The organism is Actinoplanes sp. GCM10030250 (genome assembly GCF_042666575.1).
Classification (GTDB): domain Bacteria; phylum Actinomycetota; class Actinomycetes; order Mycobacteriales; family Micromonosporaceae; genus Actinoplanes.
The window spans coordinates 1-44,843 of the sequence record NZ_JBHTDO010000057.1 but is presented as its reverse complement, the minus strand read 5'-3'; the positions used below and the strand labels follow the sequence as shown (position 1 = coordinate 44,843).

Below are 44,843 nucleotides of genomic sequence, written 5' to 3'. Positions count from 1 at the left end.
CGAGGGCGGGGGCGGGGACGGGGACGGGGGCGGGGACGAAACCTGGGGCGTGCGGATCGGGCCGAGGCCGTCGAGCAGGGCGCGCATGGCGGTCAGGGCGTCACGGCCGGCTTCCACGACGCCGGGCAGGTCGCCGGCGTCGGCGGCGCGGGGGACCCGGGCGGCATGTTCCAGGACAGCCGCGTGCAGGCCGGCGGCCACCCGGGCGCGTTCGTCGCGGGTGTGTAGCTCGGCCTCGGCGGTCACCGCGAGGACCGCGCCCTCCTCACGGTCGAGGAGTCGGCGGCGGCGGCGCCGGGTGGCGTGGCCGGCCAGCCAGGCGGCGATCACCGGCACGCAGAGGATCACCGCGGAGAAGACGGTGAGGGCGCCCACCAGGATCAGCGACATCAGCGGGCCGGGTTCCGGTTCGCCGTCGACCGGCGGGCTCATGACGACCAGCAGGGCGATGGTGAGGGCGGTGCAGGCCAGCGTGGCGAGCGGCGCCAGCCAGGTCAGCCCGGGGCGAGCGCCGCGGGAGGCCACGGCGTAGACGGCAGCCAGGTCGGCGCCGATGCTGAACAGAAACAGCCAGCTGTCCTCGGGGCGCACCGTGTTCGTGAGCAGGAGCAGCGGGCCCAGCCAGGTGGTGAGGGTGACGGCCGCGAACACGGACCAGGGATACCGGCGCCGCCACAGCAGCGGCGCGGCGTGGGCAAGAACGGCCAGCAACAGCAGCGCGGTCGCGCCCGGAGCAGCACCGGTCTCCTCGGCGAAAGTCGCCACGCCGGTCAGCGGCAGGGCCAGCGTGAGCAGGGCAAGGGCGCCGTCGAGGACGGCCTGACTGCGCAACAGCGAGACCTTGCGGGGCGGAGCCGAGGTCAAAGGCAACTTCGCGTGTACGCGCCAGCCGCCCCCCTCCCGCGGACCTGTCTCGATGGTCCCGCCCACCGCCGCGGCCCGCTCCCTCATCCCCGCCAGCCCACGGCCGCCACCCAGCCCCTGAACCTCGGCAGCCGCCGGGCCGTCGTCCTCGATCAACAGCTCGGTGCCGGCCGGACCGGACGAGAGCCGGATCAGAACGGTCGAGCCCGGCGCATAGCGCAGCGTGTTGGTGAGCGCCTCCCGGGTGATGCCATGAACCGCCCCCGGATCGGCCTGGCCGGAGTCGGATTCGAGGACGACCACCTGCCCGAGCTGCCGGAAGTCATCGGCAAGATCGGCCAGCGACGGAACCGCCTCGGGCACGCCGTCGCTGTGCGGCAGAACCGAGACCAGCCGCCGCAGATCGGCGAGAGCCTCACGGCCGGTGCGGGCGGCGAACGCCAGCGCCTCCACGCGCAGGTCCGGACGCTGATCGCCCAGGAACTGCGCCGCCGAAGCCTGAACGACAACCGACGTCAAATGGTGGGCGGTCACGTCGTGTAGCTCCCGGGCGAGTCTCCGCCGTTCCGTATCCGCAGCCTCCAACCGGGCCTGTTCAGCCTCGGCGAGGCGGCGGGCCGCGGCGGCCCGGTCGGCGAGCCATCGCTGGCGGATACGACCGGAGGCGGCCACGATGCCGTACGCCGCGGCACCCGCGAGGATGTCGAGCGGATCGGAACCGGTGACGACGATGTGGACGACCTGCCAGAGGACCAGTCCGGCGACGGCCAGGGCGGTCGTGCGCCGCGAGCACAGCACCGCGACCGAGAACAGCGCCACCAGGTCGGCGAGCGAGACGACCAGCAGCGTGTCGCCGGGCACGAGAAACAGCTGTTCCGGTGCCAGCCACCCGCCGAGCGTGATCAGGGCGGTGACCACTGCCAGCACGACGACCGGGCGGTGCCGTCGCAGGCACAGAGCGGCCGTGATCGCTATGACGATGGCGAGAAGTGCGATCACCCGTACCGGAGAAAAGGGGTCGAGAGTGACCCGCGCGCCTGGCCAGACCACCATCTGGGCCGCCGCGAGCAGCGCGGGAACCAGCCAGATCCTCCAGCGAGCCATGATCGGCACAGCTTACGGTGCGTCCCGGGCCGGGTCGATCTATGCCTCAGGGCAGGGGCCGGTATCCGGCTGTGGCCGGATCCGCCGAGCGGTTCCAGCGGTCAGACTTCACCGCATGCTGATTTCGCCGCCGCCGTCCACCCCCTATCACCGGCTCGCCCGCACCGCCGCGCATCGCTGGTGGCGACCGGTCGTGGGCACGCTGGTCCTGACCGTGACCGTCGTGGTCGTGACCCTCGGCTTCTACCTGGTCGTGGGGCTCGCGGGGCTTGTCACGGGGCAACCCGAGGTGGATGGCATCCCCTCCTTCGGGCCACTCGCCGACCTGGCGGTGGGGTTCGTCAGCCTCGGCATCCTGCTGCCGGTGGTGCTGCTGACGGCGCGCTGGATTCAGCGGCGGCCGGCCGGGACGCTGTCGTCGGTGACGGGCCGCTTGAGGTGGCGCTGGTTGATGGCTTGCCTCCCGGTGGCGTTCGTGGCGATCGTGCTGTTCCTCGGTGGCGGGCTCGGCCTCGCGGCGGCGACCGGTGAGGACACCGGTCTCGGTGACCCGCTGGCCGGATGGGGCCCCTTCCTGGTGTCGATGCTGGTGCTGATGCTGGTGGTGCCGTTCCAGGCGGCCGCGGAGGAATACCTGACGCGGGGCTGGCTGCTCCAGGCGCTCGGTGTGTGGTTCGCGAGGCCGTGGCTGCCGATTCTCTTTCAGGCATTGGTCTTCGCGGCGCTGCACGGCTGGGGCACACCGTGGGGCTTCGTTGACCTGCTGCTGTTCGGGGTGGTCACCGGCTGGCTGACCGTGCGGACCGGCGGGCTCGAGGCGGCGATCGCGCTGCACGTGATGAACAACCTGGTCAGCAGCGTGGTAGCGGCGGCGTTCAACGATCTCGGCATGGACGAGACGGCGGCCGACATGTCCTGGCAGATGGCGGTGGTGGATCTGCCGGTGCTGCTCGGCTACGCCGCGATGATCGTGTGGCTGGCCCGCCGCCGCCGCATCGCAACGGTGTCAGACAGTGCTGCGGCGCAGGATGTCGACTATGGCGTCGGCGGCGGCGACCAGGTCGAAGCTGCGATCGGTCAGGGATTCGCCGACCACCCCGTCGATGGCGCCGCCGAGCACGATCGCCAGCGTGCGTGAGTCCAGGCCGGCACGATAGGTGCCGGTTTGGATCGCTCCGTCGATCAGAGTGGCGAGCGGCTGCCAGCGGGCCGGGGAGGCCGGCCGGTCCGCGATGCCGGTGTCGTGCTCGTCGTCGAGCGCCTCGACGATCACCCGGACGTGGTCCGGGTGGGCGGACAGATAACCGATCAGACCACGGACGTACGCCTCCACCGCCTCCGCCGGCCCCGGCGCAGCCTCCACCAGCCCACCGACGTGCTCGGCCAACCCCCCGATGACCTGCCCATAGGCGGCCCGGACCAGGGCGGCCTTCGACGCGAAGTGATAGAGCACAGCGGCCTTGGTGACACCGGCCGCATCGGCGATGCGCTGCAGCGAGCATCCCGCGTACCCGTGCTCCGCGATCAGCCGGATCGTCACGTCGACGAGCTGGGCACGCCGCGCCTGCTCGGTGAACGTCAACGGCCGCCCGGCGGCACGCGGTGAGCTCGGCATACGGCTCCTAGGACGTGGCGGTCAGGAACGCGGCCACGTCGGCCGCGATCCGATCCGGCTGTTCACCGTTGACAGCGTGTGAGGCGCCGTCATAGGTCAGTACCGTACGGTGCCGCAGCTCCGCCGACGCCGTGCGGGCCGCCTCCGCGGAGTCGTGCATGACCGATTCACCGGCAAGGATGACCAGCACCGGAACGGTGATCCCGCCCAGTTGCTCCGCGCTGAACCGCGCCGGAGCCGGGCGCTGAATGGCGTAGTTCCGCATCCCCGACTCCACCAGGTCGGCCAGCGGGCTGTCCTCGACCGGTGCGCCGCCCGCCGTCCAACTGTTGAAGCCGTCCCGCCACGACTTCGGCAGCCACCGCACCGAGGCCGGAAGTGATCGGACGATGACCTCCAGCGGCAGGTCCGCGAAGGTCACCGCCGGGTCGATCAGAATCAGTCCGGCAACCTTCTCCGGCCGGTGCACGACCAGGTTCGTCGCGGTCCAGCCACCGAACGACATACCCACCAGGTGGATCTGCGGCTCCGGCAGCGCCGCGATGATCTGATGCAGCCAGTCAGCCTGATCCGCGTGGCTCTCGATCGGCCGATCCTGGATGCTCCCGCCCGGCTCGCCGAGCAGATCAACGGTGTAGACGGTGCGCAGCCGCAGCAGCGACGGCAGATTGTCGGCCCACATCGGCGAGGACGCCGCCCACCCGGGCAGCAGCATCAGCGGCGCCGCGCCGGGATTCGCGCCCGGCTTCACGCCTGGCTTCGCGCCGGCGAACCGGTAGACCCGGACCAGACCGTAGGTGGTGCGCAGGTCGAGGGTCGCCGCCGGCTGGGGGAGGGCGACAAAGGCTTTCTGGTACGCGGAGGCGAAGTGATCACGACCGGCCGCCGAGGTGAAGTGACCGACCGGTGAGCTGCCACGGGCGATGTATCCGCCGGTGAACAGCAGGAGCGCGACGACGACGATCCCGATGAACCTCAGTTTCTTGTGCACGGTAGCTCCTGGCTGTGAGGGTGCCTGACTTACCGTTCGGTTAGTAGTCTAACCGCTCGGTAGAAGAAGCGCCTTAGCCTGGTCTTAGCGTTGGCACAGCGTGCCGATATCCGTCCCCGGGCGATCGTGTGGTGGTCAGATCAACTGGGAGGTCGGAGAACAATGAACACGAAGACGCGTACCGGGGTTGTCGTAGCGGTCGGCGCTCTGTCCGTGCTGGGAATCGCCGGGACGGCCCTCGCGGTGGACACGCCCAGCCCGTCGGTTTCGGTCTCGACCTCGGGCTCGGTGGTGGCGCCGGCGCCGTCCGGTTCGGCGACCACCCCGTCAGGAGCGGCTTCGGGGGCAGCGACCGCGCCGGCCGGCACCGCGGTTGACGAGGCTCAGGCCAAGGAGATCGCGCTGAAGGCCGCCGGCAGCGGGCAGGTCGAGGACGTGGAGCGGGAGACCGAGCACGGCCGTGAGGTCTGGGACGTCGAGATCCAGGCCGGCGCCGTGGAGCACGAGATCGACGTGGCCGCCGCGACCGGCGAGGTGCTGCGCCACGAGCAGGAGAACGACAACGACGACGACAAGAACGACGACAGCGACGACCGGGATGACGACGGCGACGACGACTGATCGCTGAGAAAGGGCGCACCCCTCGGGGTGCGCCCTTTGTCGTCAGGCGACCGGGACCAGGCCGATGTCGACGATGGCCTCGCCGGCGTCGGTCACCTCCACCACGGCGCTCCAGCCCCGGTTGTAGTAGTCACCGGTGCTGCCGATGACGTCCGAATCGCCTGCGTCGTCGCCCGCGTCCGGCACCGTGAACGTGTACGGCGACCCACCCATCAGGTAGACGTTCGCCACGTAGCGGCCCGGCTTCAGCCGGGTGGAGTAGGCGCCTTGCTCGTCGAGGTGCCCGCGGGGGACGTCCCAGTCCGGTTCCGTGCCCTCCAGCACGAACTCGATCTTGCCCACCTTCCCGTAGGCGCTCGGCTCGTCCGCGTCCCGCAAACCGTCGCGGTCGTTGTCCAGCCAGGCGTGGCCGCTCATCGTGCCCTCGGCGTAGTAGACCGTGCCGCCGCTGGCGGTGTTGTTCTCGGTGCTCTCCTCCGGGCTGGTCGTGGCGGCGGTGGCGGTGAAGACCAGCGGCCCGTCCGGGGTACCCGGTCCGGCGACCAGCCGGAGCCGCAACAGGTTGTACAGCTGGGTCACGTCGTACGCGCCGTCGCGGGAGCACTCGACGGCCCGCTCGGCATCCGCACCGGCCAGGGCGCAGCTCCACCCGGGGTACTCGGGGTCGAGCGACGCCGCCCGCACGGCCGGGGGCAGCGGAACCCGCACCGTCACGTCGTGAGCCGGGCTCCCCCCGGCGTTGTCCACCTCGACGTGGACGTCGAACTGCTCGTTCGCCTTGACCTGGTGAGCGGGAACGACGGAGACGCTGTTGACCGTGATGTCGGCGGGGCGCGGTACGACGTACCGGAATGTCGTCTCTCCGCTGTTGTTGCTCAGCGAGCGCTCGGGCGTGGTGGTGGACACCGACCCCCTCATCGTGACCGTGTCACCCACCGTCCCGGCGGGGAGCAGGACCGTCAGGTTCAGGCCCTCGAACTCGCCGGCTCCGACGGTCCGCCCGTTGGTGCAGGCCCACGTCGCGGTCGAGGTGTCGCAGGTCCAGCCGAACTGTTCGTTCTCGGCGGGATCCATCGTGCTGCCAGGCGGCGGGGTGAAGTGGAACGTCACCCGGGCTGCGGCTCGCGTGCCGACATTGGTGGCGACCGCCTGCACGAACGCCCGTGCACCCATGCCGCCCAGATACGAGACGTCGGTGGACTCCGGGCGCCATGCGAACTCGAGGTCCGCCCGAGCCGGGGCTGGTCCGGCCACCACGCCGGCCGGCCCGGAGGCGGCCGCCGCGGGAGTGGCGAGGACCGCCGCCGGTGAGAGCGCCACCGCCAGGGCCGGCAGCGACGCCAGTAACGTTCGCACGGATACCGATAGTTTGATCATGATCTCCCCGTTGAAGCCGGTGCGTCAGTGCATGCCACGCCTGCCGCCCACCCTCTACTTAGGTCGGTCAGGCGATCACGGCATCGTAGGCCCTCGATCAGTCACGGTGGGGACAGCTGCCGTCGGCCACCATGCCTCCTGGCCACCGGCGGTGACGTGGCGGCGCAGGCTCGGCAGCATGACCGTCGGGTGGCCGATGCTCCAGGCCGCGCCGGCGCAGATGAACTCCTTGATCCGGGCGGCTGCCCGGCCGGTGACCACGGACGAGGTGGGACGGTCGCCCGCTGTCACGATCTGCAGGATGCCGTCGTGGCGGCCGAGGCTGATGCACTGGGAGACGTATCGCAGCGGGATCATCGGGGTCTTGCGGCCGGTCAGGCGGGCCGCGATGGCGTCGGCTGCCTGCCAGGCCATCGGGATGCCGGAGGCGCAGGACATCCGCAGGGGTTTGCCGCCCTCGCCATCGGTGATTCCGGCGTCGCCCACCGCGTACACGCCGGGGTGGGAAACCGAGCGGGTGGTCCGGTCGACCAGGATCTGCCCGGTGCCGGTGACCTCGAAGCCCGCGGCAGCGGCGATCGGGTGCGCGGCGAAGCCCGCCGCCCACACGGTGACATCCGCCGAGATCTCCCGGCCGTCGGCGGTGACCACGCCGGTTTCCCTGACGCGTACGACGTCGGACTGCTCGTGGACCGTGATGCCGAGCCGGTCGAAGACTCGGCGCAGGTGCTGCTGGGCTTTGTCGCTGAGCCAGTCGCCGGCACCGCCGCGGGCCGCGAGCGCGACGTTCAGATCCGGGCGGGACCCAGCGATCTCGGTGGTCGCCTCGATGCTGGTCAGACCGCCACCGACGACGAGAACGGTGCCACCCGCGGCGAGGTCGCGCAGACGCTCACGCAATCGCAGCGCGCCCTGCTCACCCGAGACGTGGTGAGCGTGCTCGGCGACTCCGGGCACACCGTGGTCGGCGGCGGTGCTGCCGAGCGCGTACACGAGGGTGTCGTAGTTGATCTGACCGTCGGCCAGCTCGACAATGCGGTGTCCGGGGTCGACCGAGGTCACCCTGCCAGGTCGTACCGTGATGCCGGTGCCCGCGAAGACGTCGGTCAACGGTCGGCGCCGCAGGTGCTGGCCGGTCGCGAGCTGGTGCATCCGGAGCCTCTGAACGAAGTCCGGCTCCGCGTTGACCACGGTGATCCGGGTGTCGCCGGGGTGCAACCGCCGGGCGAGGCGACCCGCGGCGTGGGCGCCGGCATATCCGGCGCCGAGGACGACGATGCGGTGCTGCATGGTGTCGCTCCTGTCTTCGAAGGCTTGATGCCTTCTGAACCGGATGGCGACCCGGTCCCTGACAGGTACCGGCTATGACCTGGATCACCGCTCACCGGCGGTTGTCCGCTGGCGGGACAGGCGGTTCAGCTTGCCGGGGTTGGCCTGGATGTGCAGGGCGCTGATGCCGTCGGCGGTGAGCTCGAGGGAGATCACTCCGATGACCCGGTCACCGAGAACGCCCACCACCGCGGGCCCGCCGTTGACCACTGCCGCGTGCAGCGTGTAGTCGCCGCCGGCGATGGCCCGCTTCGCCGGGGTCGGTTTCAGGCCGCCGCGCAGGAACCGGGCGATCTCGACCGCCCCGACCATCGGCACGCTACGGGCCGGAACCTCGCCACCGCCATCGGTCAGGCCCGCCGCGTCGCCGGTCAGCATCCGGATCAGCGGCTCGGTGCGGCCGCTCAGCGCCGCCGCGAGGAACTCCGCGGCGATCTTCTCCGCATCGGCGGCGTCCACCTCGCGACGAGCACGGCCGGTGGCCACGTGCTGCCGGGCGCGGTGATAGACCTGCTGGCAGTTCGACTCGCTGAGTTCGACCATGCCCGCGATCTCGGCGTGCGAGTAACCGAAGGCCTCCCGCAGCACGTACACCACCCGCTCCTTGGGCGACAGCCGCTCCATCAGCGTGAGCACCGCGATCGAGACCGATTCACGCTGCTCAGCGGTCTCCGCCGGGCCGAGCATCCGATCCCCGGCGAGCAGCGGCTCCGGAAGCCACGGCCCCACATAGGTCTCGCGCCGGGACCGCGCGGAGGTGAGCTGGTTGAGGCACACGTTGGTCAGCGCCTTGGTCAGCCATGCCTCGGGTGTCTCGACATACCCGCGATCGGCGGCCTGCCAGCGCAGGAACGTGTCCTGCACAGCGTCCTCGGCGTCGCTCGCCGAGCCCAGCATGCGGTAGGCGATCGCCTCCAGGCGGCCCCGGAAGCGCTCGAACAGATCGACTTCACGCGCGCTGAGCGACACGGGCGCCAGCGTAGCGCGGCCGTGCCGGTGCGGGTCTGCCCTGAGGCACCCGCGCCTGCTCACCCGGCCACAACCCTGACGGCGGTGGTGTTCCTCCCCGAGTGCTGCCCGCTCTCGACCCTGGGATCGGCTCCGGGCCGGGTCGTCCTCGGGCATGGTTCGATCGGCGTCGATGCGGAGCAGGATCTGCAGACAGCCGCGCGCCCGATGCGCGGACATCGAGAAGGGAATCGTGTGCGTATCCTTCGGATCTGCTCCGTGCTCACCCTCACCGCGCTGTCGCTCGCCGTGGCGGCACCGGCCACGGCAGCGTCACCATCGAGCGTCGCTTCAACGGGACACAGCGAATTGCGCAAAGACCTCAACGCGATCGTCGCCGCCGGCGCGAACGCCGCGCTGGCCGAGGTGGCCGACCGATCCGGCGTCCGGCGCGCGGCCGCCGGGGTCGCCCGGCTCGACCGGCCGGGCCCCGCTGTGGCCGCCGGACGATTCCGGATCGGCAGCGTCAGCAAGACATTCCTCTCCACGGTGATCCTGCAGCTCGCCGCGGAGCGGCGGCTGGGCTTGGACGATCCGGTGGAGCGGTGGCTGCCGGGTACGGTGCCGAGCGGGGACGGGATCACCCTGCGGCAGCTGCTCAACCACACCAGCGGCCTGTACAACTACACCGACGCCCTGGACCTGTCGCCGGAGGGCTGGCTGCCGCAGCGGTTCCGCTCCTGGCACCCGGCGGAACTGGTCGCCGAGGCGACCGCACACCCTCCGCTGTTCGCCCCCGGCACCGACTGGTCCTACTCGAATACCAACTACGTGCTGCTCGGCATGGTCGTCGAAGCGGTGGCCGGGCACACCTACGCCGATGAGATCCGGCGGCGGATCATCCGCCCGCTGGGCCTGCGCCAGACCGAGTCACCCGGAGATCGGGCCCGCATCACCGGCCCGCACGCGCACGGTTACCTGCCGACCGGGCCGGAGAACAACCCGAAGCCGGTCGACGTGACGCTGATGAACCCCAGCATCGCGAGTGCGGCCGGAGACGTGATCTCCAGCACGGCGGACCTCAACACGTTCTTCGGCGCCCTGCTGACCGGCCGGCTCCTGCCGCCCGCCCAGCTCACCGCGATGACCACCATGGTCGAGGGCCACGACTACGGGCTGGGCCTGGAACGCACCACGCTGTCCTGCGGAGTGATCCTTTACGGGCACGGCGGCGGCATCTTCGGCTACAACACCGGCAGTTACCACACCCGGGACGGCAGCCGGCGGCTCAGCATGTCGATCAACCCGTACCAGGGCGACACCAACGAGGCCATCGAGACGCTGTTCAACCACGTGTTCTGCCCGCGCAGCTGACAGAGACGATCGGGCGGCGAGCCTCCGAAGCCGGTGATCTCCAGGATCGCGCCGCCGCCCCGCCGCTATGAGGAGATTGGCCGAGGGTCAGTGCCGGTTGTCGTGGACAGCGCGGCGGTGCCGCCGGTGGTGGCTTGCCGTGCCGGTCGACGGCGGAGCACGGCTGTGGCGGCCACGAGGCAGATCAGGGCGGCGGCGGCCATGGCGGGGCGGCCGCCGAGGTGTACGGCGGCGGCACCGAGGGGGACGGCCACGGCGATGGGGCTGAACATGACGGTGTTGGCGGTGGCGGCTACGCGGCCCAACGCCGCTGCCGGCGCATGCGTCTGGACGGCGGTGACCGCTGCGACGACGGTCCAGGGCAGGCCGATGCCGGCGATGACGGAGGCGGCGATGGTGGCCGACGGCCATGGCAGGCAGCGGATCAGGCAACCGGCGGCGAACAGGGCTGTGCCGGCGATGCCGACGGTGAGCGGGCCGCGCCGCGCGATCAGGTGGCCGACGACCAGGCCACCGACGATGGAGCCGGCGCCCTGGGCGCTCATCACCACGCCGAGGAACGTCGCCGGTAGACGCAGGTCGGTGGTGACGATCGTGTACAGAGCCGCGGTGGTGAAGCCGGACATGGCGATCGCGGTGGCGGCGAGGCCCACGGTGAGACGGATGGTGGGATCCGCGCGCAAAATGGCCAGTCCGGAGCGCCGGGTGGGCTGGTCGTGCGCCGGTCCGGGGGCGACGCGGCTCAGGCGCAGGGCCGCGTACAGGCCGGCGACGAGGATCGGCATCAGGGCGCTGACCGCGGCGACGATGTGGCCACCGTGCCAGGCGTACAGGGCGGCACCGGCCAGCGGGGCCACCAGCTTGGTGCCTTCCTGGGCGCTGGACCGCCAGCCGTTGACGTCGGCGAGCTGTGCCGGCTGGAGGGCCTGGGGCAGCAGGGCCGTTTCCCCCGCGTCGATGAGCACGTAGCTGACCCCGTAGGCGAGGGTGACCAGGAAGATCAACCACAGGTGATCGGCGGTGCGCACCGCGAACAGGCTGACGAGCGCGGCGGCGAGCATCAGGTTGACCGCGATCACGGTCGGCCGCCTCGGCAGCCGGTCGAGCACGGCGCCCAGCCACGGTCCGGCCAGCTGCGGAGCGTAGACGCAGAGGCCGGCGAGGGCGGCCCAGCTGCTGGACCCGGTGAGGTCCAGGATCCAGATACCGGCGACCAGGGACATGGTGGTGCTTCCGAAGCCGGACAGCAGCGAGATCAGCACGAACAGCACGGCATTACGCCGAAGTTGAGCCGTCATGGCTCACATCTTTTGAGTTGAGTCGTTGCGAATCAATGCCTGGAGCATCTGTCAACGCTTGGTTGACAGGGACTCTCGCAGGGCGGCCGCTTCCATCTGGACCGGTGCGGGAAGGCGTTGCAGGCCGGATTCGGCCAGGTCGGTGAGCGCGTGCTGGGCCAGGGCGTAGAGAGCTCCGGGTGCTGCCTGCAGAGCGGTGGCCACGGTGACGTGCGTCAGCGCCGCTCGCGGGAACCGGGAATCCCAGTGCCGGTCCAGCAGGATCCAGCGGTGCAGATTACTCATCGCGGCGCGGATGGCAGCGATGTCGGGTCCCCACGCACGATCGGCCTCCCTGCACCGGGCTTCCACGGCGGCTGCCAGGCGCCGGCGGCGCTGTTCGGCGGCTTGCCGGCTGGCCAGCCCCAAGGCGGCGCCGACCTGGGACCATGTCGCTCCGGCGTAGCGCGCCCGTTCGATCAGGGCCAACTCCTGCTCGTCCAACCGGGAGCGAGCCGCGCGGATCTCTGCCAGCTGGTCCAGTTCCTCTGCCACGTCAACACTGTATTGACGATGCGCGTCAGGTCAGGCCCCGATGATTTCCAGCCGGACCTGTGCCCCTCCCGCCTGGGTCGCGCCGATCTCGAAGGTGGTTGCCACCTGCCGGGCGATGTCCAGGCCGAGGCCGGTCGAGCCGCCGCCTGAAGCGCCGCGGCGAGCCTCCGAAGCAGCGAACCCCGGGCCCTCGTCGGTGATCTCCAGGATCGCGCCGCCGCCCGGCCGCCCGGTGAGGGTGACCGAGAGTGGTGTGCCGTCCGGGGTGTGGGCGAACACGTTACCGAGCAGCGCGTCCAGCGCCGCTGCAAGATCATCTGCGGAGACCGCTACCGGAAGGGGCGCCTCCGGGAGGTTCCGGCGCAGGTCACGGCCGGTGTCCTCGGCCAGCACCGCCCAGAACGCGACCCGGTCCCGCACGACCGCCGCGGCGTCGCAGGTCGCCACGGCGGGCGGGGCATCACGGCGGCGGGTCTGCTGGATCACCGCGGTGACCGCCCTGGTCAGCTGATCAGTAGCGGACGCGATCCGGGCCGACTCCTCCGGGTCGCGCAGCGATTCCGCCTCCAGGCGCAGCGCGGTCAGCGGTGTTCGCAAGCGATGCGACAGATCGGCGAGCTGCTCCCGCTCGGCCGCGAGCAACTCCTGGATGCGGCCGGCGAGATGGTTCAGCGCACCGGCCACCTCACGCAGCTCGCGCGGGCCGGCCGGGGAGGCGCGGGCGGTCAGCTCGGCGTTGGCCAGGCGATGCGACACCTCGGAGAGTTCGGTGATGGGTCTGGTGATGGCGCGGGCCAGGCGGTCGGCGACCAGCAGGCCGAGCAGCACCAGGGTCAGGCCGAGGGCGCCCAGGATGGACCAGGCCCGGGTCACGCCGCGGGTCAGCTCGGCGTCAGTGACCAGCGTGCGCACCACCGTCGTGCCGCCGGCACCGATCACCGGGACCGCCAGTTCCTGACCATCATCGGTCACAACGGTCAGGGCGCGGTTGGTGGCGGCGGCCAGGCGGACGCCGGGGGTGCGCTCGCTGGGCGCGCCGATCACGCTCCGGTCGGGAAGAAAGACCGTCACCGGTACGGGCTGTGCCGTCACCGTCAGCCGCAGAGCGGTCAGATCCCCCGACCCGGCCACCGGCACGATCGTCTGCACCACGTCGTCGGCACGGCTCAGCGCCCGGTCCTCGGCCACCTGGCGTAGCAGCACCGCGAGGGGAACCAGGAAAGCGAGCAGTACGAGCAGCGTCGTCCCCGCCACCAGCAAAGTCAGGCGGCTCCTCACGCCGGCTCGCTCAGCTTCACGCCGACACCGCGCACGGTGTGCAGATAGCGGGGCTCCAGGGCGGTCTCACCGAGCTTGCGCCGCAGCCACGACAGGTGCACGTCGACCGTCTTGTCCGCCCCGCCGTACGGAACCTGCCACACCTCGCTGAGCAGCTCCCGCTTGGTGACCACCTGTCCGGGCCGCTGCGCGAGGTGGTGCAGCAGGTCGAACTCGCGCGGGCTGAGCTCCACCTCGGTTCCGTCCAGGGTGACCGTACGAGCACCCGGGTCTATGCGCAGACCGCCCACCGTGAGTTCCGGGGTGGCTTCGGCGGCCTCGCCGCCGCGGCGCAACACCGCCCGGATGCGCGCGTCCAGCTGCGCCGCGGTGAAGGGCTTGACCACGTAGTCGTCGGCGCCGGCGTCCAGCAGCCGGACCATCTCGGTCTCCTCGTCCCGGGCGGTCGCCACGATCACCGGGACCCGGCTCACCGCCCGCAGCATCCGCAGCAGCTCCCGGCCGTCCAGATCGGGCAGGCCCAGGTCCAGCACGATCAGGTCGGGGCGCTCCGCCAGGGCGGTCTGCAGCCCCTCCATCGCAGCACCGGCAGCCGCCACCGCGTGCCCGCGCTCACGCAGGGCGCGCAGCAGGGTGTTCCGGATCGCCGGGTCGTCCTCGATCAACAGCAGTCGGGCCACGGCTGCACGTTATCCGGGGTCAGGGCCTGATCGGCAAGGTCTTAACCCTCCCTTATCCGTGGCGCGTGCTCGCCTTATCGCCGCCGGGCGGATAGTGGCCAGGTGCGAATCTTCGACCGCCGTCCCCTGCTGATCGTCGCCGGCTGGCTCCTGGCGGTGGTGCTCGCCGTCGTGGTCGGTGTCGTCGGCATCGGACTGGTCGGTGCGGGCCTGACCTCCCGGCAGGGCGCGCCGGTCAGTGAGGATCAGGTGGAGCGGGAGCTGCGGACGCTGCGCTCGTCCTTCCCGGCGCCCGCACCGTCGGGATCGGCCGCGACCCCGTTGCCCGCCGTCTCCGGCCTCTCGTTCCCGACCAGGGGCGGAACCGTGGTGGCCGACTGCGACCGGATCGTGTCGATGGCACCGGCCCAGGGGTGGGCGGTGCACGAACAGGACTACGACGAGGGCGAGTTCCGTTCGGTCGGCGACCCGGCCGACCGGGTCGAGGTCGATCTGGAGTGTGTTGCCGGAGTCCCGGACATTCAGATCAGCGCGGGCGACTGAGGCGGGACCTCGCATAGCCTGGCGTCATGAGAATCGTGGTCGTCGGCGGCAGCGGGCACATCGGCACGTTCCTGATCCCGAGGCTGGTCCGCGCCGGCCATGACGTGGTCAACATCAGCCGCGGGCAGCGATCCAGCTATGCCGGCGACCCGGCCTGGCAGCAGGTGCGCCAGGTGAGCGCCGACCGGGAAGCCGAGGACCGTGAGGGCACCTTCGGCGACCGCGTCGCCGGCCTTCAACCCGACGCCGTCATCGACCTCATCTGCTTCACCGCCGATTCCGCGACCGCGCTCGTCGAGCGGCTGCGCGGCGCGACCGGGCACCTGCTGCACTGCGGCTCGATCTGGCGTGCCGGTCCGAGCGACAGATCCCCGCTCACCGAGGACAACGCGCCCCCGCCCGTCGGTGAGTACGGCATCGCCAAGGCCGCCATCGCCGAGATGCTGCGGGAGGAGACCCGCTCAGGCGGGCTGGTCACCACGTCGCTGCACCCCGGCCACATCGTCGGCCCCGGCTGGCACCCGATCGGCCCGCTCGGCAACCTCGACCCCGCGGTCTGGCGCAAGCTCTCCGCCGGCGAGCCGATCGAGGTGCCGGGGATCGGCGCCGAATTCATGCACCACGTCCACGCCGATGACGTGGCCCAGGCGTTTGAGGCGGCCGTCGACCATCGCGACGCGGCCGCCGGTGAGGACTTCAGCGTCGTCGCTCCGTCCGCATTGAACGTTCGCGGCTATGCCCGGATCGGCGCGTCCTGGTTCGGCCGGACCGCGGAGCTGCGCACGGTGACCTGGGACCAGTTCCGCGCCGGCACCGACGACGAGGCCGGGCAGAGCAGCTGGGAACACCTGGTCCGCAACCACAGCTTCAGCATCGACAAGGCCCGCACGCTGATCGAATACCGCCCGCGCTACCAGCCCGAGGAAGCCGTCCTGGAATCGCTGCGCTGGCTGATCGGCCACGGCCGGATCGACGTCGCCGGTCCGCTGACGGTGTGATCACGCACCCCGTACTGGTCAAAGGGGAGACCTATGGTTAGCCTGTCCTAACTAAGGCTACCTATGATGATCGGACCCCATAGAAATGCGCGCTTTGCGTACGGCAATGGCCGTTTCGGCGCTCAGTATCCTGCTCGCCGGATGTGGTTCCAGCGACTCCTCCGAGGACACCGCCGCCGCAGCATCCGAAGGCTGGTCGTTCCCCGACGGGTCCGGCACGGTGGTCAAGGCGGACAAGGTCCCGACCCGGATCATCGCGCACGCCGGTGAGGCCGCCGCGCTGATGTCCTTCGGCATCAAGCCGGTCGGCATCTACGCCGACGAGGCCGTCAAGACCGACCCCAACCTCAAGAGCCTCGACCTCACCGGCATCGAGATCCTCGGTGAGGAGTGGGGCAAGATCGACGTCGAGAAGGCGGCCGCGCTGCGCCCCGACCTGATCGTCGGTGACTGGTGGCCCGCGGAGAAGGCGCACAGCGGCCTCGAGGAGGGCGTCGACGAGAAGAGCAAGAAGCTCGCCGACCTCGCCCCGGTCGTCGGCGTCACCCAGGGCAAGTCGATCGTCGCGCTCGCCGAAGGCTACGAGGACCTCGCCGAGAGCCTGGGCGCCAAGGTGGACGATCCGAAGATCGCCGAGACCAAGAAGCGGTTCGAGACGTCCGTCGCCACGTTCAAGGAAGCGGTCGCGGCCAAGCCCGGCCTGACCGTCGGGGCGATGTCGCCGGCCGACGACAAGGTCTACTTCGCCAACCCGGAGTACGCCCCGGAGCTGCTGGACTTCCAGAACTTCGGCATGAAGGTGATCAACCCGGACAGCCCCGACAAGGCGTTCCCGTACTGGGAGAACCTCAGCTGGGAGAACGCCGACAAGTACCAGCCCGACCTGATCATGTGGGACGGCCGCGCGTACACGCCCACCTCCAACGCCGAGTGGGGCAAGAAGCAGCCGACCTGGTTCAAGATCAAGGCTGCCAAGGCGGGCGCGGTGGTTGCCTGGCCGGCGTACTGGCTGCACACCTACGGCGACTTCGCCACCGAGCTCGACAAGCTGACCGAAGCCGTGAAGGCAGCCGACGAGAACATCGGCTCCTAGCCCGTACCGATGAATGTCTCTCTTCAAACGACACGACGAGCCACGGCCCTGGCGCCGGGGCTCGTCGTTCTCGGAGCGGCACTGGCCCTGGCCGCCTTCCTCAGCGTCACCCAGGGCTCCCGGTCGATCGGCCTGTCCGAAGTCCTGCACGCCCTGGGCAGCTGGAACGACGACGGGTCGATCGGCAGCACCGTGACGCTGGAGATGCGGGTGCCCCGGACCCTGCTGGGCATCCTCGTCGGCGCCGCCCTCGGCGTCGCCGGCGCCATCCTGCAGGGCGTCACCCGCAACCCGCTCGCCGACGCCGGCATCATGGGCATCAACTCGGGCGCCGCCGTCTTCGTCGTCTCCGCCGTCACCGTGCTCGGTGTGAGCGGCGTCGAGGTCTACATCTGGTTCGCCTTCGCCGGGGCGATCGGCGCGCTGGTGCTCGTGTACGCCGTCGCGTCCCTCGGCCGCGAAGGCGCCACCCCGGTGAAACTCGCACTGGCCGGCGCGGCCGTCACCGCCGGCCTCGGCTCGCTGACCACCGGCATCGTCATGACCAACGTGGACGCCCTCAACGAACTCCGGTTCTGGCAGGTCGGCTCGCTCGCCGGACGGTACGCCCCGATCCTCACCGCCGTCGCACCGTTCCTTCTCCTCGGGCTGCTCGCCTCGCTCGCCTTCGGCCGCACCCTCAACGGGCTCGCTCTCGGCGAAGACGTCGCCCGGGGCCTCGGACAGCGCGTCGGCCTCACCCGGGCAGCCGCGTTCGGCGTCGTCGCGCTGCTCGCCGGAGCCTCCACCGCGGCATGCGGGCCCATCATCTTCGTCGGGCTGGTCGTGCCGCACGTCGCGCGGTTCCTCTGCGGGCCCGACTACCGGTGGATCATTCCCTACTCGATGCTGCTGTCACCGATCGTCCTGCTGCTCGCCGACGTGGTCGGCCGGGTAATCGTCGCCCCCGACGAACTCCAGGTCGGCGTCGTCCTCGGGCTGATCGGGGCACCGGTCTTCGTCGGCATCGTCCGATACGGCCGGCTGTCGGAAAAGTGAGGACACCATGACAGCGATCACCGCCGACGCGCTCAGCCTCACCCGGCGCCGCCGCGTCGCCCGTTCCGTGCTGGTCACCTCGGCGCTGGCCGGCGCCGTGGCCGTGCTCTTCGTACTCACCATGATGGTCGGCAGCTTCCGCCTGACCGCCACCGAGGTCATCAGCTCCGTGCTGCATCTGCGCGACGACCCCAGCGTGGACTTCGTCGTACGTGGCCTGCGGTTGCCCACCGCCTCCTCGGCCCTCGCGGTCGGCCTCGCCCTCGGCGCCTCCGGAACGATCTTCCAGCAGCTGCTGCGCAACCCGCTCGCCTCACCCGACTTCGTCGGCATCACCTCCGGAGCGAGCCTCGCCGCCGTCTTCGGCATCGTCCTGCTCCAGGTCGGCGGGCTGGCCGTCAGCGGCCTCGCCCTCGGCGGCGCCCTGCTCGCCGCCACCCTCATGTACGTGCTCGCCTGGCGCGACGGCGTCAGCGGCTACCGGTTCATCCTCATCGGCATCGGCGTCGCCGTGTTCTTCGAGGGCTGCACCGGTTACCTGCTCACCCACGCCGAGCTCTTCGAGGCCCGCCAGGCGATGCACTGGCTGACCGGCTCGGTCGGCCAGGCCAGCACCGGCGAACTGCGGCTGCTGCTGATCTCACTGGTCGTCCTGCTGCCCACAGCCGTCCTGCTGCAACGGCAACTCCGGGCACTGGAACTCGGCGACGACACGGCCCGGGCGCTCGGAGCGCGTACCGAACTCAGCCGCGCCGGCCTGCTAGCCGTCGCCGTCATCCTGGTCGCCCTCGCCGTCGCCGTGGCCGGCCCGATCATCTTCGTCGCACTGGTCGCCGGCCCGATCGCCAACCGCCTCCTCGGCCCGGCCGGCGGCGGCATCCTGGCAGCCGGCCTCGCCGGAGCCGCGCTGCTGCTCACCGCCGACCTGGTCGCCGTCCACCTGATGCCCACCCCACTGCCCACCGGCGTGGTCACCGGCGCGGTCGGCGCGCCGTACCTGCTGTGGCTGCTGGCCACCACGAACAGGCAAGGAGCGGGCGGATGACCCGACTGCGGGCCGACGGCCTCACCCTCGGCTACGACGACAAGACCGTCGTGGCCAACCTCGACGTCACCGTCCTCGACGGCAGGGTGACCGCCATCGTCGGCGCCAACGCCTGCGGCAAGTCCACCCTCCTGCGAGGCCTGGCCCGGCTGCTGCCCCCGCGTGCCGGGACGGTCTACCTGGACGACACGTCCATCACCGATCTGAGCACCCTCGACGTCGCCAAGGTGCTCGGCCTGCTCCCGCAGAGCCCGGTCGCCCCGGACGGCATCACCGTAGCCGACCTGGTCTCCCGTGGCCGTTACCCGCACCAGGGCTGGTTCCGCCGCTGGACCGGGCGCGATCACGACGCCGTGACCCGGGCGCTCGACGCGACCGGCACCGCTGACCTGGTCAACCGGCCTATCCGGGAGCTGTCCGGTGGGCAGCGGCAACGCGTGTGGGTGGCGATGGCGCTGGCCCAGGAGACCGATTTGCTGCTGCTGGACGAGCCGACCACGTTCCTCGACATCGCGCATCAGGTCGACCTGCTGCGGCTCCTGCGGAAACTGAACGCTGAGTCCGGCAAGACGGTCGTGGTGGTCCTGCACGATTTGAACCTGGCCTGCCGCTTCTGCGACCACATCATCGCGATGGCCGACGGGGCGATCGTTGCTGAGGGGCCGCCCACCGAGGTGGTCACGGCGGAGCTGGTGGAGAAAGTCTTCGGCCTGACCTGCGTCGTCGTCCCGGACCCGGTCGCCGGCACCCCGATGGTGGTCCCGGCCGACGACTGATCGGCTCGGCTGTCGGATCACGTGCAGTGCGGGCTCGTGGTTCGCGGGCGGTTTTATGCTCCGGGGAACGCATAGATTTCGGGTGGCCCGCGATGAGCATGAACAACTTCGGGCGCGACGCGGCGAGGGAAGTAGTCCAAGAGAACGAACCTGGCGCTGGGAAAAGCAGCAGGTGGGCCGGGTTCGCGGGGATCGCTGTCGCCCTGGCCACCGTGATCACCGGGATAGCGGCCGTGCCGGTTCTCTGGCCGGATCCGGACATCGAGGACAGCGCCAAGTTCATATCGGTGCGGTTCGTCAAGAACATCGCGCTGAGTGAGTACCGGCAGCGGGTCTCGCCGCCGCGTGCTGCCGCTATGACTCGGCCGCGGGTGGCCGCATACCTGGTTGAGCCCAGCGACGAGCCGGAGCCGACCGATCCGCCGGACGACGATGGCGGCGCCAGCGAGCCCGCCGAGCCTTCCCTCGAGCCGCCCGTCGAGCCTTCTTCGGAGGGGCCTGTCAGGGAACCTGCCAGGTCGCCCTCCGCCGGCGGCGTGACGAGCCAGATCGAGAACGAGTGCTTCGAACAGCTGGCGGCGGCCGACTGCACGGGATACGTCACCACTGTCGCCGCGCTGATGATGCTGGAGAACACCGCCCCGAACGGTGTGCCGCTGCCGCCGGACCAGGCGGCGGCCGAGGTGGCGACGGTGGTGAAGAGCGCGCGGAAGGCGGCCCGGAAACCGGGCAAGGGCAAGCGCCGGGAGACCCTCGGCGTGGTGGTCACGGCGGAGGTGGAACTCGGCGGGCTGCGGAAGCGGCAGGCGCTGGTCTCGTGGTCGATGTGGCAGCAGGACGGGGGTACGCCACTCAACGACCGCTGGCGGCGAAGTAACGCCGTGGTCCAGTTGACGGCCGGCTCCAACCGGGACACCGCATCCTTCGACTTCTGGGTGCCGCTGCCGAAGGCCCGAGGCGAGTACTTCATCCGGTCCGCCATCAGCGTCGGCGGGTCCGTTCTGGCCAGCGCGGACACCACCACGTTCGCCTGAAGCGCAGCTCGGACAGGGTTCGTGCCAACTCATAGGCGCGCCGGACGGGATTCGGGAAGACTTCGACCTCGCTGTGGACGCCGAGTGACGAGGTGCTGACGATGACCGATGAACCTGTCCGCCCGAACGAGACGATCGTGCCGCTGCTGCCCTGCGTGTCGCCGGAGGAGACGCTGGCGTTCTGGCGGGCCCTGGGGTTCAAGGTGACGTGGGAGCAGCACAGGCCGTACGTGTATCTGGCATTTCGGTGGAGTGGGTTCGATCTGCATTACGGGCGCGCACCGGAAGGGCTCGACCCGGCGCAGGAGCGGAGTGGTGGGTGCCTGGTGATGGTGGACGCGGTTGCGCCGTATCACGCGACTTTCAGTGAGGCGATGCGCCGGGCGTACGGGAAGGTCCTCTCCAAAGGTCTGCCGCGGATCACGCGGTTCCGGGCCGGTGCTTCGCGGTTCACGATCATGGATCCGTCCGGAAATTCGATCGTCTTCATCCGCCGGGACGAGCCCGAGGAGCTGGAGTACGGCGGGTCCAAGCAGCTTGCCGGGCTCGCCAAGGTGCTCGACAACGCGCGGATCCTGCGCGAGTTCAAGAGCGACGACCTGGCCGCCTTCCGGGCCCTGAACTCGGGCCTGCGCCGGCACGGTGAGAAGGCGCCGGTTGTCGAGCAGGCGATGGCGCTGGCGGCGCTCGTCGAGCTGTCGACGGTGCTCGGCGAGCCGGAGCGGGTGCCGGAGTGGGGTGAGCGGCTCCGGCTGCTCCCGCTCAGCGCGCCGGATCGTGACCGGGTCTCCGGGTTCGTCGCCGATCCTTCGTTGCTCGAGCCGTGGCTGCCCGGGTGATGTCGTATCCGGGCCGTGCCGTTCGTAGCAACGGTGACAGGCTGCCGTCACAACCACAGGAGGCTCCGGCGATGTCACACCCACGGGTCATGGTTCACCGCATGTTCGAGCTCGTCGAGCCGATCGCCACCGTCACCTTCTCCGCGGTGCCGAACGAGGCGTTCCTGGCCCTCGGGATGCGCAATTACTGGGACGGATACTTCGCGGGCCGGGCCGCACCGCTGGGATTGGCGCCGGCCGGCGTGGTGCACGCGGTCTTCTACAACTTCGCCGACGGCGAGGTGGCGCGGCACATTCCGTGGGTGTGGGGCAAGACCACACCACAAGAGGCCATTATCGTACGGGAGCGAGCCAGCGCCGCCACGCTGCGCCAGGTGATCGGGGATCTCGCCGACTCCCCGGGTCTGGTGCGGGTCGCCCACCTCGCCACCCGGGCAGCGGTCAGCGCGCCGATCGAGGGCCGGGTCCTGTATGCCGCGCTTCGAGGTCTCGACGTGCCCGAGGAACCGGTCGCCCGGCTGTGGCACGCGGCGACGCTGCTGCGGGAGCACCGCGGGGACGGTCACAACGCCGCCCTCGTTGCGCACGGCATCGGCGGCACCGAGGCCCACGTCCTGCTCGCCCTCTCCCTTGGCATGCGGCCGGAGGAGTTCGGCCGGGTTCACCACCTGCCCGTGGCGCAGTTGACCGCTGTCGTCGACGGGCTGCGCGGCCGCGGTCTGGTGGACGCCCGCGGCGGGTTCACCGACGCCGGCCGCGACATCAAGGACCGGATCGAGGCGCTGACCGACGAGCTGGCGGCGCCGGCGTACGGGGTGCTCAGCCCGGACGAGCTCGACGAACTTGCCGCCGGACTCGAGCCGATCGCCGCCGCGGCGAGGGCCATCGACGACTGAACCTTTTCACTGCGGCGAGGGCCTCGGTCGCCGGCGCCGGACAACGGCCCGGTTGGTCAGCCGAGCCCGAGGTGCCTGGCGAGGATGGCCACCTGGCCGGCGAACCGTTCGAGGAACCCCGAGCCCGTTCCAGGCCAGCAGGCGAACCCCGTCCGGATTGCGCAATGCCTCCAGCGCGTAGCGGCGCAGCTGCTCCGGCAACGGTCTCGGCGGCCTTGAGGCAGCACCGGGCGTCGGCGGCGGTGATCCGGCTGGTGGTGAGGGTTGCTTTTCGGCCGTTGAGGCGGCCCTGGGAGCCAGCTGGATGCCGGGGCGGGCCGACGGTGAACGGGGACCGCAGCGGACCTCCGTCGGGAAAGCTGTCCTGCTCGTCGTCCCAGCGGACAGCGGGCTTCCGCGCGCGCCGCGGCCGTCCCGCGAACTCCGGCGCCGCCGGATCAGTGAAGCGGGGATGCGTTCCGGGCGCCGGTGACGCCGCTCGTTCAACCGTAGCGACCCGGCGTCACGCATCCGGACAACGACTCGTCCCCCGACACCCATCAAACAGTTCGCGCCGGCGCCGGTGCAGGCCGGTTGTGGTCGCGTGTGGCTCGTCGTGGTCGCTTCGGAGCCATTCGTAGGAGTGATGGTGTTCGAGCACCCTGTTATATCTGGTGGTAGCTCAACGTATCGGGATGGTGACTGTGATTGATCTTGGCGAATTGTCGCCGGCCGGATGAGCGTTCACGACAGCCGCGGCGTTCAGCTGGGCGACCACAACGTCCAGATCAACAACTTCGGTGCCGGTGGTGTCGTCCTACCGCCGGAGGCGCTGCTCGAGCACGTCCGTGAGCTGGCACCGGCGACTTTGGAGGATCGTGCCGCCGAGCTGGCCGAGCTGCACGCGTTCTGCTTCGGCGACGAGTCCTACGTGTGGTGGCAGGGCGAACCTTGGTCGGGTAAGACAGCGCTGCTCGCGACTTTCGTGCTCGAGCCGCCGGCCGGCGTCGACATGCTGCACTTCTTCGTCCGGGCGGGCCAGTCCTACTGGAACGACAGCGCGGCGTTCGAACTGACCCTGCACGCCCAACTGACCACTCACCTGGAGTCCACTGCGTCCGGCGTACGGGATCCAGCGCTCTTGCATTTGGAACGGGCCGAACTCCTGAGGCGGGCGCTCGATCAGGCGCACGCGAAAGGGCGCCGGATGGTGCTGGTGGTCGACGGCATCGACGAGGATCAGAGCCGCAACCGGGCCACGCTGCTGCCGAGCATTCTCACGCTGCTGCCGGCCGAGCCGCATCCGGCGCTGCGGGTGGTGCTGGCCGGTCGTCACCAGCTCGACCTCCCGGTCGACGTCACCGACCATCCGGCGCTGACGTGCCGAGTGCGCCGGTTGCCCGGTTCGGCGCGGGCCGCGAGGCTTCACCGCGAGGCGCGGCTGGAACTCGACACGCTGCTGCGCAGCGATTCTCTCGCGCAGGACGTGCTGGGTTTCGCGGTCGCGTCGGAGGGCGGCATCAGCATCGACGAGGTTGCCGAGCTCACCGGAAAAACCGCTCACATCGTCCGCGAAACCGTCGTGAATGTCGGTGGCCGGACGCTTGTGGTGACGCCGTTCCCGGACGGCGGCGCCGGCTTCGTCTTCGGTCACGAGTCGCTCCGGGAACAGGCCAGCGAGGCCCTGGGTGGCGCGATGATCGGCAGCTACCGAACGCGAATCGACCGGTGGTCGGCGCGCTACGGCGCGCGTCGCTGGCCGGCGGACACCCCGTTCTTCCTGCTCGCCCGTTACGGCAAGCTGCTGGCCGACAACGGCGAGACCACCCTGCTGACCACCCTCGCGCTCGATCCGGACCGCCACGCCCGGATGCGGCAGCGCCTCGGCGGCGACGGGCCGGCGCTGGGGGAGATCACCGCCGCTCAGGTGCGCTGGACCCGGGAGAAGGAGCCCGATCTCGCCGCCGCCGCCCAGCTGGCGAAACTGCGCTGGGAGCTGACCGCGCCCAACCTGCACATGCCACCGGCGCTGCCGGCCGTGTGGGTCATGCTGGGATCGCCGGAGCGGGCCTTCGCCCTGGTCGGCGCGCTCGAGCCGAGTCCGCAGCGCACCGCCCTTCAGCAGTCGATCGTCTCCGCCCTGCTTTCCGTGCACCGCGTTGATGTGGCGTCCTTCATGGCCGTGCAGATGGAGGAGCCGCAGCGCGGCGCTGCGCTGCTGGCGGTGGCCGTGAAGACCCTCGAGCAGGGTTACCCGGAGGAGGCCGACGACATCGTCGGCTTCGCGCTCAGCGAGTCCGAGGACGGCATCGACGTGCTGCTGGCGTACGTCCGGGAGCGGGGTCTCGCGTTCGCCCGCTCGATCGGGAATCCGGCTCTGCGCGACGCCGCACTGTGCGAAGTCGCCGGCACGCTGGCCCATGCGGGCCGGATGACCGAGGCCGAGGTGGCGGTCACCGCTATCGGTGACGAGGGCGGTCGTGCGTTCGGCCGGCTTGCTGTCGCCGACGCGGGCGGCCGCCCGCTGAGTGCGCTGGACGAGCGCCTTCTGCTGGCGCTGGCTGACGACGAACCCCGGGTGAACGGGAGCGTTTCGGCGACACTGGCCCGGTGCCGTGCCCGCACCGGCCGGTACGGCGACGCCGAGCACATGCTCCTGCGCATGGACGACCCGGCCGCCGGGGCCCGCCCGGTCCTGGAGATCTACGTCGGCAACCGGGCGTACGACCAGGCGGTACGACTGGGCACCCGGCTGAACCAGCTGGAGACGGTCTGCGACCTCATGGCTGCCGCCGGCGAACCCGTCAAAGCCATGGAGATCGCCAGGAACCTGCCCGCGGTCGCCCGGGTGCGTACGATCGCCCGGATCGGGGCGGACCGGGTGGCTGCCGGCGACCACAGCGGCCTTGACCTGATCAAGCTGGCCGAGGACCTCGCCGTCCAGGCCGGTCCGAAAGCGTCCGTCCCGCTCGCGATCGTCGTGGCACGCACCGGCGATCGCGCCCTCGTCCAGCGCCGCCTGCGCCGGGTGCCGAAGGACCAGCTGATCGCGGTGGTCCACGCCATCGCCCGCGGCGGGTGGGAGGACGCCACCATGGACGCCATCAATCTGCTCGACGACCCGGTCGAACAGGCCGAGGCCGCCCTCACGCTGGGCGAAACCGTCGTCGGGCAGGACCGGCCGCAGGCCGCCCGGCGAGCGGCGCGGTTCGCGGTGACCCGGCGGCTGACCGGCACCGAGTTCGATGTGGACGAGCCCGACTTCGACCCCGACCAGGCCGACCCGTTCGATCTCGACCAGGCGGGTGAGATCCTCGCCCGCGCGGCCGGAATTCTCGTCGCGGCCGGCGATCTCGACGAGGCCGCCCGGGTCGCGGCGATGGCCGAGACCTCGTCGCGGTCGACAATCGATCCCGACCGTGAGAACGCGGATCTGGAACTGGTCGCGGTCACCTACGCCGAGCTCGGCGACTTCGCGGAGGCGGAGAAGCTGGCCCGGCGCATAGGCGACGACGAGACCCGTGGCGACACCCTGGGCAGCATCGCGGTCCTGGCCGCGCCGAAGGGCAACGAGCCGGCGGCGCGGCTGGCCGAGGAGGTGCAGGGTGAGGCACTGCAGGAGGTCACCCGCATCTTCGCCGCTGACCGTGCCACTCTGGCGCCGGCCACCCGTACGGCGAGCCGGGCGGCCGAGCCCGACGAACGCGCCGCCGCTCTGGCATTGGTTGCCGAGGGCTATCGGAGGGCGGGCGACGACAGCTTTGCCGTCGAGCTGATCGAGGCTGCCGTGGCCATGCTCCCGCGGGCTGAGCATGTCCAGCTCGCCGAGACCGCGGCCGCGCTGGCCGCCGCGGCGGTAGCGACGTCCCGGCCCTCGACGGTCGCGGTGCTGGAGCGCCGATTGCCGCGGCCGTGGCAGCGAGCCGTCTTCCACGCCGAGTTGGCGGCGCGCGCCATCGACAACGGGGCGTTCACTCCGGCGACCAGCGCCGGTCACGCACGAACCGGCGAGAGCATCGGCAGCTCGCTGACCCACCCGTGGGAAGCGTGCATGGTGTACAGCCGGTTGATCACCGCGTGGGCCGCGATCGGTGATCCGGCCATGGTCGCCCGGATGGTCGAGGCCGCGCTGGACGTGGCGCGGTCCGGCGGTGACGACTCCGCGTTCATGTGGCCCGAGCCGGTGGTGCTCGGCATCGACGCCTACCTGCGGCTCGGCCTGCCCGACCGGGCCGAGTGGCTGGTGAACGAGGACACCGAGCCGCCGCCCGGCGTGCTTGCCTACCTCGCCCAGCGGCTGGCCGAGGCCGGCGACCGCGACGCCGCGCTGCGGGTCGCCGGCGCGATCGCGCTGCACGACCCGTCCCGCGCCCGCTGGAACGTTCTGATGCGGGGTGCGTCCGCTGACCGGGACGACGCGCTGGCCCGGGTGGTCGCGGTGATGGCGGGGGACGGCGGGCGCCCCGACAACGCGCTGACGGTCGTCGACCGGATCACCAGCCCCGTGAGCAAGGCTCAGGCCCTGACCGACCTGGCAATCGGCCTGGCCCGCGGCAAGCGGCCGATCCGCGCGCGGCAGATCCTGGCGGAGGCCTTCGCGCTGGGCGAGTGGACAGTCCCGCTGCACGGGCTGGTCGAGGTGGCCCCCGACATTGCGCGAGCCGTCATCAGGGAGCCGGACGCCTGAGCCGGAGGCCGGGGATCCAGCTGGTCGCTAGGGTTGCTTCGGCGGGCGTGAGGCAACCCCAGGAGCCAGCCGCGGTGATCCAGCTGGGCGTCAGGGTTGTCTCGGCGGCCGTGGAGCAGCGCTGGGAGCCGGCTCGAGGCCGGGCAGCCTGCGAGCGACCCTGCCCGTCCGGCCGCGGCGGATGATCCATTCGGCGGCGAGAATGTTGATGAGCCAGCCGGCGGTCAGGGTGACGACCTTGCCCGCCGGCGTCAGCGTACCGATCAGGATCAGCCACGGTGCCTGGGTGAAGGCCTGCGTGCCCGCACCCAGGCCGATCGCGTAGCCGCGGATCATCCAGGCGCGGTGCCGGGTGAACTCGCGGCGCCGTACGGCACGGTAGCCGAGGACCAGGAACGTCACCATGGCAGCGGCCACCGCCACCCGGATGACCGCGAGCAGTGCGCTGTCGGCCGGTGAGCGGGGTAGGAAGAGGGTCAGCCACAGGCCGCTGAGGGCAGCGACGATGCCGCAGGGGAGCACGACACGGCCCGCGGCGCGATGCCATCCGCGGCGGCGCCGGCGGAAGCTGGGGGCGAACTGGAACGCGCCGAGGATGCTGAAGACGGTGACGCTGATGATGTGTATCGCCACCGGGACCGGCAGCGAGGTGATGCGGTCGCTGTCCGGCAGCGTCGATGCGCCGCCGGCCAGCTCGGTCAGGCGCAGGCTGCCGGCCACCACCGGGATGGCGCTGAGCAGGAGCAGTCCGGCGGGGATGAGGTTCTGTCTGGCCACCAGGAAATCGTCGCGGCCGGACCGGCGGAAATCATCGGAGCGCGGGCTGGTGCGGCACGGTCGATGGTCGGAACCGGGAACCGTACTTCTGGCCGATGCGAGTCGAGCGCGGGTCACCAGCTGTGCATGGTGCCGTCCTGGAGGCGGTTCACCGGCAGCGACGCCGGGCGATAGGGGTATCGCGCGGCCAGCTCCTCGTTGATGTCCACGCCCAGGCCGGGACCCTCGCCCGGATGCAGGTAGCCGTCGGCGAAGCGGTAGGTGTGGGGGAAGACGGCGTCGGTTTCGGGGGTGTGGCGCATGTATTCCTGGAGGCCGAAGTTGGGGATGGAGATGTCGACGTGCAGGGCGGCGGCCATGCAGACCGGGGAGAGGTCGGTGGCGCCGTGGGAGCCGCTGCGTACGTGGTAGAGCGCCGCCAGGTCGAAGATGCGCCGCAGGTGGGTGATGCCGCCGGCGTGTACGACGGTGGCGCGGATGTAGTCGATCAGCTGGGAGGTGATCAGTTCCTGGCAGTCCCAGATGGTGTTGAAGACCTCGCCGACCGCGATCGGGGTGGTGGTGTGCTGCCGGATCAGGCGGAAGCCCTCCTGGAGTTCGGCGGGGACCGGGTCCTCGATCCAGGTCAGGTGATAGGGCTCCAGGCTCTTGCCGAGCCGGGCGGCCTCGATCGGGGTGAGCCGGTGGTGCACGTCGTGGAGCAGGCGCAGGGTGGGGCCGAACTCGTCGCGGACGCGGGCGAAGATCTGGGGGACGTGGTCGAGGTAGTGCTCGGTGGACCAGGCGTTCTCGGTGGGCAGGGCGGCGTCGGCCGGTTCGTAGACCGTCTGGTCGCCGCCTACGCCGTAGGTCGATGCGAGGCCGGGGATGCCGGTCTGGACCCGGACCGCTCGGTAGCCCAGGGAGACGTAGTGCGAGATCTCGGTCAGGACGGCGTCGATGTCGACCGCGTTGGCGTGACCATAAACGGTCACGCCGGAGCGGGATCGGCCGCCCAGCAGCTGGTAGACCGGTAGGCCGGCGACCTTGCCCTTGATGTCCCACAGGGCGGTGTCGACGGCGGCGATCGCTGACATCGTCACCGGGCCGCGCCGCCAGTAGGCGCCGCGGTAGAGGTATTGCCAGGTGTCCTCGATGCGGGCCGGGTCGCGGCCGATCAGGGCGGGTACGACGTGTTCGGTGAGGTAGGCGGCCACCGCGAGCTCACGGCCGTTGAGGGTGGCGTCGCCGACACCGGTCACGCCCTCGTCGGTGACGATCTTGAGCGTCACGAAGTTGCGACCGGGACACGTGACGATGACTCGAGCGTCGGCGATCTTCACTCGGGGTCTTCTTTGACTCGGGCCACCAACTGGGTCGGGTTGACGAAGCGCAGAGCCACGACCAGCAACGTAAGCATCATCACGCAGTAGATGACGGCCATCGCGTCGACCGACTGCTGTGCCCGGATCCCGGCCGCCGACATCGAGTAGAACAGCGCCACCACCAGGGTCTGCGAGTCGGGCCCGGCGGTCAGGAACGTCAGCTCGAACATGCCGACCGTGCGGACCACCACGAGGATCACCGAGGCGAGGATGCCGGGGATGAGCAGCGGCGCGAGGATGCGGGAGAAGACGTGACGGGTACGGGCTCCGTGCACCCGGGCCGCACGCTCGATGGCCGGGTCGATCTGTTCGATGAAGGGCGTCATGGTGAGGATGACGAACGGGATCGACGGTACGAGGTTGGCGAGCACCACGCCGGAGAGGTGACCGGCGAGGCCGTACTTGTAGAGCACTGTCGCCAGCGGGATGCCGTAGGTGATCGGCGGCATCAGGATCGGGAGCAGGAACAGCAGGTAGAGCAGCCGGCTGCCGGGAAAGGCGCGGCGGGCCAGGACGTAGGCGGCGGGTACGCCGACGGCCACCGAGATCCCGGCGACCAGCACGCAGACGATCAGGGTCACGGTGAGGACGGGGAGCAGGGTGAACTCGTCCCAGGCCTGCCCGTACCACTGGGTGGTGTAAGCCTCGGGCAGCCACGAGTCGAACCAGCGCAGCCCGAATGAGTTGACCACTACCGACCCGATGACGCCGGCCAGGCCGATGAAGAAGACGACGACGGCGCCCCAGACGAGCCAGGCGGCGGGGCTCGCCACGATCATGCGGCGCGACCTCATCCTTTGCCTCCCGCGGTGGAGCCGGTGTAGAGCAGGCTGCGCAGGCCCAGGACGACGGCGATCACGAGCAGCTCGACGAGACCCATGATGATCGCGGTGGCGGACGCGGCGGCGTAGTCGTAGCGGACGTAGGCGGCCTCGTAGGCGGCGATCGAGATGACCCGGGTGCTGCCGGTGGGGTCGCCGACCAGGATCGCCGACGGGAAGACGCTGAACGCGAGCACGAAGGTGAGGCAGAACGTGGTGGCCAGGCCGGGTGCGAGCAGGGGCAGGGTGATCCGGAAGAACCGTTGCCGCCAGCCGGCGCCGAGGGTCGCGGCGGCCCGTTCCAGGCTGGGGTCGATGCCGGACAGGTAGGAGAGCACGAGCAGGAACGCGAACGGGAAACCGGTGATGACCAGGGAGAAGAAGACACCCCAGAAGTTGTTGGTGAGGCGTACCGGTGCGTCGGTGAGACCGGTGGTGAGCAGGAGGCGGTTGAGCCAGCCGGCCGGGCCGAGGAAGTTCAGCAGGCCCTCGGCGGTGAGCACGGTGCCGAGCGTGATGGGCACGACCAGCACGGTGGTCAAGATCCGCTTACCGCGGAAACGACCACGCATCCGGTACGCGATCGGCACCGAGGCGAGCACGTTGAGCAGGGCCGCCGGAAGGGCGATCCGCAGCGTGGTCATGATCGTGTCCCGCTGGTAGGCGTCGGTGAAGAACGCCTGGTACGCCGAGAGCATGCCGCCCTCGCGCGGTTGCAGGGAGACGGCGAGCCCGTAGCCGAACGGGTAGATGAACAGGGCCACCACGAAGATCGTCGCGGGTACGAGCAGCAGCATCTGGGTGTCCACGCCGCGCTCGGCCAGGCGGTGCCGCAGCGCGACGGTCGTGGCGGTCACGGAGAGTCCTCCGGGAAGATCAGCAGCCGGTCGGCGGGGAAGTCGACGAGGACCTTGTCGCCGGGAGCGAGCCGCTGCTCGGTGCGCAGGTGCAGCACGAGCCCGCCGGGAGTCCGGGCCTCGGCCGCGATCTCCCGGCCCTGATATTCGACGACCTCGACGGTCACCTCGGAGCCCGAACCGACCCGGATGTCCTCGGGACGGATCGCTGCGATGACCGCCTCTCCATCGGCAACCGCACTGACAGTGGTGCCCGTCACGCGTACATCCAAGCCTTTGATCGTGAAAGCCGCGCCCACCGCGCGACCCGGCAGCAGATTACGAAAGCCCATGAAATCGGCGACATGCCGGTTTGCCGGCCTGGTGTGCACCTCCTCGGGGCTGCCGATCTGCTGAACGCTGCCATCGCGCAGCACCACCAGGCGGTCGGCCAGCGACAACGCCTCCTCCTGGTCGTGGGTGACATAGACGGTGGTGAGTCCGAGGGACTGGTGCAGGCGGCGGATCTCGGTGCGCATCTCGAGGCGCAGTTTGGCGTCGAGGTTGGAGAGCGGCTCGTCCATCAGCACCAGCGACGGCTCGACGACGATCGCGCGGGCGATCGCCACCCGCTGCTGCTGCCCGCCGGACAGCTGGCCGGGCAGCTTGCGCGCGTGCTCCTCCAGGTGGACGAGACGGATCGCCTCGGTGGTCCGGCGGCGTGCCTCGGCGCGAGGCACGTTGCGCATCTGAAGACCAAAGGCGACGTTCTTCTGTACGGACATGTGCGGGAACAGCGCGTAGTTCTGGAACACCATGCCGAACCCGCGTTTCTCCGGTGGCAGCGTGTCCAGCCGCGTGTCGTCGCGCCAGATGCTGCCCTCGGTGAGCGGCAGCAGCCCGGCCAGGCAGTTCAGGGCGGTGGACTTGCCGCAGCCGGACGGGCCCAGCAGGGCGATGAACTCGCCCCGCCGGATCTCCAGGTTCACATCGGTCAGGGCGTTCGCGCCGGTGAACCGGCGGGTGACGTTCCTGAGATGGAGCCGATCGAAATCCGTCACTTCTTCACCTTCGAGCCGCCGATCTCCCGGTCCCAGCGGTCGAACGCCGTGACCAGGGCCTTCGCGTCGAGCGGCACCTCCAGCGGATGGTCGGCGATGAGCTTGGTGTACTCGGGCCGGCCGTACTCGCTGATCGCCTGCTGGCTCTCGGCGGGTGCCATCGACAGCGGGACGTCCTTGATCGCCGGTCCGGGGTAGAAGTAGCCCTTGTCGTACGCCTTCGCCTGCTGTTCCGGGGTGAGCATCCAGTTGAGCAGCGAGAGCACCGCGGCCTGCTTGTCCGCCGAGGTGCCGTTCGGTACGACGCCGTAGTGCGCGTCGGTGACCCAGTGGAAGCCCTCCAGGGTTCCGACCTGCGCCTCCTTCGGCACGGTGCCCAGCACCCGCGGGTTGATGTCCCAGCCGGTCGTCGACGCGATGATCTTCGCGGAGCCGTTGGCCAGGTTCTTCATCGTCTCGCTGGTGCTGGACGGGTAGAGGGTGATGAAACCGTCAAGCTCCTTGAGGTACGCCCAGGTCTTGGACCAGCCGTTGACCGGGTCCTTCGGGTCGGAGTCGCCGAGCAGGTAGGGCAGGCCCATCAGCAGCGTGCGCCCGGGGCCGGAGTTGGACGGGCGGGCGTACTGGACCGTGCCGGGGTTGGCCTTGGCGTAGTCGAGCAGCGCCTGCGCAGTCTTCGGCGGTGTCGCCACCTTCGACGGCAGGTACTCGATCAGCGGGCCGGACGGGTAGTAGGTGACGGTGACGCCGTGGTCGCCGGCGAGTTTCTGCATGGCGGCGGCGCCGGGCAGGTAGTTCTGCATGCCGGTGAGCCGGGCCGCGTGCACCGGGAGCAGCGCGGTCCACAGTCCCTGGTCGATGCCGGCGGCCAGCCCGTCGACGCCGGTGAGCACCAGGTCGATGTCGACCCGGCCGGCGTCCTGCTGCGCCTTGACCTTGCCGACGAGTTCCGGTGCGGTGGCCTTGGTGTAGGTGACCTTGCTGATCACATCGGTGTTTCTCGCGGCGAAGTCGTCGATCATGCCCTGGGTGAGCTGGAGGTTGCCGGCGACGTCGAGGACGTTGAGCGTCACCGCCTGGGCGGGCTTGTCCGGGACCGGGCCGCTGGTCGTGGTGGTGCCCCCGGATTCCGGCGGGCTGCACGCCACCATCAGCGGGGCGGTGACCGTGACGGCACTGAGAGTGAGGAATTGGCGTCTGCTGGGGGAAGGCATGGTGGGCTCCTAGGGGATGTCAGCGCGGGCCGGTGGAGCCGCGCACGACGAGCTGAGTGGGCATCACCCGGCGAGTGGGCCGTTCGTCGCCGTGGCCGTTGGTCATGAGGTCGAGCAGCAGGTCCACGCCGGCGCGGCCGATCTGCTCCTTGGCGATGGCGACAGTGGTCAGCCCCGGGCTGACCAGGCCGGCGAGCAGGATGTCGTCGAAGCCGACCACGCTGATCCGCTCCGGCACGGCGGCGCCGCGGGCGGTGCAGCGGTTGATCAGCCCCAGCGCGACCAGGTCGTTGTAGGCCACCACGGCGGTGGCGGGGGAGGCGAGGACCAGGTCGGCGGCCGCGATGCCGCCGTCGACGGTCGGCGCCGTGTTGCCGATCTCGATCAGTTCCAGGCCGGTCGAGGCGGCGGCGGCACGCAGGCCCCGGAGCCGGTCCCGGTTGGACCAGGAGTTGCGCGGCCCGCCCACGTACGCCACTCGGCGGTGCCCGAGCGCCTGCAGATGGGCGATCGCCTGGCGCATCCCGTCGGCGTTGTCGGCGGTGACCGACGGGAACGGGGTGACCCGCCGGTTCAGCACCACCATCGGCGTCTGCCTGGCGAAGGCCTTCAGCTCGTCGTCGCCGGCCCGGGGTGAGCAGAGCAGGAACCCGTCGACCTGCTTGGCGAGTGCCTTGATCAGGGGCACCTCCACCGAGGACTCCTCGTCGGTGTCGCTGAGGAACACCGCGTAGTCGAACAGGCGGGCCTGCGTCTGGATCGCCTTGACCACGGTGGGGAAGAACGGGTTGGCCAGATCCGGCAGGACCACGCCGATGTTGCCGGTGCGGCCGGTGATCAGGCTGCGGGCGGCCCGGTTCGGGTAGTAACCGAGGTTGCGCGCGGCCGTCTCCACCCGCTCACGGGTCTCCGGCCGGACCTGGTCGGGATCGGCCAGCGCCCGGCACACCGAGGACTGCGAAACCCCGGCCAGCCGTGCCACATCCTTGATCGTCACCGCCATGGCGGCACACCCCGATCTTTCGATGGATGTCGATCGATTGCGGCAAGTCTGGAATCGTTTCCGGAATATTGTCAAGCGATGTTGATCTATGGGCTGCGTTTGCCCGGGTTCGGCCGGCATGCTGGGCGCAGTCGGTGGCGTGTTCCTCGGGTGCGTTCCGGGGCGATGCGTTCGCCGGGCGCGCCCTCAGCCGGTCTGTCGCGGCGTCACCCTCACGTGGCCCCGCCGGCGTCTGTTCACGGTGAGGCCCGGAATCCCGATGTGAATGTTGTGCGCGACTGTCCTGGTCGTCGGTATGTCGCCGGTGCGTCAGACGGCCAGTGTTTGGATGTCGTACTTCGCGATCTCCGCGTCTCGAGTGACCAGCGTCAGCTGCTCTACCTGAGCTTGGGCGATGAGCATCCGATCGAACGGATCTCTATGGATGAGCGGAAGCCGACCGGCGACGATGCCGTGCTCGGCAGTGATGTTCAGATGCCGGAAGCCGCTGTCGCTGATGCGCTCAGGTAGATCGGCCGGTTTCTCGAGCTTGCCGATCGACTGCTTGATGGCTACTTCCCAAATCGTCGCAGGGCTGACGTAGACGTCCGGTTCGTGGTCGAGTCTTTCCTTGATCTCGGCTGCGAGCGTGGGGTCGTCCGCCAGCCACCACAGCACGACGTGAGTGTCGAGGAGCAGGCTCATGCGAGGCCGAAGTCTCGTGCGATGAGTTCATTCACCTCAGGGGAGTCCCAGTCCTCGGCCATGACGAGCTGGCCGGCGAGGGAGCCGCGACCAACTCTGTCGACCCTGCGGTTCAGTGGGATCACCTTCGCGACCGGGGTGCCGGCTCGACTGATGATGATCTCCTCACCATGCTCAACGCGTTCGATGATCCGCGAGAGATTCGTCTTTGCGTCATGAATATTGAACTGTGCGGATGTCTCGGGCATGGTGTCCCTCCTTAGCCAAGAGGTTAGCCCGGAGTTGAAGCGCGAGGGGGACCGGATCAGCGCAGTTCGCCAATACGCGCCCTGGTGCTCAACGCACGGGGGTGGGCGAGTGACTCACCCTGGGGCGAAGCCCGGGTGCACCGGCGCACAGTAGGGCCACCGAACGACATGAGGAGCTGATTTCGGTGGACTTCAAGATCGAGGTAGTGGTTCTGCCGGTTGCCGACGTGGAGCGCGCCAAGGAGTTCTACACGCGGATCGGCTTCCGGGAGGACGTGGACTACTCGGGCCCCGGCGGGTTCCGGGTGGTCCACTTCACCCCGCCCGGCTCGTCGGCGTCGATCCTCGTCGGGTCCGGCGTCACCGACGCGGAACCGGGGTCGTCGAAGGGCGTCCACCTCGTCGTGGACGACATCGTCGCGGCCCGCGCGGAGCTGGCCGCCGCCGGTGTCGAGGTGAGCGAGGTCTTCCACGACGCCGGTGGGGTCTTCCACCACGCCGGCACCGAGGCCCGCGTGCCCGGCCCGCACCCGCAGCGCCAGACGTACGGCTCGTTCCTCTCCTTCACCGACCCCGACGGCAACCTGTTCTACCTGCAGGAGGTCACCAAGCGGCTGGCCGGGCGGATCGACCACGTCGTCTACGGCTCGGTCGCCGAGGTGGAGCAGGCACTGCGGGACGCCGCGACCGCACACGGCGTCTACGAGAAGGAGGAGCTCGGCGGCGTCCCCGACGAGGAGTGGCCCGCCTGGTACGCCGACCACATGGCCAAGGCCGCCGGCCTCGGCGCCTGACCTCTTCGCTCGCCGGCCTCCCGCCGCTTTTCGCCCCTGGCCTCCCGCCACGCGCGGGAGGCCAGGGGTATGTCTGCGCCCGTTACGGGTACACGCGACCCGGGAGGCGAAATGACACGTGTGGATGAGAAGGCCACGAGCACCGACATCGCGTTGCCGGGGATCCTGCTCGGCGTCGGGCTCGGCGGTTTCCTCGACGGCATCCTGCTGCACCAGGTCCTGCAGTGGCACCACCTGGTGACCGGGCGCTACTCGCCGGACACCGTGCCGGGCCTGCGCACGAACACCCTGTGGGACGGGCTGTTCCACACCTTCACCTGGCTGTCCGTCCTGATCGGTCTCGGCCTGCTCTACTCGCGGGTGGTCAACGGCCGGACCCGGATGTGGCGGTCCCGCGCCCTGTGGGGCTGGATCCTGACCGGCTGGGGCATCTTCAACGTCGTCGAGGGCATCATCGACCACCACATCCTCGGCATTCACCACGTCCGCAGCGGGCCCGGCCAGATCTGGTGGGATCTCGGCTTCCTCGCCCTGGGCGCGGCCCTGATCGCGGCCGGCTGGCTGCTGCAGCGCGGCGCCACCGTCGTGGGGTCTGCCGACCGGCGGTGAACCACGTCCACTCCGCCGGCGGCGGCCTGCTGCCACTGCTGATCTTCGGCGTGGCGGTGGTCTACGAGGCCGCCGCCACGCTCGGCCGCAGGGCCTGGCCGTGGTCGCGGGCCATGCTGTTCCTGACCGGCTGCGGGTTGCTGCTCGCCGGTTTCACGCCGCAGGCCTCGCCGTGGCCGGCCGGTGACTTCCGCACCCACATGCTGCAGCACCTGGTCATCGGGATGTTCGCGCCGCTCGCGCTCGTGCTCGGGGCCCCGGTCACGCTCGCCCTGCGCAGCCTGCCGGTGGGTGCGGCCCGTGTCGTCGGCCGCCTTCTGCGCCACCCGGCCGTCCACGCCGTGGCGAACCCGTACGTGGCGCTGGTGCTCAACGTGGGCGGGATGGCGGTGCTGTTCCTGACCCCGCTCTATGCGGCGACGTTGCGGGATCCGGATCTGCATCTGCTCGTACACATGCATTTCCTGCTGTCCGGATACCTGTTCGCATGGGTGATCGCCGGGCCCGATCCGGCGCCGCGGCGGCCGTCGGTGCCGGTCCGGCTCGTGGTTCTGGGCGTGGCGATCGCGTTCCACTCGGTGCTGGCGCAGCTGATGTTCGCTGGTGTGTTCGTGGAGCTGCCGGTGCCGGTTGCCGAGCGGCGGGGTGGTGCCGATCTCATGTACTACGGCGGGGACATCGCGGAGTTGCTGCTCGCCGGTGCGCTGGTCGCGGGGTGGCGCCGCCGGCCGGCCACTCAAACGGGCCGTCTCGCCTGTTCCCGCCAGTAGCCGGCGTCCTCCCGGGTGGAACGGGTGTCGGGGTGCTCGGCTCCCAGCACTCTGAGCCGGTCGGCGAGCAGTTCCTCGTACGCCGAAGCGGCACCCGCGGCGTCGCCCGCCTCCCCTCGCCAGCGCGCGAGAAGGCCCCTGGTGTTCAGCGTGTGCGGATGGTCCGGCCCGAGGACGCGCAGCCGGTCGGCCAGCAGCTGGTCGAGTGCCGCGGCGGCCCCGGCCGGATCACCGGCCCGGCCTCGCCAGTGTGCGAGGTTGTTGCGGGTGCTCAGCGTGCTGGGATGGTCGGGCCCGAGCACGCGCAGCCGGTCGGTGAGCAGCTGTTCGAGGGCGGCCGCCGCACCGGCCGGGTCGCCGGCCACACCCCGCCAGAACGCTACGTTGTGCCGGGTGCTCAGCGTGCTGGGATGGTCCGGCCCGGCGAGCCGCAGCCGGTCGGTGAGCAGCTGTTCGAGGGCGGCGGCCGCGCCGGCCGGGTCGCCGGCCGTACCCCGCCAGCGGGCCAGGTTGCTGCGGGTGGTGAGGGTGTGCGGGTGGTCCGGCCCGAGCAGGCGCAGGCGGTCGGTGAGCAGGTGCTCGAACTCGGCGGCCGCACGGGCGGGATCGCCGGCCTCGCCGCGGCAGCGGGCCAGGTTGCCGCGGGTGCTCAGCGTGTAGGGGTGGTCCGGCCCGAGAACGCGCAGCGCGTCGGCGAGCAGCTGCTCGTACGCGGTGACCGCGCCGGCCGCGTCGCCGGCCTCGCCCCGCCAGCGTGCGACGTTGTGCCGGATCGCGAGTGTCTCCCGGTGATCCGCGCCGAGCTGTGCGTCCGCGACCGCCCGCATCGCGGTGAAGTAGTCACGGGCAGCGGCCACCAGGCCGATCTCGCCGAGGCTGTGACCGGCCTTGAACAGCACGGTGTGCACGCCGTCGGTACCGTGCCAGAGCAGCGGCCCGGTGTGCTCGGCCAGGGCCGCGGTGCCGGCCCGCAGCCGCTGCCCCAGCCGGCTGGTCGCCGGGTCGCGTTCGATGTCCGGCCACAGGTTCGCCATCGCGTCGGCGGCCGTGAACGCCAGCCGCTGCCGGTCCGGTTCCGCCGTCGTGTCGCGGGTGACGCGCTGGACGAGGGCGTGCACGCGGAGGGTGTGTGCGTCGACGTCGGCGAGGCTCAGCCGGTGCAGGACCCGCAACGTGTCGTGTACCCGGTCCCGCTCCACCCGCTGCCGCAGGCCCGCCGCGCAGTGGTCGAGGACCGTCCGGGTGGTGAACAGCTCGACCGGGATGCCGTTGGGATCGAGGATCGCGGCAAGCTGAAGGAGGACCGGTGCCAGGCCGCCGGTGGTGGCACCGGCTGCCTCGATGGACAGCGTCCAGGCGCGCGCGACGGGCCGGCTCTGCTGATCCGGCAGGGCTTCGGGGCGTAGCCGGACCAGCGGCCGGCGGCGCAGCCGGTCCCGGTAGGCGGCGCAGGTGAGATCCTGGTCGATCATGTACGCGGCGGCCTGCGCCAGTGCCAGGGGCAGGTGGCCGAGCTCGGTGGCCAGCTCCCCGGCCTCGCCGAGCCGCACCGGGTCGTCGCCGAGCAGCCGGGTCAGGTACGCGGTGGCCTGTTCCGGTGTGAACACTCCTACGTCGACCAGCTGACGGCCCGCCAGCAGGGCGGCGTCGCGGCGCCGGGTGGTGACGACGGTGCGCCCGGCCGGCCGGTCCGGTGGCCAGAGCCCGGTCAGATCGGCGGGATCGGTCAGGTCGTCGAGCACGATCAGCCACCGCCGGCCGGTGCGGGCCAGCCACGACAGCAGACGGACGGCCGCCTGCTGCGGATCGGGGTCGTCGAACCCGGCGACCTCACCGGCGGCCAGCGCGTAGGCCGACAGGATGCTGGTACGCGACGACGCGGTCACCCAGAGCAGCAGATCGACCGCCTGCTCGGCCCAGAGACGTTCGGCCAGATTCGCCGCGAGCTGAGTCTTGCCGACCCCGCCCAGCCCGGCCACCACCTGGCAGACCACCGCCGTCCCGCCGGAGCCCGCATCGGCGAGGTCCTGGTCGGCGGGCCGGGACTGCCGCCCGTGTGCGGAGCGTGGCACCACACCGACCCGTTGTGGCCAGGTCACCGGCCGTCGCCGGCCGAAGTAGTTGTGCTGCGTGTTCCCGTCGCCGATCTGAACACCCTCGGCGTGCTGCGGGCTCAGCCTGTCCGGGGTGCTCGCTGCGGGGTCGGGCGACGCGGCCATCAACTCCCGAGGTTATCGGGGCATTGCGAGGTAGGGTGAGTGGCATGGCAGGTGACGACGACATTTCCGGGTGAGTTTCCCCGGCACGTCGTTCGTCAAAATCCCTCGTTTCGTCGTACCCCTTCTTTATTCTTTTGGGATCTGTCATGTCTTTTATCGTTTGCACCAGTCTGTCGTTTTCCTGGCCGGATGACACCCCGGTCTTCCAGGATCTGAGCGTTTCCATGCCCGCCGGGCGCACCGGCCTGGTGGCCGCCAACGGCGCCGGCAAATCGACGCTGCTCAAGCTGATTGCCGGCGAGCTGAGCCCGGCTTCAGGGACCGTCACGATCGGCGGTGTTCTCGGCTATCTGCCGCAGCACCTGCCGCTGGACGCCGGCCTGACCGTGGGCCAGGTGCTCGGCGTCGACAGGATCGTTGCCGCGCTGTATGCGATCGAGTCCGGTGACGTCGCCGAGGAGCATTTCACGGTCGTCGGCAACGACTGGGACGTCGAGGAGCGCAGCCGTGCCGAGCTCGACCGGCTCGGCCTCGCCGACGTCGCCCTCGACCGGCGGCTCGGCACCCTGAGCGGCGGTCAGGCGGTCTCCCTCGGCCTCGCCGCGCAGCTGCTCAAACGGCCCGGCGTGCTGCTGCTCGACGAGCCGACGAACAACCTCGACCGTGACGCCCGCGACCGGCTGATCGCCGTGCTGCGCTCGTGGAACGGCTGCCTGCTGGTGGTCAGCCACGACCGGGAGCTGCTCGACGAGATGGACCGCATCGCCGCCCTCGACCACGGCGAGATCCGGTGGTACGGCGGGAACTTCACCGAGTACGAACAGGCCGTCCACGCCGAGCAGGAGAACGCCGAGCAGCGCCTGCGTACCGCTGAACAGGACCTGAAACGGCAGAAGCGGGAGATGCAGCAGGCCCGCGAACGCGCCGCCCGGCGATCCTCGACCGCCACCCGCAACCTGGCCGACGCGGGACTGGCCCGCATCCACGCCGGCAACCTCAAACGCAACGCGCAGGTGTCGGCGGCCCGGACCGCGGACACCCACGCCGGCCGGGTGCAGGACGCGCAGGTGCGCGCCGACGAGGCCGGCTGGGCCGCCCGGCAGGACGACCGGATCGTGCTCGAGTTGCCCGCCACCCGGGTGCCCGCCGGGCGGACCGTGTTCCAGGGATCGCACCTGCAGGCGCACTACGACGGGCGGGCGGTGTTCGCCGGCGACGGCGTCGAGCTGACCATCCGGGGACCGGAACGGATCGCGCTGACCGGGCCGAACGGTGCCGGCAAGTCGACACTGCTGCGGCTGATCCTGCGGGCGGGCAACGCGGCCTACCTCTCCCAGCGCCTCGACCTGCTCGACGACGATCGCACTGTCGCGGAGAACCTGGCCGCGTTCGCACCGAACCTGCCCGACGCCGAGCGGATGAACCTGCTCGCCAGGTTCCTGTTCCGGGGACCGCGCGCCCATTTGCCGGCCGCCGCGTTGTCCGGCGGCGAGCGACTGCGGGCCACCCTGGCCTGCGTGCTCTACGCCGAACCGGCACCGCACCTGCTGCTGCTCGACGAGCCGACGAACAACCTCGATCTGGTCAGTATCGGACAGCTGGAGAGTGCCCTCACCGCGTACCAGGGTGCTTTCGTGGTCGTCAGCCACGACGAGCGGTTCCTGTCCGCGATCGGCGCCGAACGGCGGCTGCGTCTCGCCGGCGGCACCCTGCAGCCCGTGTAACGTCCCGGAGTCGTGAGGATCGAGCTGCGGGGGCGCCGGCGCGAGCGGGACACGCTCGACCGGCTGATGCGTGACGTACGGGCGGGGCAGAGCCGGGTGCTGGTCCTGCGCGGAGAGCCCGGAACGGGCAAGACCGCACTGCTGGACTACGCCGCGGAACACGCACCGGCGGGCCGGGTCGTCCGGGCCGCCGGTGTGGAACCGGAGACCGAGCTGGCGTACTCGGCGCTCCAGCAGCTCTGCGCCCCGCTGCTCGACCACCTCGGCCGCCTCCCCGAACCGCAGCGCGACGCGCTCGCCACCGCGTTCGGGCTCAGCTCCGGCCGCCCGCCGGAAGCCCTGATCGTCGGCCTGGCCGTCCTCGGCCTGCTCGCCGAGGCGGCCTCGGAGAAACCGCTGGTCTGCGTGGTAGACGACGCCCAGTGGCTGGACCGGATGTCCGAGGTCATCCTCACCTTCGTCGCCCGTCGGCTCGACGCCGAATCAGTCGCGCTGATCTTCGGAGCCCGCGGCATCAACGAGGACCTCCTCGGCGGCCTGCCGGAACTGCGCGTCGAAGGCCTGCCCGACGGTGACGCCCGCGCCCTGCTCGACTCGGTGCTGCCGGGCCTGGTCGACGACCGCGTCCGGGACCGGATCGTCGCCGAGACCCGCGGCAACCCCCTGGCCCTGCTCGAACTGCCCCGCGACCTGAGCCCCGCCGAACTGGCCTTCGGCGCCGGCACCCCGTCCGCTACACCCGTCGCCGGGCGCGTCGAAGAGGGCTTCCGGCGCAGGATCGCGGGACTGCCTGACGACAGCCGGCTGCTGCTGCTCACCGCCGCGGTCGAGCCGGTCGGCGACGTACCCCTGCTCTGGCGCGCCGCCGGACGGCTCGGCATCGCACCCGACGCTGCCGTGGCCGCCGAAGCCGCGGGGCTGATCGAGGTCGGTGCCCGGGTGCGTTTCCGGCACCCCCTCGTGCGGTCGGCCGCCCTGCACGCCGCCGATCCCGCGCGGCTGCGGGAGGTCCATCGGGCCCTCGCCGACGTCACGGACGCCGGTCAGGACCCCGACCGCCGGGCCTGGCACCGGGGCCACGCCGCCGTCGGCCCGGACGAGGACGTCGCCGCCGAACTCGAACAGTCCGCCGGGCGCGCCCTGGCCCGTGGCGGACGGGCCGCGGCAGCCGCCTTCCTCGAACGGGCCGCCGAGCTCACCCTCGACTCGCGTACCCGCTCCGCCCGGCTCCTCGCCGCCGCCCACGCCCGCTTCGCCGCCGGCGCCGCCGATCGGGTCCCCGGCCTGCTGGCCGCCGCCGAGATCGGCCCGCTGGACGCCGTGCAGCGCGCCGCCGCTCAGCGCCTGCGCGCCCGCGCCGCCTTCGCCACCAGCTCCGGCCGCGCCGCGGTCCCGCCGCTGCTCGACGCCGCACGCCAACTGGAGGAACTGGACCCGGCCGCCGCCCGCGAAACCTACCTGTCAGCGATCGGCGCGGCCCTCAACGCCGGCCGGCTCGGCACCGAAGACCTCCAGCAGGCCGTCACGGCAGCGGCGTCGGTCCCGCCCGGGGACGAGCCGGCCGGCCGGCTGCTGGGCAGCCTGATCGTCTGGCAGCGCGACGGGTACAAGGCCGCGGTGCCGCTGTTCGCCGAAGCGCTGGCGGTCACCACCGACCGCGACGCCGACCTGCTGTGGCTTTCCGGGCTGCTCCTGCACGAGACCTGGGACGACGAGAGGTTCCTGGCGCGGACCGAGCGGGCCGTGACCTACGCCCGGGAGAGCGGAACACTGTCGCTGCTGCCGGTGGCGCTGACCTGCCGCGCGACCGCGCTCGTCTACGCGGGACAGTTCGCCGACGCCGCCGGGCTCGTCGACGAGGCGACCGCACTGGCGTCCGCGACCGGCCCGTCCCTGCATCCGGCCAGTGAGATCATCCTGGCCGCCTTCCGGGGCATCCAGGACGACGCCCTCCGGCTGATCGGCGAACTGGTCGCGGACGCCGAGGCCGCCGGCCTGGGCTGGCTGCTCAGCGTCGCCGGTTACAGCAAGGCGGTGCTGTTCAACGGCCTCGGCAACTATCACGCCGCGCTCGAGGCGGCACAGTCCGCGGCTGCGCACGACGATCTCGCCGTTTCCCAGTGGGCGCTCGGCGAACTCGTCGAGGCAGCCGCCCGCTCCGGCGAGACCGCGATCGCGGCCGGCGCCCGGGACCGGCTGGTCGCGCGGGCCGGTGCGGCCGGCACGGCGTGGGCGCGGGGGACAGCATCGCTGGCGGCGGCCCTCGTCGCCTCCGGCGAGGCCGATTACCAGCACGCGATCGCGCAGCTGGCGCAGACCAGGCTGGCGTTGCCACTGGCCCGGGCCCGGTTGCTCTACGGGGAGTGGTTGCGCCGGGAGAACCGCCGCGGCGACGCGCGGGACCAGCTGCGTGCCGCGCATGACGCTTTCACGACGATGGGGGCGCGGGGGTACGCGGAACGCGCCGGCCGGGAACTGACGGCGACCGGCGAGACAGTGCGAAAGCGCAGTTCAGGGGTACGACAGGAGCAGTTGACGGCGCAGGAAAGTCAGATCGCCCGGCTGGCGGCGGCGGGCCGGACTAACCCGGAGATCGGGGCGGTGCTGTTCCTGAGCCCCCGCACGGTCGAGTGGCACCTGCGCAAGGTCTTCGCCAAGCTCGGCATGACCTCCCGCCGGGAGCTGACCGGATTCGATCTCGCCTAGCCGGGCGCGTAGAGCTCCGCCATCGCCGCGGCACTCGTCCGCATCAGCTCGCGCAGCTCGGCCGGCTCCAGGACCTCGACGTCGGCGCCGAGACGCAGGAACTCGGCATGGGCGTGCCGGACCGACTCGATCGGCAGGGTCACCGTGGTCCAGCCGTCCGCCTCCGGCGGGCCGAGGCGGTCGTCGACGTTGCGCGCCATCGCCCGGGTCATCAGGTAGGGGATGCGGTCCAGCGCCGCCGGTGCGAGCCGGACCGTCGCCACGTCACGGTGCAGGCGGCGCTCGAAGTCGGCGGCCCACTGCGCCCAGGTGGCGGCCAGGTCGAAGTCGCCGGGCCGGTCGAAGGTCTCGTCCAGCACGTCCAGGTCGAGGATCGTGGCCACCCGGTAGGTGCGCAGGTCCTCCTCGACCCGGGCCACGAAATACCAGACGCCGGCCTTGAGGACGATGCCGAGCGGGTCGATCAGCCGGTCCACCTCGCGCGGAACCCGCCACCGCTGATACCGCATCCGGCAGCGGCGGCGGTTCCAGACGGCACCGGCCAGGGCGGCCAGGTGCGGGTGGGTCTCGGTCTCCCGGAACCAGCCCGCCGCGTCGAGGTGGAAACGGTCGCGGATCTCGTCCACGTGCCGGTTGAGGCGGGCCGGGAGGGCGGCGCGAAGCTTCAGTTCGGCGGTGGTGAGGACGGCGCCGAGACCCAGCTCGGCGGCCGCGTCGGGGACACCGGCCAGGAAGATCGAGCCGGCCTCCTGCGGGGTGAGGCCGGTCAGCCGGGTGCGGTAGCCGTCGAGCAGCTGGTAGCCGCCGCCGGCGCCCAGCTCGGCGTAGACCGGGACGCCCGAGGCGGCCAGGGCCTCGACGTCGCGGTAGACGGTGCGGACGGAGACCTCGAGCTCACCGGCGAGCTGCTGGGCGGTGAGCCGGCCGCGGTCCTGCAACAGCAGCAGGAGCGAGATGAGGCGGCTGGCACGCATGCCGGAAGACTGCCACAGATGACTGAGCCTTTTTCAACGTGGCGAGGGCCCCGGTCGCCGGCGCCGGACAACGGCCCGGCAGCCTCAGGCCCGATGCC

The 44,843-nt window shown here is 70.9% G+C and carries 38 protein-coding genes and 1 pseudogene; 18 read left to right on the top strand and 21 right to left on the bottom strand.

Features of this window, described 5'->3' with window-relative positions; translation table 11 throughout:
• A partial coding sequence (locus tag ACFQV6_RS41915; RefSeq protein ID WP_378033306.1) for a sensor histidine kinase occupies positions 1-1,968 on the bottom strand: 1,968 nt, incomplete at its 3' end.
• Between ACFQV6_RS41915 and ACFQV6_RS41910 the strand changes: the two are divergent.
• A pseudogene (locus ACFQV6_RS41910) lies at positions 1,967-2,809 on the top strand (CPBP family intramembrane glutamic endopeptidase); the annotation flags it as partial. The gene ACFQV6_RS41915 and the pseudogene ACFQV6_RS41910 sit on opposite strands and share 2 nt — an antisense overlap.
• Before the next feature lie 165 nt (positions 2,810-2,974).
• Here the strand turns inward: ACFQV6_RS41910 and ACFQV6_RS41905 are convergent.
• A complete protein-coding gene (locus ACFQV6_RS41905) occupies positions 2,975-3,583 on the bottom strand; it encodes a TetR/AcrR family transcriptional regulator (protein ID WP_378033305.1) in 609 nt (202 codons plus the stop codon).
• Positions 3,584-3,590: 7 nt separating this feature from the next.
• A complete protein-coding gene (locus tag ACFQV6_RS41900) occupies positions 3,591-4,574 on the bottom strand; it encodes an alpha/beta fold hydrolase (RefSeq protein ID WP_378033304.1) in 984 nt (327 codons plus the stop codon).
• 162 nt (positions 4,575-4,736) lie between these two features.
• Here ACFQV6_RS41900 and ACFQV6_RS41895 point away from each other — a divergent pair, with 162 nt between their 5' ends.
• Positions 4,737-5,195: a PepSY domain-containing protein gene (locus ACFQV6_RS41895; protein WP_378033303.1), complete on the top strand. Its 459-nt coding sequence runs from the start codon at positions 4,737-4,739 to the stop codon at positions 5,193-5,195.
• A gap of 42 nt (positions 5,196-5,237) precedes the next feature.
• Here ACFQV6_RS41895 and ACFQV6_RS41890 read toward each other — a convergent pair whose 3' ends face one another.
• The 3 genes from ACFQV6_RS41890 to sigJ form a co-directional block, all read right to left on the bottom strand.
• Positions 5,238-6,551, bottom strand: a complete 1,314-nt coding sequence (locus tag ACFQV6_RS41890) for a hypothetical protein (RefSeq protein WP_378033302.1) — start codon at positions 6,549-6,551, stop codon at positions 5,238-5,240.
• 96 nt (positions 6,552-6,647) lie between these two features.
• Positions 6,648-7,862, bottom strand: coding sequence for an NAD(P)/FAD-dependent oxidoreductase (locus ACFQV6_RS41885; RefSeq protein WP_378033301.1), 1,215 nt, complete (start codon positions 7,860-7,862; stop codon positions 6,648-6,650).
• A gap of 84 nt (positions 7,863-7,946) precedes the next feature.
• The gene (gene sigJ / locus ACFQV6_RS41880; protein ID WP_378033300.1) at positions 7,947-8,870 is read right to left on the bottom strand and encodes an RNA polymerase sigma factor SigJ; all 924 of its coding nucleotides are present in this window, start codon (positions 8,868-8,870) and stop codon (positions 7,947-7,949) included.
• Between the two features lie 234 nt (positions 8,871-9,104).
• On the opposite strand from sigJ, the gene ACFQV6_RS41875 reads away from it, so the two are divergent.
• Positions 9,105-10,223 (top strand): serine hydrolase domain-containing protein, encoded by a 1,119-nt coding sequence (locus ACFQV6_RS41875; RefSeq protein ID WP_378033299.1) that lies wholly within the window; start codon positions 9,105-9,107, stop codon positions 10,221-10,223.
• Between the two features lie 65 nt (positions 10,224-10,288).
• On the opposite strand, the gene ACFQV6_RS41870 is transcribed toward ACFQV6_RS41875, so the two are convergent.
• Genes ACFQV6_RS41870 through ACFQV6_RS41855 form a run of 4 tightly spaced genes read right to left on the bottom strand, consistent with a single transcriptional unit; the run spans position 10,289 to position 14,013 of the window.
• The gene (locus ACFQV6_RS41870; RefSeq protein ID WP_378033298.1) at positions 10,289-11,521 is read right to left on the bottom strand and encodes an MFS transporter; all 1,233 of its coding nucleotides are present in this window, start codon (positions 11,519-11,521) and stop codon (positions 10,289-10,291) included.
• Positions 11,522-11,572: 51 nt separating this feature from the next.
• Positions 11,573-12,055, bottom strand: a complete 483-nt coding sequence (locus ACFQV6_RS41865; protein ID WP_378033297.1) for a hypothetical protein — start codon at positions 12,053-12,055, stop codon at positions 11,573-11,575.
• Between the two features lie 30 nt (positions 12,056-12,085).
• Positions 12,086-13,333 carry a sensor histidine kinase gene (locus ACFQV6_RS41860; RefSeq protein WP_378033296.1) on the bottom strand — a complete coding sequence of 416 codons (1,248 nt, stop codon included), beginning with the start codon at positions 13,331-13,333 and terminating at the stop codon, positions 12,086-12,088.
• Entirely contained in the window at positions 13,330-14,013 is a 684-nt protein-coding gene (locus tag ACFQV6_RS41855; RefSeq protein ID WP_378033295.1) for a response regulator transcription factor, read from the bottom strand. Before ACFQV6_RS41855 ends, ACFQV6_RS41860 begins: the two co-directional genes overlap by 4 nt.
• Before the next feature lie 102 nt (positions 14,014-14,115).
• Here ACFQV6_RS41855 and ACFQV6_RS41850 point away from each other — a divergent pair, with 102 nt between their 5' ends.
• From ACFQV6_RS41850 to ACFQV6_RS41805, 10 genes are all read left to right on the top strand, one after another.
• The gene (locus tag ACFQV6_RS41850; RefSeq protein WP_378033294.1) at positions 14,116-14,556 is read left to right on the top strand and encodes a hypothetical protein; all 441 of its coding nucleotides are present in this window, start codon (positions 14,116-14,118) and stop codon (positions 14,554-14,556) included.
• Positions 14,557-14,582: 26 nt separating this feature from the next.
• Positions 14,583-15,554, top strand: a complete 972-nt coding sequence (locus tag ACFQV6_RS41845; protein ID WP_378033293.1) for an NAD-dependent epimerase/dehydratase family protein — start codon at positions 14,583-14,585, stop codon at positions 15,552-15,554.
• Positions 15,555-15,660: 106 nt separating this feature from the next.
• The gene (locus tag ACFQV6_RS41840) at positions 15,661-16,647 is read left to right on the top strand and encodes an ABC transporter substrate-binding protein (RefSeq protein ID WP_378033292.1); all 987 of its coding nucleotides are present in this window, start codon (positions 15,661-15,663) and stop codon (positions 16,645-16,647) included.
• A gap of 9 nt (positions 16,648-16,656) precedes the next feature.
• Entirely contained in the window at positions 16,657-17,685 is a 1,029-nt protein-coding gene (locus ACFQV6_RS41835; RefSeq protein WP_378033291.1) for a FecCD family ABC transporter permease, read from the top strand.
• Positions 17,686-17,692: 7 nt separating this feature from the next.
• The gene (locus ACFQV6_RS41830) at positions 17,693-18,730 is read left to right on the top strand and encodes a FecCD family ABC transporter permease (RefSeq protein WP_378033290.1); all 1,038 of its coding nucleotides are present in this window, start codon (positions 17,693-17,695) and stop codon (positions 18,728-18,730) included.
• Positions 18,727-19,506, top strand: coding sequence for an ABC transporter ATP-binding protein (locus ACFQV6_RS41825; protein WP_378033289.1), 780 nt, complete (start codon positions 18,727-18,729; stop codon positions 19,504-19,506). Before ACFQV6_RS41830 ends, ACFQV6_RS41825 begins: the two co-directional genes overlap by 4 nt.
• A 92-nt stretch (positions 19,507-19,598) precedes the next feature.
• Positions 19,599-20,540 (top strand): hypothetical protein, encoded by a 942-nt coding sequence (locus tag ACFQV6_RS41820; RefSeq protein WP_378033288.1) that lies wholly within the window; start codon positions 19,599-19,601, stop codon positions 20,538-20,540.
• Between the two features lie 101 nt (positions 20,541-20,641).
• The gene (locus ACFQV6_RS41815; RefSeq protein WP_378033287.1) at positions 20,642-21,379 is read left to right on the top strand and encodes a glyoxalase; all 738 of its coding nucleotides are present in this window, start codon (positions 20,642-20,644) and stop codon (positions 21,377-21,379) included.
• A 101-nt stretch (positions 21,380-21,480) separates the two neighbouring features.
• Entirely contained in the window at positions 21,481-22,275 is a 795-nt protein-coding gene (locus tag ACFQV6_RS41810; protein WP_378033286.1) for a MarR family winged helix-turn-helix transcriptional regulator, read from the top strand.
• Between the two features lie 715 nt (positions 22,276-22,990).
• Positions 22,991-26,941, top strand: coding sequence for a hypothetical protein (locus ACFQV6_RS41805; protein ID WP_378033285.1), 3,951 nt, complete (start codon positions 22,991-22,993; stop codon positions 26,939-26,941).
• Between the two features lie 90 nt (positions 26,942-27,031).
• On the opposite strand, the gene ACFQV6_RS41800 is transcribed toward ACFQV6_RS41805, so the two are convergent.
• The 9 genes from ACFQV6_RS41800 to ACFQV6_RS41760 all read right to left on the bottom strand — a co-directional run bounded on the left by ACFQV6_RS41800 (position 27,032) and on the right by ACFQV6_RS41760 (position 34,949).
• Entirely contained in the window at positions 27,032-27,718 is a 687-nt protein-coding gene (locus ACFQV6_RS41800) for a DUF2306 domain-containing protein (RefSeq protein WP_378033284.1), read from the bottom strand.
• Between the two features lie 113 nt (positions 27,719-27,831).
• On the bottom strand, positions 27,832-29,040 hold the full coding sequence (gene manD, locus ACFQV6_RS41795) for a D-mannonate dehydratase ManD (RefSeq protein ID WP_378033283.1): 1,209 nt from the start codon (positions 29,038-29,040) through the stop codon (positions 27,832-27,834).
• Complete coding sequence (locus tag ACFQV6_RS41790; protein WP_378033282.1) at positions 29,037-29,876, bottom strand: ABC transporter permease; 840 nt, start codon at positions 29,874-29,876, stop codon at positions 29,037-29,039. Before ACFQV6_RS41790 ends, manD begins: the two co-directional genes overlap by 4 nt.
• Positions 29,873-30,760 (bottom strand): ABC transporter permease, encoded by an 888-nt coding sequence (locus tag ACFQV6_RS41785; RefSeq protein ID WP_378033281.1) that lies wholly within the window; start codon positions 30,758-30,760, stop codon positions 29,873-29,875. Before ACFQV6_RS41785 ends, ACFQV6_RS41790 begins: the two co-directional genes overlap by 4 nt.
• The gene (locus ACFQV6_RS41780; protein ID WP_378033280.1) at positions 30,757-31,800 is read right to left on the bottom strand and encodes an ABC transporter ATP-binding protein; all 1,044 of its coding nucleotides are present in this window, start codon (positions 31,798-31,800) and stop codon (positions 30,757-30,759) included. Before ACFQV6_RS41780 ends, ACFQV6_RS41785 begins: the two co-directional genes overlap by 4 nt.
• The gene (locus ACFQV6_RS41775) at positions 31,797-33,014 is read right to left on the bottom strand and encodes an extracellular solute-binding protein (protein WP_378033279.1); all 1,218 of its coding nucleotides are present in this window, start codon (positions 33,012-33,014) and stop codon (positions 31,797-31,799) included. The genes ACFQV6_RS41780 and ACFQV6_RS41775 overlap by 4 nt, the downstream gene beginning before the upstream one ends.
• Positions 33,015-33,033: 19 nt before the next feature.
• Entirely contained in the window at positions 33,034-34,017 is a 984-nt protein-coding gene (locus tag ACFQV6_RS41770; protein ID WP_378033278.1) for a LacI family DNA-binding transcriptional regulator, read from the bottom strand.
• A 309-nt stretch (positions 34,018-34,326) separates the two neighbouring features.
• Positions 34,327-34,701, bottom strand: coding sequence for a type II toxin-antitoxin system VapC family toxin (locus tag ACFQV6_RS41765; RefSeq protein WP_378033277.1), 375 nt, complete (start codon positions 34,699-34,701; stop codon positions 34,327-34,329).
• Positions 34,698-34,949 carry a type II toxin-antitoxin system Phd/YefM family antitoxin gene (locus ACFQV6_RS41760; protein ID WP_378033276.1) on the bottom strand — a complete coding sequence of 84 codons (252 nt, stop codon included), beginning with the start codon at positions 34,947-34,949 and terminating at the stop codon, positions 34,698-34,700. The genes ACFQV6_RS41765 and ACFQV6_RS41760 overlap by 4 nt, the downstream gene beginning before the upstream one ends.
• Positions 34,950-35,134: 185 nt before the next feature.
• On the opposite strand from ACFQV6_RS41760, the gene ACFQV6_RS41755 reads away from it, so the two are divergent.
• The 3 genes from ACFQV6_RS41755 to ACFQV6_RS41745 all read left to right on the top strand — a co-directional run bounded on the left by ACFQV6_RS41755 (position 35,135) and on the right by ACFQV6_RS41745 (position 37,122).
• A complete protein-coding gene (locus ACFQV6_RS41755; RefSeq protein WP_378033275.1) occupies positions 35,135-35,743 on the top strand; it encodes a VOC family protein in 609 nt (202 codons plus the stop codon).
• Positions 35,744-35,854: 111 nt separating this feature from the next.
• Positions 35,855-36,352, top strand: coding sequence for a DUF2243 domain-containing protein (locus ACFQV6_RS41750; protein WP_378033274.1), 498 nt, complete (start codon positions 35,855-35,857; stop codon positions 36,350-36,352).
• Positions 36,349-37,122 (top strand): cytochrome c oxidase assembly protein, encoded by a 774-nt coding sequence (locus ACFQV6_RS41745; protein WP_378033273.1) that lies wholly within the window; start codon positions 36,349-36,351, stop codon positions 37,120-37,122. The genes ACFQV6_RS41750 and ACFQV6_RS41745 overlap by 4 nt, the downstream gene beginning before the upstream one ends.
• Here ACFQV6_RS41745 and ACFQV6_RS41740 read toward each other — a convergent pair.
• On the bottom strand, positions 37,089-39,341 hold the full coding sequence (locus ACFQV6_RS41740; protein ID WP_378033272.1) for a tetratricopeptide repeat protein: 2,253 nt from the start codon (positions 39,339-39,341) through the stop codon (positions 37,089-37,091). The genes ACFQV6_RS41745 and ACFQV6_RS41740 overlap by 34 nt on opposite strands.
• Before the next feature lie 146 nt (positions 39,342-39,487).
• Between ACFQV6_RS41740 and ACFQV6_RS41735 the strand changes: the two genes are divergently transcribed.
• Together ACFQV6_RS41735 and ACFQV6_RS41730 are read left to right on the top strand one after the other, a co-directional pair.
• On the top strand, positions 39,488-41,065 hold the full coding sequence (locus ACFQV6_RS41735) for an ABC-F family ATP-binding cassette domain-containing protein (protein ID WP_378033271.1): 1,578 nt from the start codon (positions 39,488-39,490) through the stop codon (positions 41,063-41,065).
• A 12-nt stretch (positions 41,066-41,077) separates the two neighbouring features.
• The gene (locus tag ACFQV6_RS41730; RefSeq protein ID WP_378033270.1) at positions 41,078-43,771 is read left to right on the top strand and encodes an AAA family ATPase; all 2,694 of its coding nucleotides are present in this window, start codon (positions 41,078-41,080) and stop codon (positions 43,769-43,771) included.
• Here ACFQV6_RS41730 and ACFQV6_RS41725 read toward each other — a convergent pair.
• Complete coding sequence (locus tag ACFQV6_RS41725) at positions 43,768-44,745, bottom strand: helix-turn-helix transcriptional regulator (protein WP_378033269.1); 978 nt, start codon at positions 44,743-44,745, stop codon at positions 43,768-43,770. The two genes, ACFQV6_RS41730 and ACFQV6_RS41725, sit on opposite strands and share 4 nt — an antisense overlap.
• Between the last annotated feature and the right edge of the window lie 98 nt (positions 44,746-44,843).

Coding starts and splice junctions, on each gene's coding strand:
- ACFQV6_RS41905 (WP_378033305.1), bottom strand. CDS start 3,583: ATGCCGAGCTCACCGCGTGCCGCCGGGCGGCCGTTGACGTTCACCGAG.
- ACFQV6_RS41895 (WP_378033303.1), top strand. CDS start 4,737: ATGAACACGAAGACGCGTACCGGGGTTGTCGTAGCGGTCGGCGCTCTG.
- ACFQV6_RS41885 (WP_378033301.1), bottom strand. CDS start 7,862: ATGCAGCACCGCATCGTCGTCCTCGGCGCCGGATATGCCGGCGCCCAC.
- ACFQV6_RS41870 (WP_378033298.1), bottom strand. CDS start 11,521: ATGACGGCTCAACTTCGGCGTAATGCCGTGCTGTTCGTGCTGATCTCG.
- ACFQV6_RS41845 (WP_378033293.1), top strand. CDS start 14,583: ATGAGAATCGTGGTCGTCGGCGGCAGCGGGCACATCGGCACGTTCCTG.
- ACFQV6_RS41840 (WP_378033292.1), top strand. CDS start 15,661: ATGGCCGTTTCGGCGCTCAGTATCCTGCTCGCCGGATGTGGTTCCAGC.
- ACFQV6_RS41835 (WP_378033291.1), top strand. CDS start 16,657: ATGAATGTCTCTCTTCAAACGACACGACGAGCCACGGCCCTGGCGCCG.
- ACFQV6_RS41830 (WP_378033290.1), top strand. CDS start 17,693: ATGACAGCGATCACCGCCGACGCGCTCAGCCTCACCCGGCGCCGCCGC.
- ACFQV6_RS41825 (WP_378033289.1), top strand. CDS start 18,727: ATGACCCGACTGCGGGCCGACGGCCTCACCCTCGGCTACGACGACAAG.
- ACFQV6_RS41820 (WP_378033288.1), top strand. CDS start 19,599: ATGAGCATGAACAACTTCGGGCGCGACGCGGCGAGGGAAGTAGTCCAA.
- ACFQV6_RS41815 (WP_378033287.1), top strand. CDS start 20,642: ATGACCGATGAACCTGTCCGCCCGAACGAGACGATCGTGCCGCTGCTG.
- ACFQV6_RS41810 (WP_378033286.1), top strand. CDS start 21,481: ATGTTCGAGCTCGTCGAGCCGATCGCCACCGTCACCTTCTCCGCGGTG.
- ACFQV6_RS41805 (WP_378033285.1), top strand. CDS start 22,991: ATGAGCGTTCACGACAGCCGCGGCGTTCAGCTGGGCGACCACAACGTC.
- ACFQV6_RS41790 (WP_378033282.1), bottom strand. CDS start 29,876: ATGAGGTCGCGCCGCATGATCGTGGCGAGCCCCGCCGCCTGGCTCGTC.
- ACFQV6_RS41775 (WP_378033279.1), bottom strand. CDS start 33,014: ATGCCTTCCCCCAGCAGACGCCAATTCCTCACTCTCAGTGCCGTCACG.
- ACFQV6_RS41770 (WP_378033278.1), bottom strand. CDS start 34,017: ATGGCGGTGACGATCAAGGATGTGGCACGGCTGGCCGGGGTTTCGCAG.
- ACFQV6_RS41765 (WP_378033277.1), bottom strand. CDS start 34,701: ATGAGCCTGCTCCTCGACACTCACGTCGTGCTGTGGTGGCTGGCGGAC.
- ACFQV6_RS41760 (WP_378033276.1), bottom strand. CDS start 34,949: ATGCCCGAGACATCCGCACAGTTCAATATTCATGACGCAAAGACGAAT.
- ACFQV6_RS41750 (WP_378033274.1), top strand. CDS start 35,855: ATGACACGTGTGGATGAGAAGGCCACGAGCACCGACATCGCGTTGCCG.
- ACFQV6_RS41740 (WP_378033272.1), bottom strand. CDS start 39,341: ATGGCCGCGTCGCCCGACCCCGCAGCGAGCACCCCGGACAGGCTGAGC.
- ACFQV6_RS41735 (WP_378033271.1), top strand. CDS start 39,488: ATGTCTTTTATCGTTTGCACCAGTCTGTCGTTTTCCTGGCCGGATGAC.
- ACFQV6_RS41725 (WP_378033269.1), bottom strand. CDS start 44,745: ATGCGTGCCAGCCGCCTCATCTCGCTCCTGCTGCTGTTGCAGGACCGC.